Here is a 55,459-nt window from a genome sequence, read left to right as displayed (position 1 = left end):
CGCGAGCGCCTGCGCGCCGAGTTCGGTCGTCTCGATCGCGTCGCCGTTTGCGTGCAGCCAGCCGCGCGCGTTCAGACTGTCGAAGATGCGCACCGCGAGTTCGCCCGCCATGTGGTCGTAGCAGGTGCGCGCGTAGCGCAGCTCGGCCGGCACCGTGCGCGAGGGCGGCGGCACCGGCCGGTGCGGCGCGGCCGCGCGCGCGACGTTCGCGAGCGCTTCGAGCGATGCCGCGATGTCGGCCGAGGCGAGCCGGTAGTAGCGGTGCCGGCCGCGCACCTCGAGGGCGAGCAGGCCGCCTTCGGTCAGCCGCGCGAGATGCGCACTGGCCGCGGACGGCGACAGCCCCGCGATCAGCGTCAGTTCGCCGGCCGGCCGCGCGCTGCCGGCCATCAGCGCCCACAGCATCGCCGCGCGGCCCGGGTCGGCCAGCAGCGCGCCGATGCGGTTCAGGCCCGGAAAATGGTGATCGTCGTGGTCGCTCATCGTCGTCTCTCGTCCGGGAATGATTCGCAGTGTAGGCGCTGCCGGCACTCGATGTTTCGGGCCCGGCTGAAATGTCGATGCGGCCCGACGCAGCGGCACAGCCGCCGACAGCGGTCGACCGGCGCGGCGCGGATCCGCAGCGGCAGCCGCGCCGCGCGTAGAATGGGCGAACGCGGCGGCAGCGGGCCGCCGCGATCCGACACGATGCAACGATGAAGACGTTTTTCTGTCTGCTGGCGGCCGCGCTCGTGTGCGCCGCGTGCGCGCAGGGCGGCGCCGCCGAGCAAGGCGGCAGCCTGGAAATGTACGGGACGATCGATCAGGGCGTGACGGTCCGCTATTGAGGGCTGCGTGGCGCGGCGCGTTGTCGCAGTGCAACGTATAATCGCGCCGTTACAGCGCCGCTGTTGCCTGGAGTTAAACGATGTCCCACTCGTCCCCCGTTCCGGCTCCCCTCGACCGCAACGAAACCGTATTCCGCTTCCTCGCCGAACCGTCGTCCGTGAACTTCGGCGGCAAGGTGCACGGCGGCGCGCTGATGAAATGGATCGACGAGGTCGCGTATGCATGCGCGGCGGTCTGGTCGAGCCGCTACTGCGTGACGGTCAGCGTCGGCAACATCCGCTTTCAGCGTCCGATCCTCGTCGGCAATCTCGTCGAGCTGAAGGCGCGTGTCGTCGCGACCGGGCGCACCAGCATGCACATTCACGTGTCCGTGCATGCCGGCGATCCGAAGGGCGGCGTACTGCGTCAGACGACCGATTGTCTCGTCGTGTTCGTGGCCGTCGACGAGAACGGCAATCCGCTGCCGGTGCCGACGTTCGTGCCCGAAACCGACGAGCAGAAGCGTCTCGCGAAATACGCGATGGACGTGCGCGCGGCACTCGACAAGATCGTCGAGATGAAGCCGGAAGAGGTCGCGAAGGGCGAAGTGTGACGACGCGGGGGCGCGTGCGCCCCCGTTTGCATCGCGCCGCGCGGGCCGACGCTCAGCGTGTGCCGACCATCTGCTCCGGCCTGACCCACTCGTCGAATTCCGCCTCGGTCAGATAGCCGAGCGCCAGCGCGGCGGCCTTCAGCGTCGTCCCTTCCTTGTGCGCCTTTTTCGCGATCTGCGCGGCCTTGTCGTAGCCGATGTGCGGATTGAGCGCGGTCACGAGCATCAGCGATTCATTCAGCAGCAGATCGATGCGCGCGCGGTTCGGCTCGATGCCCACCGCGCAGTGATCGTTGAAGCTCTGCGCGCCGTCCGCGAGCAGCCGCACCGATTGCAGCACGTTGTGCGCGATCATCGGCCGGAACACGTTCAGCTCGAAATTGCCGCTTGCGCCGCCGACGTTCACCGCGACGTCGTTGCCGAACACCTGGCAGCACAGCATCGTCACGGCTTCCGACTGCGTCGGATTGACCTTGCCCGGCATGATCGAGCTGCCGGGCTCGTTTTCGGGAATCGACAGTTCGCCGAGCCCGCAGCGCGGGCCGCTCGCGAGCCAGCGCACGTCGTTCGCGATCTTCATCAGGCCCGCCGCGACGGTCTTCAGCGCGCCGTGCGCGAACACCAGCGCGTCGGCGGCCGCCATCACCTCGAACTTGTTCGGCGCGGTGACGAACGGCAGCTTCGTGAGGCGACCGATCTCGCCGGCCACGCGCGCCGCGAATTCGGGATGCGCGTTCAGCCCGGTGCCGACCGCGGTGCCGCCGAGCGCGAGCTCGTACAGATGCGGCAGCGCCGATTCGACATGCCGGATGCCCTGGTCGAGCTGCGCGACGTAGCCCGAGAATTCCTGGCCGAGCGTGAGCGGCGTCGCGTCCTGCAGGTGCGTGCGGCCGATCTTCACGATGTCGGCGAACGCCTTCGACTTTGCGTCGAGCGTCGCGCGCAGCGTGCGCAGCGCGGGCAGCAGATGGTTGACGATCGCGTACGCGGCCGCGACGTGCATCGCGGTCGGGAACACGTCGTTCGACGACTGGCCGCGGTTGACGTCGTCGTTCGGATGAACCTTGCGCGCTTCGCCGCGCTCGCCGCCCATCAGCTCGCTCGCGCGGTTCGCGATCACCTCGTTCAGGTTCATGTTGGTCTGCGTGCCGGAGCCCGTCTGCCAGACCGCGAGCGGGAATTCGCGCGCATGCTTGCCGGCGATGATCTCGTCGGCCGCGGCGATGATCGCCTGCGCCTTGTCGTCGGCGAGCACGCCGAGCGACTGGTTCACGGCCGCCGCCGCGCGCTTGACGATCGCCAGCGCATGAATCAGCTCGGGCGACTGCTTTTCCGTCGAGATCCGGAAATTCTGCAGCGAGCGCTCGGTTTGCGCGCCCCAGAGCCGGTCGGCCGGGACGGCGATCTCGCCGAACGTGTCGCGTTCCATCCGGACTGCTTCGTTCATGATGCACTCCTCGAGAAAAGGGGAAGGCCGCGCGGCGCGCGGCGAGGGCGTATCGTGAGGCGTGTGGGTGTTCAGGCGACAAGCATAGCGCCGGCCGCGATTTCGCGTCGTGTCGCGCTCAGCGCGCGGCGCTCGCCAGCGACGCGCTCTTCAGATGGAAGCGCCACGCCATCAGCGCGGCGACGCTCGCGAGGCCGGCCGCGAGCCCCCACCACAGGCCGCGCGCGCCGAGTCCGGCATGGAACGCGAGCCAGTAGCCGGTCGGAAAGCCGATTCCCCAGTAGCCGAAGGTTGCCGCGAGCATCGGGATGCGCGTGTCCTTGAGCCCGCGCAACGCGCCCGACGCGACGGTCTGCATCCCGTCGACGATCTGGAACACCGCGGCGATGCCGAGCAGCGACGCGGCGAGCGCGACCGTGCCGGCGTTCGCCGGATCGTCGAGATGCAGGTACAGCCCGACGATCGTGTGCGGCGCGACGATCATCACGAGGCCGGACAGCGACATGAAGGCGACGCCGAGCCCGAGCGCGACGAAGCCCGCATGGCGTGCGGCGACCGGCTCGCCGGCGCCGACCCAGTAGCCGACGCGCACGTTCGCCGCCTGGCCGATCGCGAGCGGCACCATGAACGACACCGATGCGACGTTCAGCGCGATCTGGTGCGCGGCGAGCGACGTCGCGCCGAGCACGCCGACCGTCAGCCCCGTCGCGAGGAACAGCGTCGATTCGACCCCGTAGGTGATCGCGACGGGCCAGCCGATCCCGATCAGCTCGCCCATCACCGGCAGCTTCGGGCGCGCGGCCGTCACGAAATGGCGAAAGCGCTGGCGCCCGTGCAGCAGCCAGATCAGCGCGAGCGCGGTCAGCCAGATCGTGATCGTCGTCGCGACGGCCGAACCGAGAAAGCCGAGCCGCGGCAGCCCGAATGCGCCGTGAATCAGTCCGTAGTTCAGCACGCCGTTCACGCCGACGCCGCCGATCGATACCCACAGCAAGCGGCGTGCCGCGCCGATCGCGGGCAGGAACGCGCGCATGAGGCCGACGCCGATCAGGCTGCCGAGTGCCGCGAAGCGCAGGATGCCCGTGTACTGGCCGACGTGGTGCGCGAGCGCCGGCGGTTCGTGGAACATCAGCAGGATCGGTTCGGCGAGCGACAGCGCGACGATCGCCGGAATCGCGAGCAGCACCGAGAGCACGAAGCCGGTCCAGTAGATGTGCGGCACGCGGTCGTCGGCCTGCGCGCCGCGCGCATGCGCGACGCTGACGCTGACCGACGACAGCACACCCTGCAGTACGGTGACGATCACGAAGAAGAAGTTCGCGCCGAGGCCGCCGGCCGCGAGCGAATCGGGGCCGAGCGAGCCGAGCAGCACCGTGTCGGTGACGCTCATCGCCATCTGCGAGAGCTGAGCGATCGCGAGCGGTGCGGCGAGGCGCGCGGTATCGGCGGCGTGACGGGACAGGGACGGCGGCGCGGCGGCCGTCCGCGTAAGACCGGAATGCGACATGGAGAGGGCGCTCGCGCGAGTGCGGGCCCGCGCTGCCTGTATTTATTTTGAGAGACGGCTAGCTTACGGCTTTATTCGCACGGTGTCGAACGTGCGCGGCGATGGCCATGTCGCAGACAGGGGGAACGCTACGCGCCGCCGTGCACGGCGATGCGCGTATCGCCGAACAGCACGACCTGGCCTGCGCGAATCTTGCAGGTCTTGCGCAGCTCGACCGCGCCGTCGACTTTCACCGCGCCGGACGCGACGATCATCTTCGCGGTGCCGCCGCTGTCGGCGAGGCCGGTGATCTTCAGAAGGTTGTGCAGCTCGACGTAGTCGCCGGTCAGCGTGAAATCCAGATTGGGCATGACGAGAGTGCGCGCGATGCGCGGGAGGAATCGCCCCGCATCATACGGCACCGCGCGCCGGCGCGCGAGCGGGCCGGATGTGAGCGAGTGTGAGCGATTCGTCAGCAAATGAAACCGTGGGTAACAGTCTGAGAGATTGCAGAACCGGCCGCATCGGCCGCGTGTCTCTCGCGTTACCTGCTGCATGTTTTCGCAGCGGGCGACGCGACGGATCGCACCGACGCGGTTCGCGCCCACAACTCTTGAGGAGGATTGTCATGTCCAAGATTCGTACGATGCTGATCGGTGCCGCGCTGACGGCGTTCGCCACTTCGGCTGCCTTTGCCCAGACGGGTACGGCTGCGCAGGGCACGGCCGGCGCTGGCGCGCAGACGCAGGCGCCGGGCGCCGGAATGGGGGCGGCTGCAGGTGCCGGCGTAGGGACGGGCGCAGGTACCGGCACAGGCACCGGCGCTGCGGCAGGTACGCAGGGCGGCGCCGGCATGAGCGGGTCGGGTAACGCGGTCGGCGGTGCGACGGATTCGGTCGGCGCAGCGGCGAACGGCGCGAACGACACGACCGGGTCGGCCGTTCATTCGACGAAGAAGCACATGAAGCACACCGCGAAGTCGGCCAAGCATCGCGCGGGCTCGACGAACTCGAAGGTCGGCGATGCGGCAACCGAAGGCGCCGGCGTTCAGGGCGGTGCGTCGGCGGGCGCCGGCTCGCAGTAAGCCGGCGATCGCGGCTCGCCGCGCGGCGCTCGTCCCTGACGGCGCGCCGTGACGGCGCTCACCGGGCGGCCCGGTTCGCGTCGATGCGGACCGGGCCGCCCGTTTCGTTGGCGAGGCGCGAACTCAGGGCCGGCGCTGGCCGTGCTCCGGCCCCTGCGCGGGCCGCGCGGCGGCCGGCGTGAACACGCTGCGCAGCCACGCGGCGAGCCGCGCGAAGATGTCGTACGGCTCGTCGACGAAGATTTCCGGTTTCAGCAGCCGCAGGTATTCCATGATCTGCTGTGCTTCCTGCTTCTGGAACGAACCGTGCGAGAGGCCGAGCCGCAACAGCCCGCGCAGTTCGCCGAGCTTGTCGCGCGCGGCGCTGCCGACGCTCATCTCGCACGCGAGCTTCGCTTCGTAGATCCGCTGCCGCAGCGATTCCGCGAGCCGCCAGGCGGGCGTCTGCATCATCTCCTCGAGCGTGCGGATGTCGTGCACCGCGCCTTTGATCTGCGCGGCGAGCGGGTCGACCATCGACGCGTCGGCCTGCGCTTCCGCGACGATCGCCTTCGCCCAGTCGCGGCAGGCCTTCGCGAGCTCGTCCGGCGTCCACTCGGCGCGCGATGCGAATCCGAAACCGTATTCGCCGGCCTGCCGCATCAGGATCGCGACGACGTCCGGAAATTCCTTGTCGAGCGTGCGCTTCGCCCAGGCGTACTGGCCGCCTTCGAGCATGCGCTGCACCGCGTGCTCGGTCAGCGGCGTCATGTTGTCGAGCAGCTTCGCGCGCAGGAAATCCTCGAACGACGGCGTCGCGAAATGCGGGTCGAGTTTCAGCGATACGCGCAGGAACGCATCGTAGTCCTTGCGCAGCGACGCGACGGTGTCGTCCTTCAGGGAAAGGGTGATCTGGCCCATGAATCGTCTCGATGGCGGCCCACGCGCGCGGCGGCCGACGCGGCTGCCGCTGCCGGCGCTGCGTCGACGGGCCGGTTCGTGCGGAGGCCGATGGCGGGTCTTCACCCGCTATATCGACACGTACGGCGAAAACTTGAGCGCGTCGCGTCGAACGCGCGATCGCGCGCGCCGGCGCGGCCGCTAGGCGCCCGCCCAGTGCGGCAGCACGATGCCTTGCCAGACGAAGAACACGGCCAGGCCGACCGCGATCGTCACGAGCGGGCGGCGCGTGGTCGCCGACACGAGCACCGCGGCCAGCGCGCCGACGAGCTGCGGGTTGCGCCACGTCAGCTCGGCCGCACGGCCGTGCGGCGACACCGTCATCGGCACGATGATCGCGGTCAGCACGGTGACGGGGACGAAGCCGAGCGCCGTGCGCACGAGCGGCGGGAAGGTCAGCCGCTCGCCGAACAGGAACAGCGTCGTGCGGATCGCGTAGGTAATGACGGCCATCCCGAGGATCAGCAGCGCGTAGCTCACGATGCGGCCTCCGAGCGCGAGCCGGCCCGCGTGCGCTCGTGCCGCAGCGTCAGCAGCACGCCGATCGCGACGCCGACCGCGACCGCGCCGAGCAGTCCGAGCTTGTACGGCCATCCTTGCCAGAAATACGCGAGCGTGCCGGCCGTTGCGGCCGCCGCGAGATAGCGCAGCGTGCCGAGCTGCGGGACGACGATCGCGATGAAGGTCGCCGCCATCGCGAAGTCGAGGCCGAGCGACTGCAGGCCCGGGAACGCGGCGCCGAAGCCGATGCCGGCGAGCGTCCATACCTGCCAGTTCAGGTACATCGCGAGCCCGGAGCCGAAGAAGTAGTGGGGGCCGATCGCGCCGGGCGGGAAATGCCGGTAGTGCGCGTACGCGACGGCGAACACTTCGTCGGTCATCAGCGCGCCGAGCGTCGCGCGCCAGCGCAGCGGCAGATGCGCGACGTACGGCGCGAGCGTCGCGCTATAGAGCAGATGGCGCAGGTTCACGATGAACGTCGTCGCGAGCACGACGACGAAGCTCGCGCTGCCGGCGATCAGGCCGAGCGCGATGAACTGCGCGGAGCCGGCGAAGACGGCGAGCGACATCAGCGCGCCGTGCCAGGCGGCGAGCGGGCCGCCGCTGACGAGCGTGCCGAAGATCACGCCGAACGGCGCGGCGCCGATCATCATCGGGATCGTGTCGCGCGCGCCGTCGAGCCATTCGTTGAGCGGCCGGCGTGCGGCCGGGCGCGGTGTCGGGGATGCGGGTGGTGTCTCCATGTCGGCGAGGATAGCGGTCGTGCGCGCGGCCGGCTTGTACGTTCTTGCGCCGGCGCGCTCGCGTGCGGGCGCAACGGCCGTGCCCGCAGTCGTCGAGCGAGTGCGACCATGAAGAGGCGAGGCGGCCGGCCGCGCGTTTACCGCGCCTGCCAGCGTCCCGGCGGCACGCCGAACATCCGCTTGAAATGCCGCGTGAAGTGGCTCTGGTCGACGAAACCGCTGGCGGCCGCGACGTCGGCGACCGGTACGCCGGCGCGCAGCGGCGCGAGCGCGCGCTGCAGCCGCAGCTGGTTGCGCCACGCATGCGGCGGCATCCCGGTCGCGCGCGTGAACAGGCGCGCCGCGTGAAACGGCGACAGCCCGGCCGCCTGCGCGACCTCGTCGAGCGTGACGGTGGCCGTCAGATCGGCCGCGAGCCGCTCGCGCATCACGTCGACGCGCGGTTCGTCGGCGGCGAGCGGGGCGGGGCGCGGCCGCGTGTCCGCGTGCCGCACGATCAGCGTCGACAGCGCGTCGAGCATCGCCGTTTCCGCGGCGAGCGGATCGTAGGCGCGTGCGGCGTGGGGCGGCCGTACGTCGGTGTCCTCGCTGTAGCCGGCCCACGCGTCGCGCGCACGCGCGGCTGCCGTGCTGCCGGCTTCCATCATCCGGTGCGCGCACGCGAGGCGCGCGGCGAGATCGGCATCGCGGATCACGTCGGGCGGGAACCACGGCGCGTTCTGCGGACGGCCGACGATCGCATCGGCGAGCGAGCGGATGAAATCGACCGGCACATAGCTCACGCGATAGCGCCAGCCTTCGTCCGCGCCGCGCGAGCCCGTATGCACTTCGCCGGGATTGATGACGGGGACGGTGCCCGCTTCCGCGACGTAGCCGCTGCCGCGATAGGTGAAGCGCTCGGCGCCTTCGAGGATGACGGGGATCGTGTAGGCGTCGTGCCAGTGCGGCGCGAACGCATGGTCGCGATAGGTTGCGGTGACGAGATCGGCGTCCGGCAGCAGCGGCGTGCGCCAGTAGCGGGCGGAGTCTCGAAGGCGGCGATCGGCCATGGTCGTGCTCGGCGCGCAGCGCTCGATTCGGCGGCGGATCGAGCGCGCGCGATGCGCTTACTTGAGCGGAATCGTCGTGCCCGGCGGCACCGGCACCGCGGTGACCGCGTTCTTCGGGCTGCCGCTGACGATGCGATCGCTATAGGTCAGATACACGAGCGTGTTGCGCTTCTTGTCGACGACGCGCACGACATGCAGCGTCTTGAAGATGAACGACATGCGCTCGCTGAACACGTCGGTCTGCTGCTTCAGCGGTTCCTTGAAGCTGATCGGGCCGACCTGCCGGCAGGCGATCGACGCTTCGCTGGGATCCTCGGCGATGCCGAGCGAGCCCTTGATGCCGCCCGTGCGTGCACGCGACACGTAGCACGTGACGCCGGCCACGCCCGGATCGTCGTACGCTTCGACGACCACGCGGTCGGAGCCCGTCACGCGGAAATGGGTGTTCACGCTGCCGACTTCCTCCGCATGCGCGAACGGCGCGGCGCAGCAGCAGGCGAGCAGGGTAGCGGACACGGCGGAAAGGAGACGGGGCTTCATCGACTGAACCGGAGGCGAATGCGGGACAGAAACTCTAGCATGCGCTGCGGATGCGATGGCGGGGCCGGAAAAACAAAAGGCCCGTCGAATGACGGGCCTTTCGCTGTCTGGCTCCCCGACCTGGGCTCGAACCAGGGACCTACGGATTAACAGTCCGGCGCTCTACCGACTGAGCTATCGGGGAATAAATCGGTTGTCTGCGTTTGCGTCGCCATCGAAACACCCGCGCTTGCTACAACGGGCCTTTGGCGTTTTTGGCTCCCCGACCTGGGCTCGAACCAGGGACCTACGGATTAACAGTCCGGCGCTCTACCGACTGAGCTATCGGGGAACAAACAGCAGAGAAACGAGATTGTATGGAGTGTTAGCTAGGCTGTCAACACTTTCGAGCGGCTGCGTACGAAAATTTTTTTGCAGCCGTCGTTCGATCAGCGCTCGAGCAGGTGCAGCTTGTCCTGCACGTCCTTCCACTCGTCCGCGTCGGCCGGCGCCGGCTTCGTCTTCGTGATCGACGGCCAGACCTTCGCCAGTTCCGCGTTCAGCGCGGTGAACTGTTGCTGGTCGCCCGGAACGTCTTCTTCGGCATAGATCGCATTGGTCGGGCACTCGGCGACGCACACGGCGCAGTCGATGCACTCGTCCGGATCGATGGCGAGAAAGTTGGGACCTTCACGGAAGCAATCCACCGGGCACACATCCACGCAATCCGTGTATTTGCACTTGATGCAGCCTTCGGTCACAACGTGAGTCATTAAAACGCTCCTGCTTGGCGGTGTCGGTATATATGGGGTGGCGTTGACGCCAAAAGCGGCATTGTAACTGATGCGCAAAACCCGCATCGCGTGCCCGGCTTTCCCGCTTATACCGTTTCGTGATTAGTTTATGGGGTGCGGCGCGCGCCGGCGGTTTCGCGATGGTCCGGCACGCATTCGGGTAACATGGCCGGCAGACCGGGCGGCGCGCGGTGCGCCGGCACGGGTCACGATACTGGCGGTGCCGTCATCATGATCATCACTTCGCTGCTCGACACGGATCTCTACAAATTCACGATGATGCAGGTCGTCCTGCATCACTTCCCGGCCGCAAGCGTCGAATACCGCTTCAAGTGCCGCACGCCCGGCGTCGACCTCGTGCCGTACATCGACGAGATTCGCGACGAGGTGCGCGGGCTGTGCGCGCTGCGCTTCACGGACGTCGAACTCGACTATCTGCGGCGGATGCGCTTCATCAAGAGCGATTTCGTCGACTTCCTTGCGCTGTTCCATCTGAACGAGAAATACATTTCGATCACGCCCTCGCCGAAGGGCAACGGCGAGATCGACATCGAGATCAAGGGGCCGTGGCTGCACACGATCCTGTTCGAGATTCCGGTGCTCGCGATCGTCAACGAAGTCTATTTCCGCAACACGCAGCGCGAGCCGGACTATCGCGAGGGCCGCGAGCGGCTGCGCGAGAAGATCAAGCTGCTCGGCGCGAAGCCCGAATTCGCGGACTGCAAGATCGCCGACTACGGCACGCGCCGGCGCTTCTCGAAGGTCTGGCACGAGGAGGTCGCGCTCACGCTGCGCGACGGGCTCGGCGCGCAGTTCGCGGGCACGAGCAACGTCTACTACGCGATGAAGCACGGGCTCACGCCGCTCGGCACGATGGCGCACGAATACCTGCAGGCGTGCCAGGCGCTCGGCCCGCGGCTGCGCGATTCGCAGACCTACGGCTTCGAGATGTGGGCGAAGGAATATCGCGGCGACCTCGGGATCGCGCTGTCGGACGTCTACGGCATGGACGCGTTCCTGAACGACTTCGACATGTACTTCTGCAAGCTGTTCGACGGTGCGCGTCACGATTCGGGCGACCCGTTCGAGTGGGGCGAGCGCATGATCCGTCATTACGACGCGAACCGCTGCGACCCGCGCACGAAGGTGCTCGTGTTCTCGGACGCGCTCGACATCCCGAAGGTGATGCAGCTGTACGAGCGCTTCCGCGGCCGCTGCAAGCTCGCGTTCGGCGTCGGCACGAACCTGACCAACGATCTCGGCTACGTACCGCTGCAGATCGTGATCAAGATGGTCCGCTGCAACGGGCAGCCGGTCGCGAAGCTGTCCGATTCGCCGGGCAAGAGCATGTGCGACGACAAGGCCTATCTGGCCTACCTGCGCCAGGTGTTCGGCATCGCGCAGCCGGCCGACGACGACGCGGCGGCGTGAGCGCCGGCCGCACGGCCGAAGGTGCGTGCGCGAAGAGGCGGCCGGTATAATCCGGCGGGTATCGAACGAACGCCAACGTCACGAGGACGCTTCATGGACACTTCCGCTGCCCGTCGCCACATCCTCGCGCGCATCCGTGCGGCGCAGGGCCGCGCGGCCGAGCCGGATGCGGCGGAACAAGAGGGCGTCGCCGACTACCTCGCGCGTCATCCGCAAGGGCCGCGTCCGCCCGTGCCCGACGATCTCGTCGCGGCCTTCATGCAGGAAGCGGCCGCGATGGCGACGACCGTCGACGAAGTCGGCTCGCTCGCCGACGTGCCGGCGGCCGTCGCGCGTTATCTGTCCGCGCAGCAACTGCCGATGCGCGCCATCGCCTGGCGCACGCTGGCCGATCTCGACTGGGCGTCGGCCGGACTGTCGGTCGAATGCCGCAAGCCGGTCGACGGCGATCTCGTCGGGTTGACCGGCTGCTTTTGCGCGACGGCCGAAACGGGCTCGCTCGTGCTGCTGTCCGGCCCCGACACCTACGCCTCGGCCGGGTTGCTGCCAGAAACGCATATCGCGATCGTCCCTGCATCGCGGATCGTCGCCGGCCATGAAGACGCCTTCGCGCTGATTCGCGCCGAGCGCGGCGAATTGCCGCGCGCGGTCAATTTCGTGTCGGGCCCGTCGCGCACCGGCGACATCGAACAAACCATCGTGCTCGGTGCGCACGGCCCGTATCGCGTCCATGCGATCGTCGTACGCGGCGCGTGACGCGTTCGTCGGCACCCAACAACCACAAGGAAGACTCCGCATGAAACGACATGCCGCGTGGGCGGGCATGGCGTCGGGGGCTGCGCTCGGCGCAGCGCCCGCGCTCGCTTCGGCCGCTACACTCGACGGCGCCACGCTGTCCGCCCTCTGGGGCATCCCGTTCGCCGGGATCCTGCTGTCCATCGCGTTGTTCCCGCTCGTCGCACCGGCGTTCTGGCATCACCATTTCGGCAAGATTGCCGCCGCGTGGGCGCTTGTGTTTCTCGTGCCGTTCGCGTTCGCGTTCGGCGCGGGCACCGCGTTCGGCACGCTCGTGCATGCGCTGCTCGAGGAATACGTGCCGTTCATCGTGCTGCTGACCGCGCTTTACACGGTCGCCGGCGGCATCTGCGTGAACGGCAACCTGCACGGCACGCCGAAGCTCAATACCGCGATCCTCGCGCTGGGCACGCTGCTCGCGAGCGTGATGGGCACGACCGGCGCCGCGATGCTGCTGATCCGGCCGCTGCTGCGCGCCAACGACAACCGCAAGCATGTCGTGCACGTCGTGATCTTCTTCATCTTCCTCGTCGCGAATGCGGGCGGCTCGCTGTCGCCGCTCGGCGATCCGCCGCTGTTCCTCGGCTTCCTGAACGGCGTCGGCTTCTTCTGGACGACCGTGCATCTGGCGCTGCCGATGCTGTTCATCTGCGCCGTGCTGCTCGCGCTGTTCTTCGCGCTCGATACGTACTTCTACCGGAAAGGCGGCGAGGAGCGGCCGGCCGCGCTCGATCCGACGCCCGACGGCGGCGCGCTCTCGATCGACGGCAAGATCAACTTCGTGCTGCTCGCGGTCGTCGTCGGCCTCGTGCTGATGAGCGGGATCTGGAAACGGGGGATCACGTTCGACGTATGGGGCACGCACGTCGCGCTGCAGAACCTCGTGCGCGACGTCGCGCTGATCGGCGTGACGCTCGCGTCGCTCGCACTGACGCCGCGTTCCGCGCGCGAGGGCAACGCGTTCAACTGGGAGCCGATCGAGGAGGTCGCGAAACTGTTCGCGGGCATCTTCGTGACGATCGCGCCGGTCATCGTGATCCTGCGCGCGGGTGCCGACGGTGCGTTCGCGCCGATCGTCCATCTCGTCACCGCGCCGGACGGCAAGCCGATCGACGCGATGTATTTCTGGGCGACCGGCCTGCTGTCGTCGTTCCTCGACAACGCGCCGACCTATCTCGTGTTCTTCAACCTGGCGGGCGGCGACGCGCAGACGCTGATGACGACCGGCGCGACGACGCTTGCGGCGATTTCCGCCGGAGCGGTGTTCATGGGCGCGAACAGCTACATCGGCAATGCGCCGAATTTCATGGTGAAGGCGATCGCGGAGTCGCGCGGCGTGAAGATGCCGAGCTTTTTCGCGTATCTCGGCTGGGCCGTCGCGATACTGGCGCCGGTGTTCCTGCTGACGTCGTGGATCTTCTTCACGGCGTAAGCTGACGATTTTCAACCTCACGCGGGCGGCTCGGGCGGCGCATGGCGCGCCGCGCGCCGTCCGCCGCATGCGGAGATGGCGATGCAGAAGATCCTCGTCGCGCGTCCGATCTTTCCGGACGTGATCGAACGGCTCAAGCAGTATTTCGACGTCGACTGGAACAACGGCGATGCGCTCGCGCCGGACGCGCTCGCTGCGCGGCTCGCCGACAAGGACGGCGCGCTGACGGCTGGCGATCCGATCGGCGCATCGACGCTGGCGGCGGCGCCGCGCTTGCGCGTCGTGTCGAACATGGCGGTCGGCTACAACAACTTCGACATGGCCGCGTTCAACGCGGCGAACGTGCTCGCGACGAACACGCCCGACGTGCTGAACGAGTCGACGGCCGATTTCGGCTGGGCGCTGATGATGGCCGCCGCGCGGCGGATCGCCGAATCCGAGCACTGGCTGCGTGCCGGCCACTGGCAGAAGTGGGCGTACGACGGCTTTCTCGGCAGCGACATCTACGGATCGACGCTTGGCGTGATCGGCATGGGCCGCATCGGCCAGGCGCTCGCGCGTCGCGCGCGCGGCTTCGGGATGCAGGTGATCTACCACAACCGGTCGCGCGTCGCGCCCGAGATCGAGGCGGAGCTCGGCGCCGAATACGTGTCGAAGGACGCGCTGCTCGCGCGCGCCGATCACGTCGTGCTCGTGCTGCCGTATACGAAGGAAAACCACCACACGATCGGCGCGGCCGAACTCGCGAAGATGAAGCCGACTGCGACGCTGACCAACATCGCGCGCGGCGGGATCGTCGACGATGCGGCGCTCGCGGCCGCGCTGCGCAACGGCACGATCGCGGCGGCCGGCCTCGACGTCTACGAAGGCGAGCCGAACGTGCATCCGGCGCTGCTCGAAGTGCCGAACGTCGTGCTGACGCCGCATATCGCGAGCGCAACGGAAAAGACGCGCCGCGCGATGGCGAACCTCGCGGCCGACAACCTGATCGCCGCGCTCGGCGAAGGGCCGCGCGCGGGGCAGCCGCCGAATCCGATCAACCCGGACGTGATCGGGAAGCCGCGCGCATGACGATCACGTTGCTGGTGGCCGCGCTCGTCGTGCTGGCCGTCGCGCTGGCGGTGGCCGTCGTCGCGCTCGTGCGCGGCGGCGGCCGCCACGACGACGCGGCCGTGCTCGGCGACCAGATCGAGGATGCGGCGCACGCGCAGGCGCGCGCACTGGAGCGGCTCGAACGCGAGCTGCGCGGCGAGATCGTCGAGAGCGCGCGCGGTGCGCGCACCGAACTGGGCGGCAGTTTCGCGCAGTTTCAGCAGACGCTCGCGGCGCAGCTGACGAGCGTCGCGACCGTGCAGAACAACCAGATCGAAGGATTCGCGCAGCAGCTCGCGACGCTGGTCGCGGGCAACGCGCAGCAGTTCGACGCGATGCGCGACAGCATGCTGCGTCACGCGCAACAGGCGCGCGAAGAGCAGACGGCGGCGCTTCGGCTGTTCGGCGACACGTTGCATCGGCAACTGACGCAGCTGACCGAAGCGAACGATCGACGGATCGGCGAAGTACGTGCGACGCTCGAGCAGCGGCTCAAGGACATCGAAACCAACAACGCGGCGAAGCTCGACGAGATGCGCCGCGTCGTCGACGAGAAGCTGCACGCGACGCTCGAGCAGCGGCTCGGCGAATCGTTCAAGCTCGTGTCCGACCGGCTCGAGCAGGTGCATCGCGGCCTCGGCGAGATGCAGACGCTCGCGGCCGGTGTCGGCGATCTGAAGAAGGTGCTGACCAACGTGAAGACGCGCGGCACCTGGGGCGAAGTGCAGCTCGAGGCGCTGCTCGAACAGATGCTGACGCCCGATCAGTATGCGAAGAACGTCGCGACGGTGCCGAAGAGCACGGAGCGCGTCGAGTTCGCGATTCGGCTGCCGGGCCGCGAAGCGGGCGGGCGCGATGCGCCGCCCGTCTGGCTGCCGATCGACGCGAAATTCCCGCGCGAGGATTACGAGCGGCTGATCGATGCGCAGGAGCGTGCGGATGCGGTTGCGGTCGAAGACGCGGCGCGCGCGCTCGAGGCCCGCGTGCGGCTCGAGGCGCGCACGATTGCGGAGAAGTACGTCGCGCCGCCGTACACGACCGATTTCGCGCTGCTGTTCCTGCCGACCGAAGGGCTGTACGCGGAGATTCTGCGTCGTCCGGGCCTGACCGATCTGCTGCAGCGCGACTACCGCGTGACGGTGGCAGGCCCGACCACGCTGACCGCGCTGCTCAACAGCCTGCAGATGGGGTTCCGTACGCTCGCGATCGAGCAGCGCTCGAGCGAAGTGTGGCAGGTGCTCGGCGCCGTGAAGACGGAGTTCGGCAAGTTCGGCGACGTGCTTGCGCGCACGAAGTCGCAGCTCGAGACGGTTACGCGCTCGATCGAGGCGGCCGAGCAACGCACGCGCGTGATGAACCGCAAGCTCAAGCAGGTCGAGGCGCTGCCCGGCGATGCGGCCGCCGGACTGCTCGGCGCGGAAGCGACGGACGGCGCCGACGCCGACGAGACCTGAGCGCGTATCGGCGCACGCCGCTGCCGGTGCGGCGCCTGCCCATGAAACACGCCCGAGCCGATTTGCATCGGCTCGGGCGTTTTACTTTCGGAGCCCGAATCGAACGGGCGAGCGCCGCCGCCTAGCGTGCGGCGAGCGCATCGAGCGCATTGCCCGTCACGCGCACGATCCGCCAGTCGGGCAGCACGGTCGCGCCCATCTTCTCGTAGAAGTCGATCGCGCGCTGGTTCCAGTCGAGCACCGACCATTCGAAGCGGCCGCAGCGGCGCTCGACCGCCAGCGCCGCGAGCTGCCTGAGCATCGCGGTGCCGAGCCCGGTGCCGCGCTGCGACGGCTGCACGTAGAGATCCTCGAGATAGAGGCCGCGACGGCCGAGGAACGTCGAATAGTTGTGGAAGAACAGCGCATACGCGACGATCGCGCCGTCGCGCTCGGCGACGAGCGCTTCGGCGGCCGGATGGGCGCCGAACAGGGCATCCGCCAGATCGGCCTCGGTCGCGACGAACAGGTGCGCGAGCTTTTCGAATTCGGCGAGTTCACGCATCAGCGCGAGGATCGCGCCGACGTCGCGCGCATCGGCCGCGCGGATCAGCGGCGTGTCGCTCACGCTTCCTCCGGCGGGTCGGACAGCACGATCTCGATGCCGCCGAAGCGCGATGCGACCCAGTTGTACGCGTGGCACGCGATCCACAGCAGCACGAAGCCGAGGATGGCGTTCAGCAGCAGCGCGCTCAGGATCGTGCTCAGCTCGACCATCCCGTAGCGCACGTAGGCGACGAGGATGCCGAGCAGCACGATCGGCACGCTGAACGTCAGATAGACGAGGATCAGCGCTTTTGCGGTCTGCCCCGCGGCGATCGACGAGATTTGTTTCTTCATGTGCAGAATGCCCCCGTAGAGAGATACCGATAGTTGGATTCAGATTCAGATCAGGCTGCCGAACGGCAGGATGTCGACCGGGGCGCCCGCGTCGACTGCCGCGGCATCGTGGCCCAGGACGATAAAACAGTTGGCGGCCGCGAGGCCGCTCAGCGATGCGGAGCTCTGCGAGCCGGCCGGTGCGACGTGCCAGCGCCCGTCGGCTGCGCGCGTCGCGATGCCGCGCAGATATTCGGTGCGGCCCGCGCGCTTTTTCAGCGCGTGCGTGGTGTACGCGGTGTACATCGCCGGCGGCGGCGCGCAGGCCCCCGCGAGCGTCAGCAGCGCCGCGCGCACGATCGCGTCGAAGGTCACCGCGGACGCGACGGGATTGCCGGGCAGCCCGAAGAACAGCGCGTGGCCCGGTGCGCCGTCGCCGCGCGCGAGCGTGCCGACGGCGAGCGGCCGGCCCGGGCGCAGCGCGAGGCTCGCGAACGTGACTTCACCGAGCCGCGCCATCACGTCGCGCGTGAAATCCGCTTCGCCGACCGACACGCCGCCCGACGTGATCACCGCGTCGGCATCGCGCGCGACCGCGTCGCGCAATGCGGCTTCGAGCGCGGCCGGATCGTCGCGGACGATGCCGAGATCGAGCACGTCGACGTGCAGCTGTTCGAGCATCGCGATCAGCATCGCGCGATTGCTGTCGTAGAGCGCGCCGCGTTCGAGCGCGGCGCCCGGCTCGCGCAATTCGTCGCCGGTCGAAAACACCGCGACGCGCACGCGGCGTCGCACCGTCACGTGCGCGATGCCGAACGACGCGAGCAGGCCGATGTCGGCGGCGCGCAGGACGCGGCCCGCCGCGAGCGCGCATGCGCCGCGTGCGAGATCCTCGCCGGCCTTGCGGCAATTCGCGCCGCGCGCGATTTCCCGTGCGGCGAAGCGGATTCCGTCGTCGTCGACATGCACGCGTTCCTGCGGAATCACGGTGTCGCATCCGGCCGGCATCGGCGCGCCCGTCATGATGCGTACGCATGCGCCGGCCGGCACGACACCGTCGAACGGATGGCCCGCGAATGCGGCGCCGACGACGCGCATCGCGACGTCGCCGTGCGCCGACGCGCACGCGCCGCCGTCGAACGCATAGCCGTCCATCGCCGAGTTGTCGTACGCGGGAATGTCGAACGGTGCGCGCACGTCGGCGGCGAGCACGCGATGGAGCGCGTCGCGCAACGGCACGGATTCGATGGCGGCGACCGGCGTCGCGAAACGGCAGGCGAGCGCCTGCGCATCGGCGAGCGACAGCGGCAGGTCGGAATCGGGTGCGGCTCGGGAGGCGGGCGAGGGTTGCGTGATCATCGTCGGACTGCGCCGCAAGGCGTACAGGGTTCGTGGCCGGAGGCGCGAGCAGTGTGCGTGGCGCGGTCGCGAGCGGCGGGGCGGCGCGCGGGAACGGCGGCGCCGGCGCCGTCAGCGGCGGGCTAGCGCGGCGAGTTCCTGCCAGGAGTTGGCATTGTAAAACGCACGCTCGTCACGAAACTCGACTTCGGTCGTCTTGTGGCGCGCGTACCACGCACGCACCTTGCGATCGCCGGCCGCGAGCCGCGCGGCGAGATCGTCGGCCAGCGACGTGCGCAGCAGTGCGAACGTCGGCTGCGGCGAGCGTGCGCCTTGGGCGTCGACGCTGACCGCCATCGCGATGTCCGCATGCTGCGCCTCGAGCGCCGCATGCAGCGCTGCGACGAGATCGGCGGGCAGATACGGGGAATCGCACGGCGCGCACGCGACGAGCAGTGCGCGCGCGGCGCGCATGCCGGCCAGCAGCCCGGCGAGCGGGCCGGGGAAGTCGGCCGTGTCGTCGGGCACGACGCGCGCACCGAACGGCGCGCCGAGCGTCGCGTAGCGATCGAGATGGCGATTCGCGCTGATCAGCACCTCGTCGACCTGCGGGGCGAGCCGGCGCAGCACGTGCACCGCGAGCGGCGTATCGTCGAGCTGTTGCAGCCCCTTGTCGACGCCGTCCATGCGGGTCGCGCGGCCGCCGGCGAGCAGCAGGCCGGCGATCGGGGGGCGGGCGGAGGAAGCGGACATCGTGCGCAGCGACGGCCCGTTCAGCCGCCGATGTACGACATCTCGACGCGCTTGCGCGCGCCGTCGGCCGCGTCCGCCGCGGCGGCACTGCCGCGCAGCTGGGAGTAGCGGTCGGTGCGTGCATGCCAGATGCGCGCGATCGCGGTCGCGATCTCGGCGTCGGTCGCGCCGCCGCGCACGAGCGCGCGCAGATCGTGGCCGCTCGACGCGAACAGGCACAGATAGAGCTTGCCTTCGGTCGACAGCCGCGCGCGCGTGCAGTCGCCGCAGAACGCCTGCGTGACGCTCGAGATCACGCCGATCTCACCGCTGCCGTCCGCATAGCCCCAGCGCTGCGCGGTCTCGGCCGCCGTATGCGGCTCGAGCGGGACGAGCGGGAAGCGCTCGGCGATCCGCGCGACGACGTCGGCCGACGGCAGCACCTCGGTCATGTTCCAGCCGTTCGACGTGCCGACGTCCATGTATTCGATGAAGCGCAGGATCACGCCGGTGCCGCGAAAGCGCTCGGCCATCGGCAGGATCTCGGTGTCGTTCGTGCCGCGCTTCACGACCATGTTGACCTTCACGGGCGCGAGCCCCGCGGCCTGCGCGGCGAAGATGCCGTCGAGCACGTCGGCGCTCGCGAAGTCCGCGTCGTTCATCCGTTTGAACAGCGCGTCGTCGAGCGCGTCGAGGCTGACCGTCACGCGCGTGAGGCCGGCGTCCTTCAGCGCGCGCGCCTTGCGCGCGAGCAGCGAACCGTTGGTCGTCAGCGTGAGGTCGAGCGGGCGGCCGTCGCGCGTGGTCAGGCGTGCGAGCCGCTCGATCAGGAACTCGAGGTTCTTGCGCAGCAGCGGCTCGCCGCCGGTGATGCGAATCTTTTCGACACCGTGCGCGACGAAGATCCGCGCGACGCGCTCGATCTCCTCGTGCGTGAGCAGCGCGCTGTGCGGCAGGAACGGATAGTCCTTGCCGAAGACCTCGCGCGGCATGCAGTACACGCAGCGGAAGTTGCAGCGATCCGTCACCGAGATGCGCAGGTCGCGCAGCGGCCGGCCGAACGTGTCGGCGAGCGTGCCGTCCGGCGCGTGCGGCACGCCGGAAACGTCCGGCACGCCGCTGACGTCGGCGAGAGGAATGATGCGTCGGGACATGTTGAAAGATAGGCGAACCAAGCCTGTATTTTAGCCGTAAGCCGCGCGCCCAGCCGCGTGAGCGGAAACCCGTAGCGCGGATGTGAAAAAGCCCGCCGGCGGGCGGGCTTTTCCGGGACGGACGATGCGCCGCTTAGCGGTGCGCCGTCTCGACCTGCTGCATCGGCGTCGTGTCGACCGGCGGCAGCGGCTTGCGCTCGCGCGGCGTGCGCACCGGGCGCGGCAGACGCGATGCGGCTTCCTGCGCCGCACGCAGCTTCTCCGCGTCGGTATTCACCCACACGAGGCCCGCCTGCTGCAGCACGGCTTCCAGGCTCGCGGAAGCGGGCGCGGCGGACGGCTGGGCGACGGCAGGTGCCGAAGCGGCAGCCGGTGCAGGAGCCGGAGCCGCGACTGGTTCGACCGGTGCGGCTTCGACCGGCGCCGGTGCGACAGCCGGAGCGGCCGGTGCTGCCGGAGCGGTCACGGCCGGCGCTGCCTCGGCAACGACTGCCGTGTCGGCCGGCTGCGCGTCGACGGCAACCGGCGCTTCCACGTCGGCCGGCACTTCGAACGCGTCGGTCGGCGAAACGGCGAGCGCAACGGGGCCTGCTTCGACGTCGGCGGCCGGTGCGACGACCGGGGCCGGTGCCGCAGCCGGTGCGGCGGCGACGACCGGTTCCGCGACGGCGACGGAGTCACTGTCGGCATGGGCCGGCGCCGACGGCGTCTCGACCGCGACCGATTCGGCACGCTGTTCGACGACCGTTTCGGCGACGATCACACCGGCCGCAGCGGCTGCCGCGACGGTGGCCGGCGCGTTCGCGTGGGCCGGCTCGGCGGCCGCCGGCGCTTCGTGCGCCGCCGGTTGCGCGGCGGCTTCGCCGTCGAGGCCCGCTTCGGCCTGATCGACCACTGCGCCTTCCTCGTCACGCTCGCGACGACCGCCGCGACGGCCGCGGCGGCGGCGACGGCGCTCTTCGCCGTCACGCGCGCCGGCCTCGGCATCCGCTGCGACGTCCGCGCCCGGCAGGGCGGCGGCGGCCGCCTTGTCGGCGTCCTGTTCCGGATGGCTTTCGCCGCGGTTCACGGTTTCGAGCGTCGCCGCATGCTGCGGCTTGCGGCGTTCGCCGCGCTCGCGACGCTCGCCGCGTTCCTGGCGCTCGCCGCGGGCGGCCTCGACGGCCTCCGGCTGCTCGGCGCGCTCGCGCGGCTCGCGTGGTTCACGGGCTTCGCGCGGCTCGCGGTTCTCGCGCGGTTCGCGTGCTTCGCGCGGTGCGCGGCCTTCGCGACCCTCACGGCCTTCGCGAGCTTCGCGGTTCTCGCGACCTTCACGACCCTCGCGACCCTCCCGACCTTCACGCGGCTCGCGCGCTTCCTTGCCTTCGCGTTCCTGACGTTGCGGCTGGCCGCGGCCTGCGGCCGCCTGGTCGCGACCGCCTTGCGCCTGCTGGCCGTTGCCGCCGCGACGATTGCGGTTGCGATCGCCGCCGCGTTCGCCGCGCTGCTCGGTCTTCTCGGCGCGTTCGCGGGCCGGACGGGCCGCCTGTTCCTTCGCCGGTGCCGGTGCGACCGGCGCGGGCGCCGGAGCGGGCGACATGCCGAACAGGCCCTTCAGCCAGCCGATGAAGCCGCCGCTCGGCTGCGCGACCGGCGCGGGGGCCGGTGCCGCTGCCGGCTCGACCGGACGCTGCGGGGCCGGGCTCGGTGCCGGACGCTCGGGCGTGATGCCCTTGACCGCGGCTTCCTGCTTCGGCTTCACGTCGGCCGCGCGCTTGCTGTAGCCGGTTTCCGACTCCAGTTCGCGCGCCGCTTCCTCGGCCATCTTCCACGAGGCGCGCGGATCGTCGAGGCGTGCGTCATCGTGACGCAGGCGTTCGAGCTTGTAGTGCGGCGTGTCGAGGTGCTTGTTCGGGATCAGCACGATGCCGACCTTGAAGCGCGACTCGATCTTGTTGATTTCCTGACGCTTTTCGTTGAGCAGGAAGGCGGTCACTTCGACCGGCACCTGGCAGTGGATCGCCGCGGTGTTTTCCTTCATCGCTTCTTCCTGAATGATCCGCAGCACTTGCAGCGCGGACGATTCGGTGTCGCGGATGTGGCCCGTACCGTTGCAGCGCGGGCAGGTCACGTGGCTGCCTTCCGACAGCGCCGGACGCAGACGCTGGCGCGACAGCTCCATCAGGCCGAAGCGCGAGATCTTGCCCATCTGGACGCGTGCGCGATCGTGCTTCAGCGCGTCCTTCAGGCGTTGCTCGACTTCGCGCTGGCTCTTCGCCGATTCCATGTCGATGAAATCGATCACGATCAGGCCGCCGAGGTCGCGCAGGCGCAGCTGGCGGGCGACTTCGTCGGCCGCTTCGAGGTTCGTGCGGGTCGCCGTTTCCTCGATGTCGGCGCCCTTGGTCGCGCGCGCCGAGTTCACGTCGATCGCGACGAGCGCTTCGGTGTGGTCGATCACGATCGCGCCGCCCGACGGCAGCGGCACCGTGCGCGAGTAGGCCGTTTCGATCTGGTGCTCGATCTGGAAGCGCGAGAACAGCGGCACGTCGTCGTGGTAGCGCTTCACCTTCGACACGTTGTCCGGCATCACGATGTCCATGAATGCGCGGGCCTGATCGTAGATCTCGGTCGTGTCGATCAGGATTTCGCCGATGTCGGGCTGGAAATAGTCCCGGATCGCGCGGATCACGAGGCTCGATTCCAGATAGATCAGCATCGGCTGGCCGGGGTTGCCGCTCTGCGACGCGGCTTCGATCGCGCGCCAGAGCTGCAGCAGGTAGTTCAGGTCCCACTGCAGTTCCTCGGCGCTGCGGCCGATCCCTGCGGTGCGGGCGATCATGCTCATCCCGTCCGGAATCTGCAGCTGCGCCATCGTTTCGCGCAGTTCCTGACGCTCGTCGCCTTCGATCCGGCGCGACACGCCGCCGCCGCGCGGGTTGTTCGGCATCAGCACGAGGTAGCGGCCGGCGAGCGAGATGAACGTGGTGAGGGCGGCGCCCTTGTTGCCGCGCTCTTCCTTCTCGACCTGAACGATCAGTTCCTGGCCTTCGCGCAGCGCGTCCTGGATGCGCGCGGAGCGCATGTCGACGCCGTCCTTGAAGTACTGGCGGGCGACTTCCTTGAACGGCAGGAAGCCGTGGCGGTCTTCGCCGTAGTTGACGAAGCACGCTTCGAGCGACGGCTCGATGCGCGTGACGACACCTTTGTAGATATTGCCTTTGCGCTGTTCGCGCCCGGCTGTCTCGATGTCGATGTCGATGAGCTTTTGCCCATCGACGATGGCGACGCGCAGCTCCTCCTGCTGCGTCGCATTGAACAGCATGCGTTTCATGAACGACTCCAGGCGGCTCTGCAGGCGGCGCCTCGCGGTTGTCAGGCGCGAGGGCGGACACGACGGCAGGCCGCACCTTGTTGTGTTGTCACAAGCACGCTGGAGCGGGAACGATGGCGGGGAGAATTGCCTGAAGAGGCGCTTGGACCCGAACGACGGGCCGGCGGCCATAGGGCACCTGCGAACACGGCTTCAAAGCACGGCGTCCACACACCGCACGCTGCGAAAGCGCGCTAAGCCTGAGACCGGCATTGCCACGGGCGCGCGCAATGCGTCGCGCGCGCCGACGGGCGGCAGATGCTGCGGCTTGGGCCGCAGCGGGGAGTATCGAATCCAGCCCGACTTTCCCGCTTGGGGTGTACTTCCTTGGTTTGACGTCGCCAAGCCCCGCACGCTTCGCGGGGCCAAATCGGGCGCAACGCCGTAATTTTCGCAACCGGCAGCCCGTGCGGACACATGTCGCGCCGCCGCGCTGCCAATCAAATTCTTTTCAACCAACTTTCCGTTACCGCGGCGCCTTGCCGACCGAATCCGCCTGTGGGCGCGATCCTTGCCGACGGTCGGCGCCGTGCGTGCAACTTGCTGCTTCTCTTTGATAAGGGGCGAGCAGCGGACCCCCGGCGCAAGTAAAATGACGGTTTGCGCTTGCGCCTTGCCCGGTTGGGCCGGGTCGGCCGATCAGGCCGCCCGCAACGTCAGGCTGGGCAAAATTATATTCAGTATGAATGAGTTAGGCAAAATATCCCAGAATTCGGTCGCAAGCGGTCAGGTCTCCATGATCCAGATCGACGAAAGTGCAGCCGGTCAGCGGATCGACAATTTCCTGTTGCGCGTCTGCAAGGGCGTGCCGAAAAGCCATATTTACCGGATTCTGCGCAGCGGCGAAGTGCGCGTGAACAAGGGGCGCGTCGATGCGCAGTACCGGCTCGCGTTCGGCGACGTCGTGCGCGTGCCGCCCGTGCGCGTGGCCGCGGCCGACCTCGCGCGCGCCGACGCGCCCATCGTGCCGCCCGCGCAGTTCGACGTGCTGTTCGAAGACGACGCGATGCTCGTGATCGACAAGCCGGCCGGCGTCGCCGTGCACGGCGGCAGCGGCGTCGCGTTCGGCGTGATCGAGCAGCTCCGGCAGGCGCGCCCGCGCGCGAAATTCCTCGAACTCGTGCACCGGCTCGACCGCGAGACGTCCGGCGTGCTGATGCTCGCCAAAAAGCGCACCGCGCTCGTCGCGCTGCACGAGCAGATCCGCGAGAACCGCATCGACAAGCGCTATTTCGCCTGCGTGCACGGCGAATGGCAGGCCGACTGGGGCCGTCGCCGCGCGGTCAAGGCGCCGCTGTTCAAGTACACGACGGCGGACGGCGAGCGGCGCGTGCGCGTGCAGGACGACGGCCTCGCGTCGCACACGGTATTCAATCTCGTCGAGCGCTGGCCCGACTATGCGCTGGTCGAAGCGGAACTCAAAACGGGTCGGACCCATCAGATTCGCGTGCACCTCGCGCATCTCGGTCTGCCGATCGTCGGCGACGCGAAGTATGGCGATTTCGCACTGAACAAGGCGCTGGCGCGCGCGAATGCGCAACCGTCGCTGAAGCGGATGTTCCTGCATGCGCACCGGCTGCGGCTCGCCCATCCGCTGAGCGGCGACGCGCTGCAGTTCGACGCGCCGCTGCCGGCCGAATGCCGGCACTTTCTCGATCAACTGAGCGCACTGCGCGATACCGCCTGAACCGCATGCCCCGACAGCAATTTGATCTGATCGTCTTCGACTGGGACGGCACGCTGATGGATTCGACCGCGCACATCGCGCACAGCATCCAGGCCGCATGCCGCGATCTCGGTCTGCCGAAACCGTCCGACGAATCCGCGCGCTACGTGATCGGCCTCGGGCTGCGCGACGCGCTGCGCATCACGGCGCCGACGCTCGATCCGTCCGATTATCCGCGGCTCGCCGAACGCTACCGCTATCACTATCTGCTCGACGATCAGCGCATCGAGCTGTTCGCCGGCGTGCGGGAACTGCTCGCGGAGCTGCGCGACCTCGGCTACCTGCTCGCGGTCGCGACCGGCAAGGGCCGCGTCGGGCTGAACCGCGTGCTCGACCAGTCTAAGCTGACGAGCCTGTTCGATGCGACGCGCTGCGCGGACGAAACGTTCTCGAAGCCGCATCCGGCCATGCTGCACGAGCTGTCCCGCGAACTGGGGCAGGATCTGGCGCGCACTGTCATGATCGGCGACACGACGCACGACCTGCAGATGGCCGCGAGCGCCGGGGCGGCCGGCGTCGGCGTCGCGTACGGCGCGCATACGGCCGACGCGCTGGCCGCGCTCGCGCCGCGCTTCGTCGCGCCCGACGTCAACGCGCTGGCCGAATGGCTCAGGGAGCACGCATGAGCGCCGCGCCCGCTACGGACGCGGTGCGCGTCTGCGCGTCGGACGCGCTGGTCGACGGCGGCGCCGGCGTGCGCGTCGACGCGACGCTGCGCGGCGAGCAGGCGGTCGTGTTCTTCGTGCGCTACGACGGCCGCGCCTACGGCTATCTGAACCGCTGCGCGCACGTGCCGATGGAACTGGACTGGGCCGAGGGCCAGTTCTTCGAATCGTCGGGGCTCTATCTGATGTGCGCGACGCACGGCGCGATTTATGCGCCCGACACGGGGCAGTGCGTCGGCGGCCCGTGCCGCGGCGGGCGGCTGCGGCCGGTCGAAGTCGACGAGCGCGACACGCCCGACGGGCGTGCGGTATTCTGGCTTCCCGACGCGGACCTGCGTCCCGCCACGCAAGACTGACGACAATCCTGCATGACCGATCAACCGAATTTCCCTGAATCCTCGTCCCGCCCCGACAATCGCGAGCCGAACTGGGAGCGCGCCGCGCTCGAGCGGATCGCGCTTGCGGCCGTCAAAGAGCAGCGCGCGGCACGGCGCTGGAAGATCTTCTTCCGCTTCGCGTTTCTCGCGGTATTCCTGCTGCTCGCGTTCGCGCTGATCGACTTCTCGAGCGACGCGAAATTCGCGTCGGGCGGGCGGCACACGGCGCTCGTGACGATCGACGGCGAAATCGCGGCCGGCACCAATGCGAACGCCGAGGACATCAACACCGCACTCGACGCCGCTTTCGAGGACGACGGCACAGCCGGCGTCGTGCTGCGGATCAACAGCCCGGGCGGCAGTCCCGTGCAGGCCGGGATGGTCTACGACGAGATCCGGCGCCTGCGCGGCAAGTATCCGGACAAGCCGCTGTACGTCGTCGTGACCGACATGTGCGCGTCGGGCGGCTATTACATCGCGTCCGCGGCCGACAAGATCTTCGTCGACAAGGCGAGCATCGTCGGGTCGATCGGCGTGCTGATGGACGGCTTCGGCTTCACCGGGCTGATGGGCAAGCTCGGCGTCGAGCGCCGGCTGCATACGTCGGGCGAAAACAAGGGCTTTTACGATCCGTTCTCGCCCGAAACGCCGAAGATGGACGCGCATGCGCAGGAACTGCTCGATCAGGTCCACGCGCAGTTCATCAAGGCGGTGAAGGACGGCCGCGGCAAGCGGCTGCATGAAACGCCCGACATGTTCTCCGGGCTGTTCTGGACCGGCGAGAAGAGCGTCGAACTCGGGCTCGCCGACGGCTACGGCACGACCGACTCCGTCGCGCGCGACGTCATCAAGGCGCCGGATCTCGTCGACTACACGGTCAAGGAAAGCCTGACGAACCGCGTCGCGCGCAAGTTCGGCGCGGCCGTCGGCGGCGCCGCGATGAAGGCGTTGACGGCCGCCGGCGCGTCGGTTCAGCTGCGCTGAGGGGTAGAGCCGCCCCGCGAGGCCGCGGCCGGCGGATTCGGCGATCGGGCCCCGGCGCCGCATGCCGCGGCGCCGAGTGCCGCCTTAGTGCGCGAGCAGCAGGAAAATCGCAGGGCGCTTGTGCAGATTCGGCGCAGGCGCCTTTTTCCAGTCGGCCGCCGTGCGCGTCGCGATCGTCTCGGTCGCGAGCGTCAGATCGGCCGCGACGCAGATCTGCGTCGACGGCGCGCACGTCGCGACGAGCGTGTCGAGCATCGCCTGGTTCCGGTAGGGTGTCTCGATAAAGATCTGCGTCTGGCGCGCCTTGCGCGAGACCTGCTCGAGTTCGCGCAGCCGCTTGGCACGCGCGGCCGCGTCGACCGGCAGATAGCCGTTGAACGCGAAACTCTGGCCGTTCATTCCCGAGGCCATCAGCGCGAGCAGGATCGAGCTCGGCCCGACGAGCGGCACGACCTTCACGCCGCGTTCGTGCGCGCGCCGCACGAGCAACGCGCCGGGGTCGGCGACGGCCGGGCAGCCGGCTTCCGAGACGAGCCCCGCGTCCGTGCCGGCCAGTACCGGCGCGAGCAGCCGGTCGATCTCGCCGGCCGGCGTATTGACGTTCAGTTCGCGGATCTCGATGTCCTGGATCGGCCGCGACGTGCCGATCTTCTTCAAAAACGCGCGCGTCGTCTTCGCGTTTTCGCCGATGTAGTAGCCGAGCGTGCCGGCGCGTGCCTGCACGGCGGCGGGCAGCACGGCGGCGAGCATCGACGCGTCGCCTTCGCCGAGCGTATTGGGGACGAGGTACAGCGTGCCGGCCGTCATGCGCGTGCTCCTTGCGGCGTGAACAGCGGATAGCCGACGGCGCGCAGCATCCGCGTCAGCGCGATCAGCGGCAGGCCGACGAGCGCGGTCGGATCGTCCGAATCGATCGCGTCGAGCAGCGCGATGCCGAGCCCTTCGGATTTCGCGCTGCCGGCCACGTCGTACGGCGTTTCGGCGCGCAGATAGGCGTCGAGCTCGGCTTCGGGCAGCGAGCGGAAGCGCACGCGCGTCACGACGTCCTCGGTCTGCACTTCGCCGGTGCGGCTGTCGTAGAGGCTCAGCGCGCTGTGGAATTCGACTTCGCGTCCCTGCATCGACACGAGCTGCGCGAGCGCGCGTTCGTGCGTGCCGGGCTTGCCGATCTGCAGCCCGTCGAAGGTGGCGACCTGGTCCGACCCGATCACGAGCACGCCGTCGGGCGCGTCGATCGTCGCGGCCACCGCGCGCGCTTTCGCGGCCGCGAGGCGCAGCGCGGTCGCGGCGGGCGTTTCGCCGGCGAGCGGCGTTTCGTCGAGGTCGGGCGACACGACGTCGAACGGTACGGCGAGGCGCTCGAGCAGCGCGCGGCGGTAGCGGGAACTGGAGGCGAGAATCAGCCGCGGCGGGCGGCAAACGGTATCCGGCATGGTCGATGGAATCGGTGAGTCGTCGGGGCTTGCGCGAGGTTGCGCGGACGCAAGCTTAAGTGATTGACTGAAAAAGGTAAAACAGGTATGCTTTCCCGCTTTTCATCGGCAGGCTCCCGTTCGGGTGTCGGCCGGGTCTTCGGAAGTACGCGGCGCCAAGCCGGATCGACTTGCAGGGAGCGCACATGAACACTTCTTCTGGCAAACCTGCGGCAGCGCTCGATCCGCACGCGGTCGACCTGTTCGAATTCGCCCGCAGCGGGCGGCAGGCAGCAGGCGCGGTGCGCCTCTCGCAACTGCCGCGCATGTTGAACGAGGTGCCGGCAGACGCGCCCGATCGCGACACGGTATTCACGTGGCAGGCCGAGGGGTTCACGCAGAAGGAACTGCAGGACGACGGCACCGAGGGGCAGCAGCCGTATCTGCGCCTCGCGCTGCACGGCCACGCGTGGCTCACGTGCCAGCGCTGCATGACCCCGTACGATCAGGCGTTCGACGTCGACATGGTGTACCGGATCGTCGCGACCGAAGAAGAAGCCGAGGAATTTCCGCTCGACGACGATGAAGCCGATGTGATCGTGGGCTCGCGCCAGTTCGATCTCGTCGACTTGATCGAGGAGGAGTTGCTGCTTTCGCTGCCGCTCGTGCCCAAGCACGAGGTTTGCCCGGCGGTTCACGAAAGCCTCGTGTCGGGTGCGAGCGGTCCTTCGGAAGAGGCGGACGAGGAGTCCGACGACGCCGGGGACGAAGGCAAACGGCCGAATCCGTTCGCAGCGCTCGAAGCGCTGAAGAAGGACGGGGACGGCAGCAAGAAACACTGAGCAGTGTGGCGCGGGAAGGCGTAAGGGCCGTGGGCCAGGGTAGTTAAGCGCCGGATCGGGCTGTGTTAGAATCCGGAAAATTTTTAGGAGTTAGTCATGGCAGTCCAGCAAAACAAGAAGTCGCCGTCGAAGCGCGGCATGCATCGTTCGCACGATTTCCTGACGGCAGCGCCGCTGGCAGTCGAGCCGAGCACGGGTGAAGTGCATCTGCGTCACCACATCAGCCCGAACGGCTACTATCGCGGCAAGAAAGTCGTCAAGACGAAGAACGACTAAGCGTCTCCTCGTGCGTTGCGCGTTACGATGGCCGTTCGCGTGACAACTGGTTCGCTTGACACTTTCCTGGCTCAACAAAAAGGCGGCATTCAACTGCCGCTTTTTTGTGCCTGAAATTCGTCGCATTCCATGACCGTAAAGCTCACAATCGACTGCATGGGAGGCGACCACGGCCCGTCCGTGACCGTTCCCGCGGCAGTCAAGTTCGTTCGTGCGCATCCCGATGCGCACCTGATGCTCGTCGGCATCGAAAGCGCGATCCGCGCGCAGCTCAAGAAGCTGAAAGCCCTCGACGATCCCGCGCTGTCCATCGTGCCCGCCACCGAAGTCGTGGCGATGGACGATCCTGTCGAAGTCGCGCTGCGCAAGAAGAAGGATTCTTCGATGCGCGTCGCGCTGAATCACGTGAAGGACGGCGAGGCGCAGGCGTGCATCTCGGCCGGCAACACCGGCGCGCTGATGGCCGTGTCGCGTTACGTGCTGAAGACGCTGCCCGGTATCGAGCGGCCCGCGATCGCGTTCTCGCTGCCGAATCCCACCGGCTACACGATGATGCTCGACCTCGGTGCGAACGTCGACTGCGAACCGCAGCATCTGCTGCAGTTCGCGGAGATGGGCCACGCGCTCGTCGCCGCGCTCGAAGGCAAGGACCGACCGACGATCGGCCTGCTGAACATCGGCGAAGAAGTGATCAAGGGCAACGAGACGATCAAGCGCGCCGGCGAACTGCTGCGCGCGAGTACGCTCAATTTCCGCGGCAACGTCGAAGGCAACGACATCTACAAGGGCACCGTGGACGTGATCGTCTGCGACGGCTTCGTCGGCAACGTCGCGCTGAAGACGTCGGAAGGGCTCGCGCAGATGCTCTCCGACATCATCCGCGAGGAGTTCGGCCGCTCGCTGCTGTCGAAACTGATGGCGCTGCTCGCGCTGCCCGTGCTGATGCGCTTCAAGAAGCGCGTCGACCATCGGCAGTACAACGGCGCGGCGCTGCTGGGGCTGAAGAGCCTCGTGATCAAGAGCCACGGTTCGGCCGACGCGTACGCGTTTGAGTGGGCGATCAAACGCGGGTATGATGCCGTCAAAAACGGCGTGCTGGAGCGCCTCACGCGCGCGATGGCGGACAATTCGGTGTCGCTCGGCGACGGCGAACACGACGCAGGCGGCGCGGGCCCCGCGAGCCCGGCCGCAGGCCATCACGCCGAACCTTCCGCTGCGCAATCCTCTAAAGCATAAATGGCCCAATCGACTCTCTATTCCCGCGTGCTCGGCACGGGCAGCTATCTGCCGCCCGACCGTGTCACGAACCAGCAGCTTGCCGATCGTCTCGCGAAGGAAGGTATCGAGACGAGCGATGAATGGATCGTGGCGCGCACGGGCATCCACGCGCGCCATTTCGCCGCGCCGGACGTGACGACGAGCGATCTCGCGCTCGAGGCGTCGCGCCGCGCGATCGAGGCGGCCGACATCGATCCGCAGTCGATCGACCTGATCATCGTCGCGACTTCGACCCCCGATTTTGTGTTTCCGAGCACCGCCTGCCTGCTGCAGAACAAGCTCGGCATCCGCAACGGCGGGGCGGCGTTCGACGTTCAGGCCGTGTGCTCGGGGTTCGCGTATGCGGTGGCGACGGCCGACAGCTTCATCCGCAGCGGCCAGCACCGCACGGCGCTCGTCGTCGGCGCGGAGACGTTCTCGCGCATCCTCGATTTCAAGGACCGCACGACCTGCGTGCTGTTCGGCGACGGTGCGGGCGCGGTGATCCTGTCCGCCTCGGAAGAGCCGGGCGTGCTCGGCAGCGCGCTACATGCGGACGGTAGCTACTCGCACATCCTCTGCACGCCGGGCAACGTCAATCGCGGCGTGATCGACGGCAGCGCGTTCCTGCACATGGACGGGCAGGCCGTGTTCAAGCTCGCGGTCAACGTGCTCGAGAAGGTCGCGATCGAAGCGCTCGCGAAGGCGAATCTCGCGCCCGAGCAGGTCGACTGGCTGATTCCGCATCAGGCCAACATCCGGATCATGACGAGCACGTGCCGCAAGCTCGGGCTGCCGCAGGAACGCATGGTCGTGACGGTCGGCGAGCACGGCAACACGTCCGCCGCGTCGATTCCGCTCGCGTTCGATGCCGCGGTGCGCGACGGCCGCATCCAGCGCGGTCAGCACGTGCTGATCGAAGGCGTCGGCGGCGGCTTCACGTGGGGCGCGTCGGTCTTCCGCTACTGATCCGTCGCGCGCGCATGGCGCGCGCGCTCCCTTCGGCGCGCCGTTCGTGCGCGCCGCTCGAATCGATTCAATTGGGGACGATATGAAATTTGCATTCGTTTTTCCGGGGCAGGGCTCGCAGTCCGTCGGCATGCTGAACGCGTTCGCCGATCTCGCCGTCGTGCGCGAGACGCTGCAGGAAGCGTCCGATGCGCTGAACCAGGATCTGGGCAAGCTGATCGCCGAAGGCCCGGCCGAAGAACTGAATCTGACGACGAATACGCAGCCGGTGATGCTGACGGCCGCCTATGCGTGCTATCGCGCCTGGCAGCAGGCCGGCGGTCCGGCGCCGTCGATCGTCGCGGGGCACAGCCTCGGCGAATACACGGCGCTCGTCGCCGCCGGTGCGATCGCGTTCAAGGACGCGGTGCCGCTCGTGCGCTTCCGTGCGCAGGCGATGCAGACCGCGGTGCCGGTCGGGCAGGGCGGGATGGCCGCGATCCTCGGCCTCGATGACGACACCGTGCGCGCCGTGTGCGCGGAAGCGTCGAGCGAAGGCGTGGTCGAAGCCGTGAACTTCAACGCGCCGGCGCAGGTCGTGATCGCGGGCGCGAAGGCGGCCGTCGAAAAGGCATGCGAGGTCGCGAAGGCGAAGGGCGCGAAGCGCGCGCTGCCGCTGCCGGTGTCCGCGCCGTTCCACTCGTCGCTGCTCAAGCCCGCGTCGAATCAGCTGCGCGACTATCTCGCGAACGTCGAGGTGAAGGCGCCGCAGATTCCTGTGGTGAACAACATCGACGTCGCGGTCGTCAGCGATCCGGCCGCGATCAAGGACGCGCTCGTGCGCCAGGCCGCAGGCCCCGTGCGCTGGGTCGAATGCGTGAAGCACATGGCGGGCACGGGCGTCACGCACGTGATCGAATGCGGGCCGGGCAAGGTGCTCGCGGGCCTGACGAAGCGCATCGACGGCAACCTGACGGGCGCATCGGTGTTCGATCCGGCGTCGCTCGACGAAGCGCTCAAGCTGGTGACCGCGTAACGCGGCGCCGTTCCTCAAGAGACGGATATTCGATTCATGGAAAAGACTCTCGATAAACAGGTCGCGATCGTGACCGGCGCATCGCGCGGCATCGGCCGTGCGATTGCGCTCGAACTCGCGCGCCTCGGCGCGACGGTGATCGGCACGGCGACGAGCGAGTCGGGCGCCGCCGCGATCACGGCCGCCTTCGCCGAGGCCGGCGTGACGGGCCGCGGCGCGGTGCTGAACGTCAACGACGCCGCCGCGGCCGAAGCGCTGATCGACGCGACCGTGAAGGAGTTCGGCGCGCTGAACGTGCTCGTCAACAATGCCGGCATCACGCAGGATCAGCTTGCGATGCGCATGAAGGACGAGGACTGGGACGCTGTGATCGATACGAACCTGAAGTCGGTGTTCCGCCTGTCGCGTGCGGTGCTGCGTCCGATGATGAAGGCGCGCGGCGGCCGCATCATCAACATCACCTCGGTGGTCGGTTCGGCCGGCAATCCGGGTCAGGCCAACTACGCGGCCGCGAAGGCCGGCGTGGCGGGCATGACGCGTGCGCTCGCGCGTGAGATCGGCAGCCGCGGCATCACCGTGAACTGCGTCGCGCCGGGCTTCATCGATACCGACATGACGAAGACGCTGCCGGAAGAGCAGCAGGCCGCACTGAAAACGCAGATTCCGCTCGGCCGCCTCGGCAGCCCGGAAGACATCGCACACGCCGTCGCGTTCCTCGCATCGCCGCAGGCCGGTTACATCACCGGCACGACGCTGCACGTGAACGGCGGCATGTACATGTCTTGAGCATTTTCGTTTACCATCCGCGCCGTATCCCGTTTTTCAGGCGGATCGGCGCTTGATCGACCATCAAGCCAACGCGCGTTTTGCCTTGGGCAAACCTGATAAAATGCGCGCACTTGTAAATCTGAACTTTCCCTCGGAGGGGTAATGGACAACATCGAACAACGTGTCAAGAAGATCGTCGCCGAACAACTGGGCGTCGCCGAAGCCGAGATCAAGAACGAAGCTTCGTTCGTGAACGACCTGGGCGCCGACTCGCTCGACACCGTCGAACTGGTGATGGCTCTGGAAGACGAGTTCGGCATGGAAATCCCGGACGAAGAGGCGGAGAAGATCACGACGGTTCAGCAAGCGATCGACTACGCTCGCGCGAACGTCAAGGCGTAAGCGCAGCCGCGCTCGTCTGTCACGTCGCCGCGATCTTCGCGTTTGACGCGCCATCCTGCCGGCATCCTCGCCGGACGGACTAACAGCCACAGGGCTCGCAGGGCTGGTTCCTGTGGCCACTGTGGCTTTTGTTTTTGTCATCCAATGGAAAAGAGGTTACCGTGAGCCGCCGTCGTGTTGTCGTTACAGGCCTGGGGCTGATTTCGCCTGTTGGCAATAATGTTGCCGACGGCTGGGCCAATCTCGTCGCCGGCAAGTCCGGTATCGCCACCGTCACGAAGTTCGATGCGTCGAACCTGGCCGTGCATTTCGCGGGCGAGGTGAAGGGTTTCAACGCCGAGGAATACATCCCGGCGAAGGAAGCCCGCAACATGGATACGTTCATCCATTACGGCATCGCGGCCGGCATCCAGGCGCTGAAGGACAGCGGTCTGGAAGTGACCGAAGCGAATGCCGAACGCATCGGCGTGCTGGTCGGCTCGGGCATCGGCGGTCTGCCGATGATCGAAGACACGCACCAGACCTACGTCGATCGCGGCGCACGCCGTATTTCGCCGTTTTTCGTGCCGGGTTCGATCATCAACATGATCTCGGGCCACCTGAGCATCATGTTCGGCCTGAAGGGCCCGAACCTCGCCGCCGTCACGGCCTGCACGACCGGCCTGCACAGCATCGGCCTCGCGGCGCGCCTGATCCAGGCCGGCGACGCGGACGTGATGGTCGCCGGCGGCGCCGAATCGACGGTGTCGCCGCTCGGCATCGGCGGCTTCGCGGCCGCGCGCGCGCTGTCGACCCGCAACGACGATCCGGCCACCGCATCGCGTCCGTGGGACAAGGACCGCGACGGCTTCGTGCTCGGCGAAGGGGCCGGCGTGATGGTGCTCGAGGAGTACGAATCGGCGAAGGCGCGCGGCGCGAAGATCTACGCGGAAGTCGCGGGCTTCGGCATGACGGGCGACGCGTACCACATGACCGCGCCGAACATGGACGGCCCGCGCCGCTGCATGGTCGCGGCGCTGCGCGACGCCGGCGTGAACGCGGACGAGGTCCAGTACCTGAACGCGCACGGCACGTCGACGCCGCTTGGCGACAAGAACGAATCCGACGCGGTGAAGGCGGCTTTCGGCGATCACGCGTACAAGATCGTCGTGAACTCGACGAAGTCGATGACGGGCCACCTGCTGGGCGGCGCGGGCGGCCTCGAATCGGTGTTCACGGTGCTCGCGCTGCATAACAACGTGTCGCCGCCGACCATCAACATCTTCAACCAGGACCCGGAGTGCGATCTCGACTACTGCGCGAACACCGCGCGTGAGATGAAGATCGACGTGGCCGTGAAGAACAACTTCGGCTTCGGCGGCACCAACGGCACGCTGGTGTTCAAGCGCGTCTGACGCCCACATCGCTTGACGAGTCCATTCGATGCACCGGCCGGGCGTCCGCAGCGTTTCTCGCTGCGGGCCTCGGCCGTGTCGTATGTCGTGCTGGCCGCGTTCGTCGCGGCGGCCGCGGCATCCGCGTACCTGTTCTGCGCGCCGCGGGCCGGTATCGTGACGGGCGCATGCGTCGCGGCCGCCACGGCGGCGCTGCTGGCGATCGGCGCGGTGCGCGCCTGCGCGCGCCGCTTGCCGCACGAGCTGCAGATCGATGCATTCGGGGAAGTTGCGGCGTTTGGCCGCGGCGGCCGGCTGCTCGCGCGCGGTCGCGTGACCGGGCATGCACACTGGAGCAGCCTGCTGCTCGTGCTGTCGATCGGGCAGGGCGCCCGGCGGGCGCGGCCGCTGCTGATTCCGGCCGATGCGCTCGACGGCGCGTCGTTCAGCGCACTGGCGGTGCTCGCGCGCAGCGCGGGCCGGGCGGCGCGCGCATGACGGCACGCGCCGTTACGACGCGTAACCAGCGGCGCGCGCAGCGGCCGGCGCGGGAACGCTACAATAGCGCTCCGCGTTGCATCCCTAGTTAACGGATTTGTCAGGTGAGTGAAAAAGAAATCGATCAGGTTCTGGTCGAGCGCGTTCAGAAAGGCGACAAGGCAGCGTTCGAACTCCTGGTCTCCAAATACCACCGCAAGATCATTCGGCTGATCTCGCGCCTCGTGCGGGACCCCGCCGAGGTCGAGGATGTGGCGCAGGACGCGTTCATCAAGGCGTATCGGGCGTTGCCGCAGTTTCGTGGCGAGTCCGCGTTCTACACGTGGTTGTACCGGATTGCCGTCAATACGGCCAAGAACTACCTTGCGACGCAGGGCCGCCGGGCGCCGACGTCGACCGAGGCCGATGCCGAGGAGGCGGAAACTTTCTCCGACGCAGACCAACTAAGGGATATCAACACGCCTGAGTCGATGTTGATGAGCAAGCAGATTGCCGAAACGGTCAACACGGCGATGGCCGCGCTGCCCGAGGAGTTGCGCCAGGCCATCACGCTGCGCGAGATCGAAGGTCTCAGCTACGAGGAAATCGCGGAAATGATGGGCTGTCCGATCGGCACGGTCCGGTCGCGGATTTTCCGGGCGCGCGAGGCAATCGCTGCGAAATTGCGTCCGCTGCTCGATACGCCGGAAGGCAAGCGCTGGTAAGCGCCGCCGACGGGCGCAACGACGCGGGTCGGGGTCTAGTTACGGATAGAGTCGTGAAGTCACGACGGGGTGTGCAAGATGGGGAGCATCATGGGGTCGGTCAATACGCAGTCGCAAGCGTGCTCGCACGGCGAGCGCCTTTCCGCTCTGGTCGACGGCGAAATGTTCGACGGCCCGGATCACGGGCAGTTTCTGGCTGAGCTCGACCGCGCGGATCGCGCTGCGTGGGCCCATTACCACCTGATCGGCGATGCGCTGCGCTCGGACGAGCTCGCGCTGTCGCCCGCGCTGAGCGCCGCGTTCACCGCACGCATGTCGGCCGCGCTCGAAGCCGAGCCGCACCTGCTCGCGCCGGCGGCCGCGCCCGTTACCCGCAAGCTGCTGTCGCTGCGCCGTCGCGTGGTGCCCGCATTCGCCGTTGCTGCCGCGGCGGCCACGCTGACGTGGATCGTCGTTCCGCAGATGCAGACGGCCGGCACGCCGGGCGCCGTGCAGGTCGCATCGGTCAGTGCACCGACGAACGGCGGCCTGCAGCGCGTGACGGTTGCGCAGGCATCGGCACAGCCGGGGCTGCAGGACGTCAACATCATTCGCGACGCGAGTCTCGATCAATACCTTGAAGCGCACCAGCAATTCGCGCAGCAGCCCGTCGTCACGGGCTCGATGCCGCTGATCCGCGCTGCCGTGTCCACCACGCCAGGCCAATAAACTCGATGCGGACATTGCGGTTGAATCACGCCATCTCCGGATGGAAGCGGCTGCCGGCCCTCCTGCTTTGCGCAGCCGCGCTGTTGTCCGTTCAATCCCTTCCTGCCAGCGCCCAGCAACCGGACGATCCCGTCGCGACCCGCAAGGCCGCCGCGGAATGGCTCGACCGCATCCAGCAGGCGGCGCAGCAGCAGACCTACGAAGGCACGTTCGTCTATCAGCGCGGCGGCTATGTCCAGTCGTCGCGCATCGCGCACATCGCGTCGCGCGACGGCGAGTTCGAACGGATCGAAACGCTCGACGGCAAGCCGCGCAAGCTGCTGCGCCATAACGACGAACTCTATACCTTCGTGCCCGAGCGCAAGCTCTGCGTGGTCGAGCGCCGGCAAACGCGCGATTCGTTCCCCGCGCTGCTCGGCGCGAGCGGCGAGCACGTCATGTCCGTCTACGACGCGAAGCTGCTCGGCAAGGATCGCGTCGCGGGCATCGACGCGCAGGTCGTCGAACTCGTCCCGAAGGACGCCTATCGTTTTACCTACAAGTTGTGGGTCGATGCGCGCACGGGCCTGCTGCTGCGCTCGCAGACGCTCGACGCGAACGATCGCGTGCTCGAGCAGATCGCGTTCTCGCAGCTGCAGACGGGCGCGGCCGGCGGCGACAAGGCTGCGATCGCGGCCGGCATGCGTAACCTCGGCGGCTGGACGGTCGTCCGTCCGCCGGTGGCGACGGTCGACATGGAGGCGCAGGGCTGGCAGATCGCACCGGGCGTCGCGGGCTTCCAGAAGATCCGCGAGGTGCGCCGGCCGATGGCTGCGCGCGATGCGGGCGATCCGCCGATCGCGGTCGATCAGGCCGTGTTCACCGACGGGCTTGCGACGATCTCGGTCTTCATCGAACCGGCCGAAAAGAATACGCGCAAGGAAGGCGCGGGCAGCACCGGCGCGACGCACGTGCTCGTGAAGCGCCGCGGCGACTACTGGATCACCGTGCTCGGCGAAGTGCCGCCGGCAACGTTGCAGCAGTTCGCGTCTGCCATAGAATACAAGGCTTCCAAGTAACGCTACGGCTTCCGACATGATGAAAATCACGCTGCGCAAATGGCTTGCGGCGGCGGCGCTGTCCGCCTGCCTGCCGCTCGTGCCGCACACCGCGGCCGCCGCGCCGGTCCCCGCTGCCAGCCTGCCCGATTTCGCCGATCTGGTCGAAAAGGTCGGGCCGGCCGTCGTGAACATCCGCACCACCGCGAACGTGCCGTCCGGCCCGCGCGGCGGGCTGCCGCCCGGTTTCGACAACGGCGACATGTCGGAATTCTTCCGGCGCTTCTTCGGCATTCCGCTGCCGCAGGCGCCCGGCAATCCCAAAAACGCACCGGCGCCCGACAACGCGCCCGACACCGAGCAGAACCGCGGCGTCGGCTCGGGCTTCATCGTGTCGGCCGACGGCTACGTGATGACGAACGCGCACGTCGTCGACGACGCGGACACGATCTACGTGACGCTCACCGACAAGCGCGAATTCAAGGCGAAGCTGATCGGCGTCGACGACCGCACGGACGTCGCGGTCGTGAAGATCCAGGCGTCGAATCTGCCGGTCGTCGCGATCGGCGATTCCAACAAGGTGCGCGTCGGCGAGTGGGTCGTCGCCATCGGCTCGCCGTTCGGCCTCGACAACACGGTCACGGCCGGCATCGTCAGCTCGAAGAGCCGCAACACCGGCGATTACCTGCCGTTCATCCAGACCGACGTCGCCGTGAACCCCGGCAACTCGGGCGGCCCGCTGATCAACATGCAGGGCGAGGTGATCGGCATCAACTCGCAGATCTACAGCCGCACCGGCGGCTTCATGGGCATTTCGTTCGCGATCCCGATCGACGAGGCGATGCGCGTCGCCGATCAGCTGAAAGCGACCGGCAAGGTCACGCGCGGCCGGATCGCGGTCGCGATCGGCGAGGTGACGAAGGACGTGGCCGACTCGATCGGACTGCCGAAGGCGGAGGGCGCGCTCGTCAGCAGCGTCGAGCCGGGCGGCCCGGCCGACAAGGCGGGCGTCCAGCCGGGCGACATCATCCTGAAGTTCAACGGCCGCGCCGTCGATACGGCATCGGACCTGCCGCGCATGGTCGGCGACACGAAGCCGGGCACGAAGGCGACCGTCACCGTATGGCGCAAGGGTCAGGCGCGCGATCTGCCGATCACGATCGCGGAGACGCCGTCCGATACGACCGCGAAGGCCGATCCACGCAAGAACGTGCCGCAGAAGCCGCGCCAGAGCAATGCGCTCGGCCTGACGGTCAGCGACCTGTCGGCCGATCAGTTGAAGGCGCTGAAGCTGAAGAACGGCGTGCAGGTGGACGGCGTCGACGGTCCGGCCGCGCGCGCCGGGCTGCAGCGCGGCGACATCGTGCTGCGCGTCGGCGATACCGACATCACGAGCGCGAAGCAGTTCGCCGAAGTGACGTCGCAGCTCGACGCGCAGAAGGCCGTCGCGGTGCTCGTGCGGCGCGGCGACAACACGCAGTTCGTGCCGGTGCGGCCGCGCCAGAAGTAACGCGCGATGTTCACGCTCTACGGCCGCGGCTGGTGCCATCTCTGCGACGACATGCGCGACGCGCTGGCACCGGTCGCCGCCGAATTCGGCGTGGCGGTCGACTATGTCGACATCGATGCCGATCCGGCGCTCGTCGCGCGCTACGACGAGGACGTGCCGGTGCTGCTGCTGGACGGCGCGGAGGTGTGCCGGCACCGCTTCGACGACGCGAAGGTGCGCAACGCGCTCGCGGCGCGACGCTGAGGGGGCGTTCGGCGCATGCGGGCCATCCGCGCGGCGCCGGGGCCGGTGGGCAAGCCCTACCGGCAAGCCCAAATTACCGCCCGGCGAAGGGCTTTTCGGCTAAAATAGGCCGTTTTTTCACCGACTTACAAGGCGTGCTCCGCGGTCGTCGAGCGCGCCTTTTTCGCTTGATCGGCACTGAATGGATCATATTCGCAATTTCTCGATCATCGCGCACATCGACCATGGCAAGTCGACGCTCGCGGATCGCATCATCCAGGTCTGCGGCGGTCTCGCCGACCGTGAAATGGAAGCGCAGGTGCTCGACTCGATGGACATCGAGCGCGAGCGCGGCATCACGATCAAGGCGCAGACGGCTGCATTGTCGTATCGCGCCCGCGACGGCAAGGTCTACAACCTGAACCTGATCGATACGCCGGGGCACGTCGATTTCTCGTACGAGGTCAGCCGTTCGCTGTCCGCGTGCGAGGGCGCGCTGCTCGTCGTCGATGCAAGCCAGGGCGTCGAAGCGCAGACGGTCGCGAACTGCTACACGGCGATCGAGCTCGGCGTCGAGGTCGTGCCGGTGCTGAACAAGATCGACCTGCCGGCCGCGAACCCCGAGAACGCGATCGCCGAGATCGAGGACGTGATCGGCATCGACGCGTCCGACGCCACGCGCTGCAGCGCGAAGACGGGCCTCGGCGTCGAGGACGTGCTCGAGGCGCTGATCGCGAAGGTGCCGCCGCCGAAGGGCGATCCGGCCGCGCCGCTGCAGGCGCTGATCATCGACTCGTGGTTCGACAACTACGTCGGCGTCGTGATGCTCGTGCGCATCGTGAACGGCACGCTGCGTCCGAAGGACAAGATCAAGCTGATGGCGACCGGCGCGCAGTATCCGGTCGAGCACATCGGCGTGTTCACGCCGAAGTCGCGCAACCTGGAATCGCTGTCGGCGGGGCAGGTGGGCTTCATCATCGCCGGCATCAAGGAACTGACGGCCGCGAAGGTCGGCGATACGGTCACGCATGCGACGAAGGCCGCGGCCGAGCCGCTGCCGGGCTTCAAGGAAGTGAAGCCGCAGGTGTTCGCGGGCCTCTATCCGGTCGAGGCGAACCAGTACGACGCGCTGCGCGAATCGCTCGAGAAGCTGAAGCTCAACGACGCATCGCTGCAGTACGAGCCGGAAGTATCGCAGGCGCTCGGCTTCGGTTTCCGCTGCGGCTTCCTCGGGCTGCTGCACATGGAAATCGTGCAGGAGCGGCTCGAGCGCGAATTCGACATGGACCTCATCACGACCGCACCGACGGTCGTCTACGAGGTCGTGCAGAGCGACGGCTCGACGATCATGGTCGAGAACCCGGCGAAGATGCCCGAGCCCGCGCGCATCGCCGAGATCCGCGAGCCGATCGTCACCGTGAACCTGTACATGCCGCAGGACTACGTCGGCTCCGTGATCACGCTGTGCGAGCAGAAGCGCGGCTCGCAGATCAACATGCAGTACCACGGCCGCCAGGTGCAGCTCACGTACGAAATCCCGATGGCCGAGATCGTGCTCGACTTCTTCGATCGTCTGAAGTCGGTGTCGCGCGGCTATGCGTCGATGGACTACGAGTTCAAGGAATACCGCTCGTCGGACGTCGTGAAGGTCGACATGCTGATCAACGGCGACAAGGTCGACGCGCTGTCGATCATCGTCCACCGTTCGCAGTCGCAGTACCGCGGCCGCGAAGTCGCCGCGAAGATGCGCGAGATCATCCCGCGTCAGATGTACGACGTGGCGATCCAGGCCGCGATCGGCGCGCACATCATCGCGCGCGAGAACATCAAGGCGTTGCGCAAGAACGTGCTCGCGAAGTGCTACGGCGGCGACATCACGCGTAAGAAGAAACTGCTCGAGAAGCAGAAAGAAGGCAAGAAACGAATGAAGCAGGTGGGTTCGGTCGAGATCCCGCAGGAGGCGTTCCTCGCGATCTTGCGCGTCGAAGACAAATAACAGGACTGATCCTTTTATGAATTTTGCGCTGATTCTTTTTGTGCTCGTCATCGTGACGGGCGTGGCGTGGGTGCTCGACAAACTGGTGTTCCTGCCGCGGCGCCGCAAGGCGGCCGAGGCGGCGGTCGAAGAGTTCGACCGCCAGCAGTCGCGGATCGACAAGCGTTTCGCGGACGAAAACGCGGTGCAGACGCGCTCGAAGCTGCGCGACGAGAAGCTGCGCCAGCCGTGGTGGCTCGAATACACGGCGAGCTTTTTCCCGGTGATCCTCGCGGTGTTCGTCGTGCGTTCGTTCATCGTCGAGCCGTTCAAGATTCCGTCGGGCTCGATGGTGCCGACGCTGCTCGTCGGCGACTTCATCCTCGTGAACAAGTTCGAGTACGGGCTGCGCATGCCGATCACGAACACGAAGATCACGCAGGGCAGCCCGCTCGCGCGCGGCGACGTCGTCGTGTTCCGCTACCCGAAGGACGAATCGGTCGACTACATCAAGCGCGTGATCGGTCTGCCGGGCGATACGGTCGCGTATCAGGACAAGCAGCTGACGATCAACGGCCAGCCGGTGCCCGAAACGCCGCTGCCCGATTACTTCGACGACGAGCGGCAGAATTACGCGAAGCAGTTCGAGGAGACGATCGGCAACAAGAAGAACGCGATCCTGAACAACCCGGCCGTGCCGCCGTTCGTGATGGGCGCATACGACTATCCGTATCGCGACAACTGCACGTACAACAGCCGCGGCGTGATCTGCAAGGTGCCGCCGGGCCACTACTTCATGATGGGCGACAACCGCGACAACAGCGCGGACAGCCGCTACTGGGGCTTCGTGCCCGACAAGAACATCGTCGGCCGCGCGTTCTTCATCTGGATGAACTTCAGCGACCTCAAGCGCATCGGTTCCTTCAACTGATCGCGCTCGGCTCGCATGCAATACGCGGCGCACGGGCCGCGCCGCGTATTGCCGAACTACTTTAAAAACCGGCGGTAACACCGCTTCGTCACGCCTTTTCGCGTCCGGCCGCGCCGTTTCGGCCCGAACGGCGCCCGCGTTATACTCCTGCACATGCCCCTATCCCAGTTGGAAAGCCGGCTGCGCTACGAATTTCGCAATGCGGAATTGTTGCGCCAGGCTTTGACCCATCGCAGTCACAGTGCCACGCACAACGAGCGGCTCGAGTTTCTCGGCGATTCCGTTCTGAATTGCGCGGTGGCCGCCCTTTTGTTCCAGCGTTTCGGCAAGCTCGACGAAGGGGACCTGTCGCGCGTGCGCGCGAATCTCGTCAAGCAGCAGTCGCTGTACGAAATCGCTCAGGCCCTCAATATCTCGGAAGGCTTGCGGCTCGGCGAAGGCGAGCTGCGCAGCGGCGGCTTCCGCCGGCCGTCGATCCTCGCGGACGCATTCGAAGCCATCATCGGGGCCGTGTTCCTCGATGGCGGCTTCGAAGCCGCCCAAGGGGTCATCAAGCGCCTTTACGTGCCGATCCTCGACCACATCGATCCGCGCACGCTCGGCAAGGACGCCAAGACGCTGCTGCAGGAATACCTGCAGGGCCACAAGATCGCGCTGCCGACCTACACCGTCGTCGCGACGCATGGTGCGGCGCACAATCAGCAGTTCGAAGTGGAATGCACGGTGCCGAAGCTCGACGTGAAGGTGTCGGGTTCCGGCGCGAGCCGCCGCGCGGCCGAGCAGGCCGCCGCGAAGAAGGCGCTCGACGAGGTGATGGCGGCCGCGCCGATGCTGGCGGCGAAGCCGAAGCGCTCGAAGAGCGCGCGCGCGGCCAAGCAGGCCGAACCCGAGATCGTGCCGGGCGTGAAGGGCGTGCAGGAAGCGCTCGATCTGCGTTCGCCGGAGCGCAAGGAACGCGCGGCCGCGCGCGACGCGAAGGCTGCAGCGGCGGCTGCCGCAGCGGGCGCGGAGCCGGCCGAACGGCCGGCCGTCGCTCCCGTTGCCGCGATTCGCGCGGCGCATGTCGAAACGGCGGCCGATAAGGGCGAGCGCGCCGCAAAATCCGCGGCGGACAAGCCGGCGGCCGAAAAAGCGCCCGATCGCGCCGACGGCGCATCGCGTGCGGCCGACAAGCCTGCGGACAAGCCGGCCGGCGCCGCGTCGGACGCCTCGACGGCTTCCGGCGACACGGCATCGCGCCCCGACAAGTCGGCGGCCGCCGATGCCCGCACCGCGGCGCGCGTGTCCGACGTCGCCGCTGCCGGCCCCGATACGTCGGCCGGCGCCGCGAGCGTGGCCGCCGCGCCGGCGCGCGTCGCCGATGCCGACCACTGAATTGCCCATCGATCGCGCCGCGCACCGCGCGGCCGGTTCCGAACCTGTCTCCCAATCGATATGAACGCTCCCGCTCCTACTGGTTTCCGCTGCGGCATGATCGCGATCGTGGGCCGTCCGAACGTCGGCAAGTCGACGCTGATGAACGCGCTCGTCGGCCAGAAGATCAGTATTACGTCGCGCAAGGCGCAGACGACGCGCCACCGGATCACCGGCATCAACACGACCGAAGACGCGCAGTACATCTTCGTCGATACGCCGGGCTTCCAGACCCGCCACAGCACGGCACTGAATCGTTCGCTGAACCGCGCCGTCACGTCGACGCTGACGTCGGTCGACGCGATCCTGTTCGTGATCGAGGCCGGCCGCTTCGGCCCGGACGATCAGAAGGTGCTCGACCTGATCCCGCCGGGCGTGCCGACGCTGCTGATCGCGAACAAGCTCGACCGCGTAAACGACAAGACCACGCTTTATCCGTTCATGCAGCAGGTCAGCGCGCTGCGCGAGTTCGCGGAAATCGTGCCGCTGTCGGCGAAGCATCCCGAGGACATCCAGCGTCTGCTCGAGACGATCAAGCCGTATCTGCCGGAAGGCGAGCCGATCTACGGCGAGGACGACCTCACCGATCGCAGCGCGCGCTTTCTCGCCGCCGAGATCCTGCGCGAGAAGGTGTTCCGCTGGACCGGCGACGAACTGCCTTACACGAGCACCGTCGTGATCGACAAGTTCGAGGAGGAAGGGCGCCTGAAGCGCATCTTCGCGACGATTCTGGTCGAGCGCGACTCGCACAAGGCGATGGTGATCGGCAAGAAGGGCGCGAAGCTCAAGCAGATCAGCACCGAGGCGCGGATGGACATGGAAAAGCTGTTCGACGGCCCCGTGTACCTCGAAACCTTCGTCAAGGTGAAGAGCGGCTGGGCCGACAACGAGGCGGGGCTGCGCGCCTATGGGTACGAATGACGCATCTGCGTCGACCGAAGATGCGGTAACGGCCGGCGCGAACGACGCGCCGCTGCCCGCACCGCCGGCGCCGCCGCGCAAGACGCGGCGCGCGACCGCCCGCACGTCCGAGTTCCGCGTCGCCGAGCAGCCGGCGTTCGTGCTGCATAGCTATCCGTATCGGGAAACCAGCCTGATCGTCGACGTGCTGACGCGCGATCACGGCCGTCTCGCGCTCGTCGCGAAGGGCGCGAAGCGTCCGCACTCCGCGTTGCGCGGCGTGCTGCAGACGTTTCAGCCGCTGCTGCTGTCGTGGTCCGGCAAGTCCGAGGTCCGCACGCTGACGGGCGCCGAATGGGTCGGCGGGATGCTGCCGCTCGCGGGCGACGCGCTGTTGTGCGGCTTCTATGCGAACGAACTGCTCGTCAAGTTCTGCGCGCGCGAGGATCCGCAACCGCCGCTGTTCAACCACTATGTGCTGACGCTCACGCGCCTCGCGCACGGCGAGCCGGCCGTGCAGGTGCTGCGTTCGTTCGAGCGCGTGCTGCTGCGCGAGACCGGCTATGCGATGGCGCTGAACCGGACGGTCGCGCGTCGCGCCGTCGAGCCCGACCAGCGCTACGTGTTCGATCCCGAACGCGGCGTGCGCCCCGCGGGCGACGACGTCCCGTCGCACTGGCCGGTGGTTTCGGGACAGACGTTGCTCGACATGGAGCAGGACGATTACCATCGACCCCAGACGGTGACGCAAAGCAAGACGCTGATGCGCTTCCTGCTGAACACTTATCTCGGCGGCACGCCGCTCGCCACGCGACAGATCCTGATCGACCTGCAAAACCTATGAGCTTCTTCCTGACGACGCCCACCGCCATCGACCTCGGCGTGAACATCGACCACGTCGCGACGCTGCGCAACGCGCGCGGCACGACCTATCCCGATCCGATCCGCGCGGCGCTCGCCGCGGAGGAAGCCGGCGCGGACGCGATCACGCTGCATCTGCGCGAGGATCGCCGTCACATCGTCGATGCCGATGTACGCAAGCTGCGTCCGCTGCTGAAGACGCGCATGAATCTCGAATGCGCGGTGACGGCCGAGATGCTCGACATCGCGTGCGACGTGCGTCCGCACGATGCGTGTCTCGTGCCCGAAAAGCGCGAGGAATTGACGACCGAAGGCGGGCTCGACGTCGCGGGCCGTTTCGAGGCCGTGCGCGCCGCGTGCAAGCAACTGGCCGATGCGGGCGTGCGCGTGTCGCTGTTCATCGATCCGGACGACACGCAGATTCGCGCCGCGCACGAAGCGGGCGCGCCGGTGATCGAACTGCATACGGGCCGCTACGCCGATGCGCACGACGAAGCGGAGCAGCAGCGCGAATACGAGCGCATCGTCGCCGGCGTGCAGACCGGCACGCAGCTCGGCCTGAAGGTGAACGCGGGGCACGGCTTGCATTACACGAACGTGCAGCAGATCGCCGCGATCGACGGCATCGTCGAATTGAACATCGGCCATGCGATCGTTGCGCACGCAATCTTCGCGGGCTGGGACAATGCAGTGCGCGAGATGAAGGCGATCATGGTCGCCGCTCGCGTCGCCGCGCTGCACGGCGGCGCGCGCTGACGATGCGGTCGTTGCGTACCACGCGCGTCGCACGCGGGCTGCCGAGCGCGCACGCGGCGCCGCAGGGGCGAAGGAGCTGACATGGCGATCTACGGCATCGGCACCGACATCGTGCAGGTCAGCCGCGTCGCGGCCGTGCTCGAGCGGACCGGCGGACGCTTCGCGGAGAAGGTGCTCGGCCCCGACGAACTGCGCGTGTTCCATGCGCGCCGCGCCCGTTCGGAGGCGCGCGGCATCGCGTTTCTCGCGACGCGCTTTTCCGCGAAGGAAGCCTTCTCGAAGGCGATCGGGCTCGGCATGCATTGGCCGATGACCTGGCGCGCGTTGCAGACGCTCAATCGACCGAGCGGCGAGCCGTACGTCGTCGCATCGGGCGAACTGGCCGACTGGCTCGCGGCGCGCGGCATCACCGCGCGCGTGACGGTCAGCGACGAGCGCGATTACGCGGTGTCGTTCGTGATCGCCGAGACCGGCCTGCCTGCGCCCGACGCACCCACCGCTGTTTCCCGAACCACTCCCTGACGGACTTCCCGATTCGATGAAAACGACTCCCGGCCCGGTCATGCTTGACGTCGTCGGCACGGCCCTGTCGCGCGACGATGCGCGGCGTCTCGCGCATCCGAACACCGGCGGCGTGATCCTGTTCGCGCGGCACTTTCAGAACCGCGCGCAACTGACCGCGCTGACCGATGCGATCCGCGCAGTGCGCGACGATATCCTGATCGCGGTCGATCACGAAGGCGGGCGCGTGCAGCGCTTCCGCACCGACGGCTTCACGGTGCTGCCGGCGATGCGCCGCCTCGGCGAGCTATGGGATCGCGACGTGCTGCTCGCGACGAAAGTGGCGACCGCGGTCGGCTACATCCTCGCGGCCGAGCTGCGCGCGTGCGGGATCGACATGAGCTTTACGCCGGTGCTCGACCTCGACTACGGTCAGTCGCAAGTGATCGGCGATCGGGCGTTCCATCGCGATCCGCGCGTCGTCACGCTGCTCGCGAAGAGCCTCAATCACGGGCTTGCGCTCGCCGGCATGGCGAACTGCGGCAAGCATTTCCCCGGTCACGGCTTCGCGGAAGCGGACTCGCACGTCGCGTTGCCGACCGACGACCGTCCGCTCGAGACGATCCTCGCGCAGGACGTCGCGCCGTACGACTGGCTCGGCCTGTCGTTGTCGGCCGTGATTCCCGCGCACGTGATCTATACGCAGGTCGACGCGCGCCCGGCCGGCTTCTCGCGCGTCTGGCTGCAGGACATCCTGCGCGGCCGGCTCGGCTTTACCGGCGCGATCTTCAGCGACGATCTGTCGATGGAAGCCGCGCGCGAGGGCGGCACGCTGACGCAGGCCGCCGATGCGGCGCTCGCCGCCGGCTGCGACATGGTGCTCGTGTGCAATCAGCCGGAAGCGGCCGAAGTCGTGCTGAACGAGCTGAAGGCCGAGCACAACGCCGATTCCGCACGGCGCATCAAGCGGATGCGCGCACGCGGCAAGGCGGTCAAGTGGGACAAGCTGATCGAGCAGCCCGAGTATCGGCGCGCGCAGGCGCTGCTGGCCGACGCGCTCTGATAAGGGCAGGGGCGCGGTGCGCGGGCCGCCGCCGCGCGCCGGTCGCATCAAACAAAAAGCCGCGCGTTTGCGCGGCTTTTTGCTTAAAGCGCTCTTTCATAGGAGAGCGACTGAATCGGGCGTTTGCAACTAACGGCCAGCCCCGCCGGCGCCCGAAAACGAACGCCGGTCAAACTCAATTCACCTTCATCCGCTGCAGCTTGTTGTACAGCGTCTTCGGGCTGATGCCGAGCAGCGTCGCCGCGCGGTGGCGCGTGCCGCCGACTGCATCGAGCGTCGCGCGGATCAGCAAGTCCTCGACGTCCGACAGCGGCGTGCCGACCTTGATCTGCACGCTGCTGCCGTTCAGCGCGGCGCCGGCCGCAAAGCTCGCTTCGCCCGCGCGCAGCGTTTCGATGAAATCGCCGGACGCGTCGTAGGCGAAGCGCACGCGCTCCTGCAGCTCGCGCACGTTGCCGGGCCATTCGTACGACAGACATTCGCGCACGAAACCGGGTGCCGCGCGCTTGTCGGTCGTGCCGCGGCCCGTCGCATGCGCGTCGCGGTTCAGCTGGTCAATCAGCGCGTCGGCAATCGCGAGCGCGTCGCCGTCGCGTTCGCGCAGCGGCGGCATCGTGATCGACGCCGCATCGAGACGCAGCCACAGATCCTCGCGCAGCGTGCCGTTCGCGACCGCTTCGCGTGCCGGGCGGCGCGTCGCCGCGATCAGCCGGAAATCGCTCGCGATCGTGCTCGTGCCGCCGATCCGCATGAAGTTCTGCGAGTCGAGCGCGTGCAGCAGCGCTTCCTGCAGCACCAGCGGCAGCGCGGTGATTTCGTCGAGGAACAGCGTGCCGCCGCCCGCCTGTTCGAACAGGCCCACCTCGCGCCGGTCGGCGCCGTCGAACGCGCCGCGCTCGTGGCCGAACAGCACGCTGTCGAGCGACGCGCCGTGGCGGCCGGCCTGGGCGAGCGTGCGGCAGTCGAACGAGACGAACGGCCCTTTGCGGCGGCGGCTCAGATCGTGCAGCGTGCGCGCGGCGAGCTTCTTGCCGGTGCCCGCTTCGCCGGAGAACAGCACGGCCGTTTCGGTGCGCGCGTTGTGCTCGATCATGTCGTACACGTGCTGCATCGCCTCGCTGCGCCCGACCAGCGCACCGAAGCGGCCGAGCTGACGCAGCGACGTGCGCAGCGACTGCACTTCGTCGATCAGTTCGTACGGGCGCGGAATCCGCGCGAGCAGGCTGCGCAGACGCGGGATGTTGATCGGCTTGAGCAGATAGTCCCAGATGCCGTGACGCAGACCCTCGATCGCGCTTTCGACCGTCGCGTTGCCGGTCAGCACGATCACGGGTAAGGACCCGTTCGGTTGCTGTTGCGGCAGGTGCTGGAGCAGGTCGAACCCGCTGCCGTCCGGCAGGTTCAGATCGACCAGGACGACGTCGGGGATCGATCGGCCGAGCGCGGTGCGCGCTTCGGCGAGCGACGTGGCCGTGTCGACGGAGAAACCGTCCGCGGCGAGCAGCGCGGTGAGGCCGGACAGGCTGTTGGGATCGTCTTCGACAATCAGGGCGTGTGGCATGGTGGACGCGAGAGTCGGTTCAAGAGAGGCGGGCCGTCAATCCGCAGCCGCATTTCGAGATGAGATTAAAAGCCGATTTTATGCCCCGCTGCACGCGTCACGGACATTATTTCCGTTTTGCTATAAAACAGTTACCTATGATACAAATTGAATAGTTTTGATAGCGGATTCTGTGCTGTTTACGTCGGGCGCGCGGCCCGCGTCCGGCACGCCGCTGTTGCGAACGGACAAACAAAAAGCGCCCCGAAGGGCGCTTTGTTCAATGCGGCATCGCGAGCGGTTACGCGCGGCTGCGGTACTCGTGCGTGCGCGTGTCGATTTCGATCTTGTCGCCGGTGTTGCAGAACAGCGGCACCTGCAGTTCGAAGCCCGTCGCGAGCTTCGCGTTCTTCAGCACCTTGCCCGACGACGTGTCGCCCTTGACGGCCGGTTCCGTGTACGTGATCTCGCGAACGAGGATCGTCGGCAGTTCGACCGAGATCGCCTTCTCGTTGTAGAACACGACTTCGCACGCCATGCCGTCTTCGAGGTAGTTCAGCGCGTCGCCCATCATTTCGGCTTCGACTTCGTACTGGTTGTAGTCGGCGTCCATGAACACGTACATCGGATCGGCGAAGTACGAGTACGTCACTTCCTTGCGGTCGAGCACGACGACGTCGAACTTGTCGTCGGCCTTGTAGACCGATTCCTGGCCTGCGTTCGTCAGCAGGTTCTTCATCTTCAGCTTGACGACGGCGGCGTTACGGCCCGACTTGTTGTATTCCGTCTTCGAGATGACCCAAGCGTCGCTGCCGATCTGCACGACGTTGCCTACGCGGAGTTCCTGTGCGGTCTTCATAAAAAAACTGTCCTGATCAAATCAAATAAATAGGTGCCTGAGCGTTGCACAACGGCTGACAGCGCAAGCGGGAAGGTTCCGTGGGCGCCAAAAGCGAGCGCTTGCGTGGTCAGCCGTCGGATAACCGCTTATTTTAACTGAGATTTTGCGTATTCGGCCAGCTTTCCGGCGAGATCGCCGACCGCCGCGAGCGCGTCCGCCCAGCGTTCGGCGTTCGCCTGCAACGCGGCGCGGTGCTGCCAGAAATCGGCCCAGTCCGGCGTGCCGGTCCCGTTCCATGCATGCCAGAAGCGCGCGAGCGCGGCGCGCGGCGCGTCGGCGAGGCCGGCCGACAGATGCGCGAGCGCGGCATCGAGCTTCGGCAGATGCGCATCGTCGGCCTGCGGGTAGATGTGCCATACGAACGGCTTGCGCGCCCACTGCGCGCGGACGAACGAATCCTCGCCACGCACGAAATTGAGATCGGCGCTCCACAGCAGCGCGTCGTAGTCGGGCTGCGGGACGAATGCGAGCCCGTGTGCGGTCAGGTTGCCGCGACTGGCCTGCGCGCCGGCGCCGAACGACTCGACCCCGAAAAACCGGGCGAGCGCCGGCGACACGCGGCCGGCCGGCACGAGCGCGACGACCGGCGACGGCGCGTCGCGCCATTGCGCGAGCAGCGCGTCGACGGCCGGGTTCTCGTACGCGAACAGGCTGACGACCGTCGCGTCGGGCGCGGGCGGCGCACCGCCCGTCGCGCGCCGCCACCATGCGTCGCGCGCGGCCGCGTCGGTTTGGAACGCGATGCGCCGCGCGTCGAGGTCGCGCTCCTTCAGCACGCCGCCGGTGCCGGCCGACAGACCGGGAAAGAAGAACGTCTTCAGCAGCGGGTAGCGCGGATGCGGCGACGGCCGCAGATGGAAATCGGCGACCCAGTCCTCGGCGCTCAGGTATTCGAGATTGATCCATACGGGGCGGCGCGTGCGGCGTGCCATCGCCGCGAGGTACGCGGCCGGCAGTTCGCAGGCGAACGCTTCGATCACGACGTCGGCGATCTCGAGCGTGTCGCCGACCTGCGCGTGCCAGTGCTCGATCGCGATGCCGTCGATCGTCTGTCGCACGGCGTCGGGATCGACCGCCGGCACGAGGCGCACGAACGTGTGCAGATCGTCGACGAGCAGGCGCACCTGCCAGCCGTGCTCGTCGGCGAGCTGACGCGCGAGACGCCAGCACACGCCGATGTCGCCGAAGTTGTCGATGACGGCGCAGAAGAGATCGCACGCGACGGGTTCGTTCGGCGCGAGCGGCGGCGCGGCGACGTGGGCGGGGACGGTGTCGGGCATCGAAGCGGATCGGTGAATGCTCTAAACTGGCGATTCTAATGGACCCGTTCCGCGCCCGACGGCGCCCGGATCACGCATGACATCCGCAGAAGCCCCCGATACTCAGTTCGAACCGAAGAAGATCCTCGCGCAGCTCCCGCATATGCCGGGCGTCTACCGCTATTACGACGCGGCCGGTGCAGTGCTTTACGTCGGCAAGGCCCGCGACCTGAAAAAGCGCGTGTCGAGCTATTTCACGAAGACGCAGCTGTCGCCGCGCATCGCGATGATGGTCACGCGCATCGCGCGCATCGAGACGACCGTCACACGTTCGGAAGCCGAGGCGCTGCTGCTCGAGAACAACCTGATCAAGGCGCTCGCGCCGCGCTACAACATCCTGTTTCGCGACGACAAGTCGTATCCGTATCTGAAGCTGACCTCGCATCGCTTTCCGCGGATGGCGTACTACCGCGGCGCGGTCGACAAGCAGAACCAGTATTTCGGGCCGTTCCCGAGCGCGTGGGCCGTGCGCGAGAGCATTCAGATCCTGCAGCGCGTGTTCCAGCTGCGCACCTGCGAGGATTCGGTCTTCAACAACCGCACGCGACCGTGCCTGCTGCATCAGATCGGGCGTTGCACCGCGCCGTGCGTCGGCGCGATTTCGGCCGAGGACTACGCCGTCGATGTGTCGAATGCCGCGCGCTTCCTGCTCGGCCGGCAGTCCGAAGTGATGAAGGAGCTCGAGCAGAAGATGCATGCGTTCGCGGCCGAGCTGAAGTTCGAGCAGGCGGCGGCCGTGCGCAACCAGATGAGCTCGCTCGCGACCGTGCTGCATCAGCAGGCGATCGAGGTCGGCAGCGACAGCGACGTCGACATCCTCGCGGTGGTCGCGCAGGGCGGGCGCGTGTGCGTGAATCTCGCGATGGTGCGCGGCGGCCGCCATCTCGGCGACAAGGCGTATTTCCCGACGCACGTCGAAAGCGCGCTGACGCTCGCGGAGGGCGGCCTCGGCGACGATACGGATGCCGACGCGGTCGACGCGCCCGACGTCCCGGCGGAAGCGCCCGCCGGCGAGCCGGGCAGCGCGCGCGATACGACGGCGTCGATCGAAGCCGAAGTGCTCGACGCGTTCATCGCGCAGCACTACCTCGGCAATCGCGTGCCGCCGGTGCTCGTCGTCAGCCACGCGCCGGCGAGCCGCGACCTGCTCGAGCTGCTGTCCGAGCAGGCCGGCCATAAGGTGTCGCTGGTGCGGCAGCCGCAGGGGCAACGGCGCGCGTGGTTGTCGATGGCCGAGCAGAATGCGCAGATCGCGCTTGCGCGGCTGCTGTCCGAGCAGGGCTCGCAGCAGGCGCGCACGCGCGCGCTCGCCGAGACGCTCGGCCTCGAATGCGACGATCTCGCGACGCTGCGCATCGAATGCTTCGACATCAGCCACACGATGGGCGAGGCGACGCAGGCGTCGTGCGTCGTCTATCACCATCACAAGATGCAGTCGGGCGAGTATCGCCGTTACAACATCACCGGCATCACGCCCGGCGACGACTACGCGGCGATGCGTCAGGTGCTCACGCGCCGCTACGAGAAGATGGTCGAGCAGGCCGCGCAGGCGGCGGCTGCCGACGACGCGGCCGGCATCGACGGCGAATCGACGCGTCAGGCCGAAGCGTCGAGCCTGCTGCCGAACATCGTGCTGATCGACGGCGGCAAGGGGCAGGTCGAGATTGCGCGGCAGGTCTTCACGGAACTGGGGCTCGACACCTCGATGCTGGTCGGCGTCGCGAAGGGCGAGGGGCGCAAGGTCGGTCTCGAGACGCTCGTGTTCGCCGACGGCCGCGCGCCGCTCGAGCTCGGCAAGGAGAGCGCCGCGCTGATGCTCGTCGCGCAGATCCGCGACGAGGCGCACCGTTTCGCGATCACCGGGATGCGCGCGAAGCGCGCGAAGGCGCGGCAGACGTCGCGGCTCGAGGAGCTCGAAGGCGTCGGCGCGAAGCGTCGCCAGCGACTGCTCGCGCGCTTCGGCGGGTTGCGCGGCGTCGTCGCGGCGAGCGTCGAGGAGCTCGCCAGCGTCGACGGCATTTCGCACGCACTCGCCGAGCAGATCTACAAGCAGCTTCACTGACGCGGCGGCCGCGGGCCGCGCGGCCCGCGCCGGCGTTCTTGTAGCGGGCCGGTCGACACGGCACAATTGCGAATCCTTTACTGTCCCGGATGCCATGCCGTTCAATTTTCCGATTTTCCTGACGTGGGTGCGGATCGTGCTGATTCCGCTCGTCGTCGGCGTGTTCTATCTGCCGGACACGGTGATGGGCGGCGCGCATCGCAATCTCGCGGCCGCGGCGATCTTCATCCTGGCGGCGCTGACCGACTGGTTCGACGGCTTTCTCGCGCGCAAATGGAACCAGACCTCGTCGTTCGGCGCGTTTCTCGATCCCGTCGCGGACAAGCTGATGGTGACGGCCGCGCTGCTGATCCTCGTGCAGATCTCGCGCGTCGATGCGGCGATCGCGCTCGTGATCGTCGGCCGCGAAATCGCGATTTCGGCGTTGCGCGAATGGATGGCGCAGATCGGCGCGTCGAAGAGCGTCGCGGTGAACCAGCTCGGCAAGTTCAAGACCGCATGCCAGATGGTCGCGATTCCGATGCTGCTGTACTACGGGCCGCTGCCGCTCGGCGTCGCGACGATCGACACGCGCGTGTGGGGCGAGTGGCTGATGTATCTGGCGGCCATCCTGACGATCTGGTCGATGCTGTACTACATGAAGCTCGCGTGGCCGCAGATTCGCGAGCGCAGCGGCGTGTGACGCGCGTCGCGCGGGGCGGACGGCGAAAGTTTTTGGAAAAAGGGCGCGAAAAGCCCTTGACACACGAATGTGCCTTCGACATAATCTCGCTTCTCCGCTGCACGACGAAGTAACGGTGGCGGAGCAGCGATAACGCAATACGCGGGAGTAGCTCAGTTGGTAGAGCGCAACCTTGCCAAGGTTGAGGTCG

The 55,459-nt window shown here is 67.8% G+C and carries 57 protein-coding genes and 2 tRNA genes (1 of these 59 only partly in view); 36 read left to right on the top strand and 23 right to left on the bottom strand.

The window, feature by feature from the left end:
- Positions 1-483, bottom strand: the 5' portion of a protein-coding gene (locus tag ACSHSS_RS15885; RefSeq protein ID WP_445545208.1) for an ArsR/SmtB family transcription factor. The gene continues 225 nt to the left of window position 1, outside the view; only the first 483 of its 708 coding nucleotides appear in the window; it begins with the start codon at positions 481-483; its stop codon lies beyond the left edge, outside the window.
- Positions 484-695: 212 nt separating this feature from the next.
- Here ACSHSS_RS15885 and ACSHSS_RS15880 point away from each other — a divergent pair, with 212 nt between their 5' ends.
- Complete coding sequence (locus ACSHSS_RS15880; RefSeq protein WP_276536007.1) at positions 696-827, top strand: hypothetical protein; 132 nt, start codon at positions 696-698, stop codon at positions 825-827.
- Between the two features lie 80 nt (positions 828-907).
- The gene (locus tag ACSHSS_RS15875) at positions 908-1,420 is read left to right on the top strand and encodes an acyl-CoA thioesterase (protein ID WP_006400680.1); all 513 of its coding nucleotides are present in this window, start codon (positions 908-910) and stop codon (positions 1,418-1,420) included.
- Positions 1,421-1,472: 52 nt separating this feature from the next.
- Here ACSHSS_RS15875 and fumC read toward each other — a convergent pair whose 3' ends face one another.
- The 3 genes from fumC to ACSHSS_RS15860 form a co-directional block, all read right to left on the bottom strand.
- Entirely contained in the window at positions 1,473-2,867 is a 1,395-nt protein-coding gene (gene fumC, locus ACSHSS_RS15870; protein WP_006400679.1) for a class II fumarate hydratase, read from the bottom strand.
- Between the two features lie 118 nt (positions 2,868-2,985).
- Entirely contained in the window at positions 2,986-4,374 is a 1,389-nt protein-coding gene (gene norM / locus ACSHSS_RS15865) for a multidrug efflux MATE transporter NorM (protein WP_059785000.1), read from the bottom strand.
- A gap of 128 nt (positions 4,375-4,502) precedes the next feature.
- Positions 4,503-4,724: an RNA-binding S4 domain-containing protein gene (locus tag ACSHSS_RS15860; RefSeq protein WP_006406220.1), complete on the bottom strand. Its 222-nt coding sequence runs from the start codon at positions 4,722-4,724 to the stop codon at positions 4,503-4,505.
- A gap of 257 nt (positions 4,725-4,981) precedes the next feature.
- Here ACSHSS_RS15860 and ACSHSS_RS15855 point away from each other — a divergent pair, with 257 nt between their 5' ends.
- The gene (locus ACSHSS_RS15855; protein WP_445545207.1) at positions 4,982-5,437 is read left to right on the top strand and encodes a hypothetical protein; all 456 of its coding nucleotides are present in this window, start codon (positions 4,982-4,984) and stop codon (positions 5,435-5,437) included.
- Between the two features lie 123 nt (positions 5,438-5,560).
- Here ACSHSS_RS15855 and ACSHSS_RS15850 read toward each other — a convergent pair whose 3' ends face one another.
- From ACSHSS_RS15850 to fdxA, 8 genes are all read right to left on the bottom strand, one after another.
- Positions 5,561-6,337, bottom strand: coding sequence for a DUF4088 family protein (locus ACSHSS_RS15850; protein WP_012213812.1), 777 nt, complete (start codon positions 6,335-6,337; stop codon positions 5,561-5,563).
- Between the two features lie 180 nt (positions 6,338-6,517).
- Positions 6,518-6,856, bottom strand: a complete 339-nt coding sequence (locus ACSHSS_RS15845; RefSeq protein ID WP_445545206.1) for an AzlD domain-containing protein — start codon at positions 6,854-6,856, stop codon at positions 6,518-6,520.
- Positions 6,853-7,620 (bottom strand): AzlC family ABC transporter permease, encoded by a 768-nt coding sequence (locus ACSHSS_RS15840; RefSeq protein WP_035949757.1) that lies wholly within the window; start codon positions 7,618-7,620, stop codon positions 6,853-6,855. Before ACSHSS_RS15840 ends, ACSHSS_RS15845 begins: the two co-directional genes overlap by 4 nt.
- Positions 7,621-7,757: 137 nt before the next feature.
- Positions 7,758-8,669 carry an AraC family transcriptional regulator gene (locus ACSHSS_RS15835; RefSeq protein WP_012213810.1) on the bottom strand — a complete coding sequence of 304 codons (912 nt, stop codon included), beginning with the start codon at positions 8,667-8,669 and terminating at the stop codon, positions 7,758-7,760.
- A 57-nt stretch (positions 8,670-8,726) separates the two neighbouring features.
- A complete protein-coding gene (locus ACSHSS_RS15830) occupies positions 8,727-9,209 on the bottom strand; it encodes a CreA family protein (RefSeq protein WP_105841181.1) in 483 nt (160 codons plus the stop codon).
- A 108-nt stretch (positions 9,210-9,317) separates the two neighbouring features.
- Positions 9,318-9,393 (bottom strand) — tRNA-Asn (locus ACSHSS_RS15825).
- A gap of 71 nt (positions 9,394-9,464) precedes the next feature.
- A tRNA-Asn gene (locus ACSHSS_RS15820) sits at positions 9,465-9,540 on the bottom strand.
- Between the two features lie 97 nt (positions 9,541-9,637).
- Complete coding sequence (fdxA, locus tag ACSHSS_RS15815) at positions 9,638-9,961, bottom strand: ferredoxin FdxA (protein WP_012213808.1); 324 nt, start codon at positions 9,959-9,961, stop codon at positions 9,638-9,640.
- 252 nt (positions 9,962-10,213) lie between these two features.
- On the opposite strand from fdxA, the gene pncB reads away from it, so the two are divergent.
- The 5 genes from pncB (at position 10,214) to ACSHSS_RS15790 (ending at position 16,186) form a co-directional block, all read left to right on the top strand.
- On the top strand, positions 10,214-11,413 hold the full coding sequence (pncB, locus tag ACSHSS_RS15810) for a nicotinate phosphoribosyltransferase (RefSeq protein WP_012213807.1): 1,200 nt from the start codon (positions 10,214-10,216) through the stop codon (positions 11,411-11,413).
- A gap of 93 nt (positions 11,414-11,506) precedes the next feature.
- Entirely contained in the window at positions 11,507-12,169 is a 663-nt protein-coding gene (locus ACSHSS_RS15805) for a LutC/YkgG family protein (protein ID WP_445545205.1), read from the top strand.
- A 40-nt stretch (positions 12,170-12,209) separates the two neighbouring features.
- Positions 12,210-13,640: a sodium:proton antiporter gene (locus ACSHSS_RS15800; RefSeq protein WP_445545204.1), complete on the top strand. Its 1,431-nt coding sequence runs from the start codon at positions 12,210-12,212 to the stop codon at positions 13,638-13,640.
- A gap of 81 nt (positions 13,641-13,721) precedes the next feature.
- Positions 13,722-14,711 carry a 2-hydroxyacid dehydrogenase gene (locus ACSHSS_RS15795; protein ID WP_039225458.1) on the top strand — a complete coding sequence of 330 codons (990 nt, stop codon included), beginning with the start codon at positions 13,722-13,724 and terminating at the stop codon, positions 14,709-14,711.
- Positions 14,708-16,186, top strand: a complete 1,479-nt coding sequence (locus tag ACSHSS_RS15790; RefSeq protein ID WP_006415184.1) for a DNA recombination protein RmuC — start codon at positions 14,708-14,710, stop codon at positions 16,184-16,186. The genes ACSHSS_RS15795 and ACSHSS_RS15790 overlap by 4 nt, the downstream gene beginning before the upstream one ends.
- Before the next feature lie 121 nt (positions 16,187-16,307).
- Here the strand turns inward: ACSHSS_RS15790 and ACSHSS_RS15785 are convergent, their stop codons facing one another.
- From ACSHSS_RS15785 to ACSHSS_RS15760, 6 genes are all read right to left on the bottom strand, one after another.
- Complete coding sequence (locus ACSHSS_RS15785; protein ID WP_105837643.1) at positions 16,308-16,793, bottom strand: GNAT family N-acetyltransferase; 486 nt, start codon at positions 16,791-16,793, stop codon at positions 16,308-16,310.
- Positions 16,790-17,065, bottom strand: a complete 276-nt coding sequence (locus ACSHSS_RS15780) for a hypothetical protein (protein WP_006401288.1) — start codon at positions 17,063-17,065, stop codon at positions 16,790-16,792. Before ACSHSS_RS15780 ends, ACSHSS_RS15785 begins: the two co-directional genes overlap by 4 nt.
- Positions 17,066-17,110: 45 nt before the next feature.
- Positions 17,111-18,403, bottom strand: coding sequence for a molybdopterin molybdotransferase MoeA (gene moeA / locus ACSHSS_RS15775; RefSeq protein ID WP_445545203.1), 1,293 nt, complete (start codon positions 18,401-18,403; stop codon positions 17,111-17,113).
- A gap of 111 nt (positions 18,404-18,514) precedes the next feature.
- A complete protein-coding gene (gene mobA, locus ACSHSS_RS15770) occupies positions 18,515-19,135 on the bottom strand; it encodes a molybdenum cofactor guanylyltransferase MobA (RefSeq protein WP_445545202.1) in 621 nt (206 codons plus the stop codon).
- A gap of 20 nt (positions 19,136-19,155) precedes the next feature.
- Positions 19,156-20,268, bottom strand: coding sequence for a GTP 3',8-cyclase MoaA (moaA, locus tag ACSHSS_RS15765; protein WP_006401284.1), 1,113 nt, complete (start codon positions 20,266-20,268; stop codon positions 19,156-19,158).
- Between the two features lie 133 nt (positions 20,269-20,401).
- Positions 20,402-23,581: an Rne/Rng family ribonuclease gene (locus ACSHSS_RS15760; RefSeq protein WP_445545201.1), complete on the bottom strand. Its 3,180-nt coding sequence runs from the start codon at positions 23,579-23,581 to the stop codon at positions 20,402-20,404.
- Positions 23,582-24,302: 721 nt separating this feature from the next.
- On the opposite strand from ACSHSS_RS15760, the gene ACSHSS_RS15755 reads away from it, so the two are divergent.
- From ACSHSS_RS15755 to ACSHSS_RS15740, 4 genes are read left to right on the top strand one after another with little or no spacing between them, the layout of a single operon-like run.
- A complete protein-coding gene (locus ACSHSS_RS15755) occupies positions 24,303-25,307 on the top strand; it encodes an RluA family pseudouridine synthase (RefSeq protein ID WP_012467543.1) in 1,005 nt (334 codons plus the stop codon).
- Positions 25,308-25,312: 5 nt separating this feature from the next.
- Positions 25,313-25,972 carry an HAD-IA family hydrolase gene (locus ACSHSS_RS15750; RefSeq protein WP_006401281.1) on the top strand — a complete coding sequence of 220 codons (660 nt, stop codon included), beginning with the start codon at positions 25,313-25,315 and terminating at the stop codon, positions 25,970-25,972.
- Positions 25,969-26,367 carry a Rieske (2Fe-2S) protein gene (locus ACSHSS_RS15745; protein ID WP_006408132.1) on the top strand — a complete coding sequence of 133 codons (399 nt, stop codon included), beginning with the start codon at positions 25,969-25,971 and terminating at the stop codon, positions 26,365-26,367. Before ACSHSS_RS15750 ends, ACSHSS_RS15745 begins: the two co-directional genes overlap by 4 nt.
- Before the next feature lie 12 nt (positions 26,368-26,379).
- Positions 26,380-27,372: a S49 family peptidase gene (locus ACSHSS_RS15740; protein ID WP_012213799.1), complete on the top strand. Its 993-nt coding sequence runs from the start codon at positions 26,380-26,382 to the stop codon at positions 27,370-27,372.
- 84 nt (positions 27,373-27,456) lie between these two features.
- On the opposite strand, the gene ACSHSS_RS15735 is transcribed toward ACSHSS_RS15740, so the two are convergent.
- Together ACSHSS_RS15735 and ACSHSS_RS15730 are read right to left on the bottom strand one after the other, a co-directional pair.
- Positions 27,457-28,179 carry an SAM-dependent methyltransferase gene (locus ACSHSS_RS15735; RefSeq protein ID WP_059785020.1) on the bottom strand — a complete coding sequence of 241 codons (723 nt, stop codon included), beginning with the start codon at positions 28,177-28,179 and terminating at the stop codon, positions 27,457-27,459.
- On the bottom strand, positions 28,176-28,805 hold the full coding sequence (locus ACSHSS_RS15730; RefSeq protein WP_012213797.1) for a Maf-like protein: 630 nt from the start codon (positions 28,803-28,805) through the stop codon (positions 28,176-28,178). Before ACSHSS_RS15730 ends, ACSHSS_RS15735 begins: the two co-directional genes overlap by 4 nt.
- Before the next feature lie 185 nt (positions 28,806-28,990).
- Here ACSHSS_RS15730 and ACSHSS_RS15725 point away from each other — a divergent pair, with 185 nt between their 5' ends.
- The 22 genes from ACSHSS_RS15725 (at position 28,991) to nagZ (ending at position 48,765) form a co-directional block, all read left to right on the top strand.
- Positions 28,991-29,626, top strand: coding sequence for a YceD family protein (locus ACSHSS_RS15725; protein ID WP_006415539.1), 636 nt, complete (start codon positions 28,991-28,993; stop codon positions 29,624-29,626).
- A gap of 96 nt (positions 29,627-29,722) precedes the next feature.
- Entirely contained in the window at positions 29,723-29,902 is a 180-nt protein-coding gene (rpmF, locus tag ACSHSS_RS15720; protein WP_006401275.1) for a 50S ribosomal protein L32, read from the top strand.
- Positions 29,903-30,031: 129 nt separating this feature from the next.
- Complete coding sequence (gene plsX / locus ACSHSS_RS15715) at positions 30,032-31,138, top strand: phosphate acyltransferase PlsX (protein ID WP_006408136.1); 1,107 nt, start codon at positions 30,032-30,034, stop codon at positions 31,136-31,138.
- Entirely contained in the window at positions 31,139-32,128 is a 990-nt protein-coding gene (locus ACSHSS_RS15710; protein WP_012213795.1) for a beta-ketoacyl-ACP synthase III, read from the top strand.
- An 82-nt stretch (positions 32,129-32,210) separates the two neighbouring features.
- Positions 32,211-33,143 carry an ACP S-malonyltransferase gene (gene fabD, locus ACSHSS_RS15705; protein ID WP_105853860.1) on the top strand — a complete coding sequence of 311 codons (933 nt, stop codon included), beginning with the start codon at positions 32,211-32,213 and terminating at the stop codon, positions 33,141-33,143.
- A 36-nt stretch (positions 33,144-33,179) separates the two neighbouring features.
- Positions 33,180-33,929, top strand: a complete 750-nt coding sequence (gene fabG / locus ACSHSS_RS15700) for a 3-oxoacyl-ACP reductase FabG (protein WP_006401271.1) — start codon at positions 33,180-33,182, stop codon at positions 33,927-33,929.
- Between the two features lie 144 nt (positions 33,930-34,073).
- The gene (gene acpP, locus ACSHSS_RS15695) at positions 34,074-34,313 is read left to right on the top strand and encodes an acyl carrier protein (protein WP_004197638.1); all 240 of its coding nucleotides are present in this window, start codon (positions 34,074-34,076) and stop codon (positions 34,311-34,313) included.
- 161 nt (positions 34,314-34,474) lie between these two features.
- Positions 34,475-35,707, top strand: coding sequence for a beta-ketoacyl-ACP synthase II (gene fabF, locus ACSHSS_RS15690; protein ID WP_006415542.1), 1,233 nt, complete (start codon positions 34,475-34,477; stop codon positions 35,705-35,707).
- 12 nt (positions 35,708-35,719) lie between these two features.
- The gene (locus ACSHSS_RS15685; protein ID WP_445545200.1) at positions 35,720-36,184 is read left to right on the top strand and encodes a hypothetical protein; all 465 of its coding nucleotides are present in this window, start codon (positions 35,720-35,722) and stop codon (positions 36,182-36,184) included.
- A gap of 104 nt (positions 36,185-36,288) precedes the next feature.
- Positions 36,289-36,888: an RNA polymerase sigma factor RpoE gene (gene rpoE / locus ACSHSS_RS15680; RefSeq protein ID WP_006401268.1), complete on the top strand. Its 600-nt coding sequence runs from the start codon at positions 36,289-36,291 to the stop codon at positions 36,886-36,888.
- 90 nt (positions 36,889-36,978) lie between these two features.
- Positions 36,979-37,596, top strand: a complete 618-nt coding sequence (locus ACSHSS_RS15675; RefSeq protein WP_445545199.1) for a sigma-E factor negative regulatory protein — start codon at positions 36,979-36,981, stop codon at positions 37,594-37,596.
- Between the two features lie 5 nt (positions 37,597-37,601).
- Positions 37,602-38,654: a MucB/RseB C-terminal domain-containing protein gene (locus ACSHSS_RS15670; RefSeq protein WP_035949791.1), complete on the top strand. Its 1,053-nt coding sequence runs from the start codon at positions 37,602-37,604 to the stop codon at positions 38,652-38,654.
- Positions 38,655-38,670: 16 nt separating this feature from the next.
- Positions 38,671-40,143, top strand: coding sequence for a DegQ family serine endoprotease (locus tag ACSHSS_RS15665; RefSeq protein WP_105853862.1), 1,473 nt, complete (start codon positions 38,671-38,673; stop codon positions 40,141-40,143).
- Between the two features lie 6 nt (positions 40,144-40,149).
- Positions 40,150-40,386, top strand: a complete 237-nt coding sequence (locus ACSHSS_RS15660; RefSeq protein ID WP_059875501.1) for a glutaredoxin family protein — start codon at positions 40,150-40,152, stop codon at positions 40,384-40,386.
- A gap of 181 nt (positions 40,387-40,567) precedes the next feature.
- Positions 40,568-42,361 (top strand): translation elongation factor 4, encoded by a 1,794-nt coding sequence (gene lepA, locus ACSHSS_RS15655; RefSeq protein WP_006401262.1) that lies wholly within the window; start codon positions 40,568-40,570, stop codon positions 42,359-42,361.
- A gap of 16 nt (positions 42,362-42,377) precedes the next feature.
- Positions 42,378-43,271, top strand: coding sequence for a signal peptidase I (gene lepB / locus ACSHSS_RS15650; protein WP_006401261.1), 894 nt, complete (start codon positions 42,378-42,380; stop codon positions 43,269-43,271).
- A 153-nt stretch (positions 43,272-43,424) separates the two neighbouring features.
- Positions 43,425-44,645, top strand: a complete 1,221-nt coding sequence (gene rnc, locus ACSHSS_RS15645) for a ribonuclease III (protein ID WP_039225371.1) — start codon at positions 43,425-43,427, stop codon at positions 44,643-44,645.
- A gap of 60 nt (positions 44,646-44,705) precedes the next feature.
- On the top strand, positions 44,706-45,605 hold the full coding sequence (era, locus tag ACSHSS_RS15640) for a GTPase Era (protein WP_006401259.1): 900 nt from the start codon (positions 44,706-44,708) through the stop codon (positions 45,603-45,605).
- Positions 45,592-46,428 carry a DNA repair protein RecO gene (gene recO / locus ACSHSS_RS15635; RefSeq protein WP_006408141.1) on the top strand — a complete coding sequence of 279 codons (837 nt, stop codon included), beginning with the start codon at positions 45,592-45,594 and terminating at the stop codon, positions 46,426-46,428. Before era ends, recO begins: the two co-directional genes overlap by 14 nt.
- A complete protein-coding gene (pdxJ, locus tag ACSHSS_RS15630; RefSeq protein ID WP_006401257.1) occupies positions 46,425-47,201 on the top strand; it encodes a pyridoxine 5'-phosphate synthase in 777 nt (258 codons plus the stop codon). The genes recO and pdxJ overlap by 4 nt, the downstream gene beginning before the upstream one ends.
- Before the next feature lie 81 nt (positions 47,202-47,282).
- Positions 47,283-47,723, top strand: coding sequence for a holo-ACP synthase (gene acpS / locus ACSHSS_RS15625; RefSeq protein ID WP_006408143.1), 441 nt, complete (start codon positions 47,283-47,285; stop codon positions 47,721-47,723).
- A 16-nt stretch (positions 47,724-47,739) separates the two neighbouring features.
- Positions 47,740-48,765: a beta-N-acetylhexosaminidase gene (nagZ, locus tag ACSHSS_RS15620; RefSeq protein ID WP_445545198.1), complete on the top strand. Its 1,026-nt coding sequence runs from the start codon at positions 47,740-47,742 to the stop codon at positions 48,763-48,765.
- Positions 48,766-48,940: 175 nt separating this feature from the next.
- Here the strand turns inward: nagZ and ACSHSS_RS15615 are convergent, their stop codons facing one another.
- The 3 genes from ACSHSS_RS15615 to earP all read right to left on the bottom strand — a co-directional run bounded on the left by ACSHSS_RS15615 (position 48,941) and on the right by earP (position 52,486).
- Positions 48,941-50,326 carry a sigma-54-dependent transcriptional regulator gene (locus tag ACSHSS_RS15615; RefSeq protein WP_006401253.1) on the bottom strand — a complete coding sequence of 462 codons (1,386 nt, stop codon included), beginning with the start codon at positions 50,324-50,326 and terminating at the stop codon, positions 48,941-48,943.
- Positions 50,327-50,606: 280 nt separating this feature from the next.
- Entirely contained in the window at positions 50,607-51,164 is a 558-nt protein-coding gene (gene efp / locus ACSHSS_RS15610) for an elongation factor P (protein ID WP_006401252.1), read from the bottom strand.
- 128 nt (positions 51,165-51,292) lie between these two features.
- Positions 51,293-52,486 carry an elongation factor P maturation arginine rhamnosyltransferase EarP gene (earP, locus tag ACSHSS_RS15605; RefSeq protein ID WP_105841168.1) on the bottom strand — a complete coding sequence of 398 codons (1,194 nt, stop codon included), beginning with the start codon at positions 52,484-52,486 and terminating at the stop codon, positions 51,293-51,295.
- Positions 52,487-52,562: 76 nt separating this feature from the next.
- Between earP and uvrC the strand changes: the two genes are divergently transcribed.
- Positions 52,563-54,587 (top strand): excinuclease ABC subunit UvrC, encoded by a 2,025-nt coding sequence (gene uvrC / locus ACSHSS_RS15600; protein ID WP_445545197.1) that lies wholly within the window; start codon positions 52,563-52,565, stop codon positions 54,585-54,587.
- A gap of 94 nt (positions 54,588-54,681) precedes the next feature.
- A complete protein-coding gene (pgsA, locus tag ACSHSS_RS15595; RefSeq protein ID WP_006401249.1) occupies positions 54,682-55,269 on the top strand; it encodes a CDP-diacylglycerol--glycerol-3-phosphate 3-phosphatidyltransferase in 588 nt (195 codons plus the stop codon).
- The last annotated feature ends 190 nt before the right edge of the window (positions 55,270-55,459 follow it).

Source organism: Burkholderia sp. BC1 (assembly GCF_052683555.1).
This window is presented reverse-complemented; position numbering and strand designations above follow the sequence as displayed.

Excerpts from the sequence above, each read along its gene's own strand:
- ACSHSS_RS15790 (WP_006415184.1), top strand. The coding sequence starts at position 14,708 with ATGACGATCACGTTGCTGGTGGCCGCGCTCGTCGTGCTGGCCGTCGCG.
- ACSHSS_RS15855 (WP_445545207.1), top strand. The coding sequence starts at position 4,982 with ATGTCCAAGATTCGTACGATGCTGATCGGTGCCGCGCTGACGGCGTTC.
- lepA (WP_006401262.1), top strand. The coding sequence starts at position 40,568 with ATGGATCATATTCGCAATTTCTCGATCATCGCGCACATCGACCATGGC.
- ACSHSS_RS15835 (WP_012213810.1), bottom strand. The coding sequence starts at position 8,669 with ATGGCCGATCGCCGCCTTCGAGACTCCGCCCGCTACTGGCGCACGCCG.
- rnc (WP_039225371.1), top strand. The coding sequence starts at position 43,425 with ATGCCCCTATCCCAGTTGGAAAGCCGGCTGCGCTACGAATTTCGCAAT.
- recO (WP_006408141.1), top strand. The coding sequence starts at position 45,592 with ATGGGTACGAATGACGCATCTGCGTCGACCGAAGATGCGGTAACGGCC.
- moeA (WP_445545203.1), bottom strand. The coding sequence starts at position 18,403 with ATGATCACGCAACCCTCGCCCGCCTCCCGAGCCGCACCCGATTCCGAC.
- ACSHSS_RS15805 (WP_445545205.1), top strand. The coding sequence starts at position 11,507 with ATGGACACTTCCGCTGCCCGTCGCCACATCCTCGCGCGCATCCGTGCG.
- ACSHSS_RS15740 (WP_012213799.1), top strand. The coding sequence starts at position 26,380 with ATGACCGATCAACCGAATTTCCCTGAATCCTCGTCCCGCCCCGACAAT.
- earP (WP_105841168.1), bottom strand. The coding sequence starts at position 52,486 with ATGCCCGACACCGTCCCCGCCCACGTCGCCGCGCCGCCGCTCGCGCCG.
- ACSHSS_RS15675 (WP_445545199.1), top strand. The coding sequence starts at position 36,979 with ATGGGGTCGGTCAATACGCAGTCGCAAGCGTGCTCGCACGGCGAGCGC.
- nagZ (WP_445545198.1), top strand. The coding sequence starts at position 47,740 with ATGAAAACGACTCCCGGCCCGGTCATGCTTGACGTCGTCGGCACGGCC.
- ACSHSS_RS15800 (WP_445545204.1), top strand. The coding sequence starts at position 12,210 with ATGAAACGACATGCCGCGTGGGCGGGCATGGCGTCGGGGGCTGCGCTC.
- ACSHSS_RS15615 (WP_006401253.1), bottom strand. The coding sequence starts at position 50,326 with ATGCCACACGCCCTGATTGTCGAAGACGATCCCAACAGCCTGTCCGGC.
- ACSHSS_RS15880 (WP_276536007.1), top strand. The coding sequence starts at position 696 with ATGAAGACGTTTTTCTGTCTGCTGGCGGCCGCGCTCGTGTGCGCCGCG.
- ACSHSS_RS15780 (WP_006401288.1), bottom strand. The coding sequence starts at position 17,065 with ATGAAGAAACAAATCTCGTCGATCGCCGCGGGGCAGACCGCAAAAGCG.
- ACSHSS_RS15830 (WP_105841181.1), bottom strand. The coding sequence starts at position 9,209 with ATGAAGCCCCGTCTCCTTTCCGCCGTGTCCGCTACCCTGCTCGCCTGC.
- ACSHSS_RS15755 (WP_012467543.1), top strand. The coding sequence starts at position 24,303 with ATGAATGAGTTAGGCAAAATATCCCAGAATTCGGTCGCAAGCGGTCAG.
- ACSHSS_RS15860 (WP_006406220.1), bottom strand. The coding sequence starts at position 4,724 with ATGCCCAATCTGGATTTCACGCTGACCGGCGACTACGTCGAGCTGCAC.
- ACSHSS_RS15710 (WP_012213795.1), top strand. The coding sequence starts at position 31,139 with ATGGCCCAATCGACTCTCTATTCCCGCGTGCTCGGCACGGGCAGCTAT.
- era (WP_006401259.1), top strand. The coding sequence starts at position 44,706 with ATGAACGCTCCCGCTCCTACTGGTTTCCGCTGCGGCATGATCGCGATC.
- moaA (WP_006401284.1), bottom strand. The coding sequence starts at position 20,268 with ATGTCCCGACGCATCATTCCTCTCGCCGACGTCAGCGGCGTGCCGGAC.
- ACSHSS_RS15745 (WP_006408132.1), top strand. The coding sequence starts at position 25,969 with ATGAGCGCCGCGCCCGCTACGGACGCGGTGCGCGTCTGCGCGTCGGAC.
- ACSHSS_RS15875 (WP_006400680.1), top strand. The coding sequence starts at position 908 with ATGTCCCACTCGTCCCCCGTTCCGGCTCCCCTCGACCGCAACGAAACC.
- ACSHSS_RS15665 (WP_105853862.1), top strand. The coding sequence starts at position 38,671 with ATGATGAAAATCACGCTGCGCAAATGGCTTGCGGCGGCGGCGCTGTCC.
- acpP (WP_004197638.1), top strand. The coding sequence starts at position 34,074 with ATGGACAACATCGAACAACGTGTCAAGAAGATCGTCGCCGAACAACTG.
- ACSHSS_RS15670 (WP_035949791.1), top strand. The coding sequence starts at position 37,602 with ATGCGGACATTGCGGTTGAATCACGCCATCTCCGGATGGAAGCGGCTG.
- rpmF (WP_006401275.1), top strand. The coding sequence starts at position 29,723 with ATGGCAGTCCAGCAAAACAAGAAGTCGCCGTCGAAGCGCGGCATGCAT.
- ACSHSS_RS15660 (WP_059875501.1), top strand. The coding sequence starts at position 40,150 with ATGTTCACGCTCTACGGCCGCGGCTGGTGCCATCTCTGCGACGACATG.
- pgsA (WP_006401249.1), top strand. The coding sequence starts at position 54,682 with ATGCCGTTCAATTTTCCGATTTTCCTGACGTGGGTGCGGATCGTGCTG.
- ACSHSS_RS15850 (WP_012213812.1), bottom strand. The coding sequence starts at position 6,337 with ATGGGCCAGATCACCCTTTCCCTGAAGGACGACACCGTCGCGTCGCTG.
- ACSHSS_RS15730 (WP_012213797.1), bottom strand. The coding sequence starts at position 28,805 with ATGCCGGATACCGTTTGCCGCCCGCCGCGGCTGATTCTCGCCTCCAGT.
- fdxA (WP_012213808.1), bottom strand. The coding sequence starts at position 9,961 with ATGACTCACGTTGTGACCGAAGGCTGCATCAAGTGCAAATACACGGAT.
- plsX (WP_006408136.1), top strand. The coding sequence starts at position 30,032 with ATGACCGTAAAGCTCACAATCGACTGCATGGGAGGCGACCACGGCCCG.
- mobA (WP_445545202.1), bottom strand. The coding sequence starts at position 19,135 with ATGTCCGCTTCCTCCGCCCGCCCCCCGATCGCCGGCCTGCTGCTCGCC.
- fabD (WP_105853860.1), top strand. The coding sequence starts at position 32,211 with ATGAAATTTGCATTCGTTTTTCCGGGGCAGGGCTCGCAGTCCGTCGGC.
- pdxJ (WP_006401257.1), top strand. The coding sequence starts at position 46,425 with ATGAGCTTCTTCCTGACGACGCCCACCGCCATCGACCTCGGCGTGAAC.
- ACSHSS_RS15735 (WP_059785020.1), bottom strand. The coding sequence starts at position 28,179 with ATGACGGCCGGCACGCTGTACCTCGTCCCCAATACGCTCGGCGAAGGC.
- ACSHSS_RS15795 (WP_039225458.1), top strand. The coding sequence starts at position 13,722 with ATGCAGAAGATCCTCGTCGCGCGTCCGATCTTTCCGGACGTGATCGAA.
- fabG (WP_006401271.1), top strand. The coding sequence starts at position 33,180 with ATGGAAAAGACTCTCGATAAACAGGTCGCGATCGTGACCGGCGCATCG.
- acpS (WP_006408143.1), top strand. The coding sequence starts at position 47,283 with ATGGCGATCTACGGCATCGGCACCGACATCGTGCAGGTCAGCCGCGTC.
- ACSHSS_RS15750 (WP_006401281.1), top strand. The coding sequence starts at position 25,313 with ATGCCCCGACAGCAATTTGATCTGATCGTCTTCGACTGGGACGGCACG.
- ACSHSS_RS15725 (WP_006415539.1), top strand. The coding sequence starts at position 28,991 with ATGAACACTTCTTCTGGCAAACCTGCGGCAGCGCTCGATCCGCACGCG.
- ACSHSS_RS15840 (WP_035949757.1), bottom strand. The coding sequence starts at position 7,620 with ATGGAGACACCACCCGCATCCCCGACACCGCGCCCGGCCGCACGCCGG.
- efp (WP_006401252.1), bottom strand. The coding sequence starts at position 51,164 with ATGAAGACCGCACAGGAACTCCGCGTAGGCAACGTCGTGCAGATCGGC.
- lepB (WP_006401261.1), top strand. The coding sequence starts at position 42,378 with ATGAATTTTGCGCTGATTCTTTTTGTGCTCGTCATCGTGACGGGCGTG.
- ACSHSS_RS15760 (WP_445545201.1), bottom strand. The coding sequence starts at position 23,581 with ATGAAACGCATGCTGTTCAATGCGACGCAGCAGGAGGAGCTGCGCGTC.
- uvrC (WP_445545197.1), top strand. The coding sequence starts at position 52,563 with ATGACATCCGCAGAAGCCCCCGATACTCAGTTCGAACCGAAGAAGATC.
- norM (WP_059785000.1), bottom strand. The coding sequence starts at position 4,374 with ATGTCGCATTCCGGTCTTACGCGGACGGCCGCCGCGCCGCCGTCCCTG.
- pncB (WP_012213807.1), top strand. The coding sequence starts at position 10,214 with ATGATCATCACTTCGCTGCTCGACACGGATCTCTACAAATTCACGATG.
- fumC (WP_006400679.1), bottom strand. The coding sequence starts at position 2,867 with ATGAACGAAGCAGTCCGGATGGAACGCGACACGTTCGGCGAGATCGCC.